The sequence below is a fragment of the Sandarakinorhabdus sp. genome, from assembly GCF_041689835.1.
Lineage (GTDB): Bacteria > Pseudomonadota > Alphaproteobacteria > Sphingomonadales > Sphingomonadaceae > Sandarakinorhabdus.
Genome location: NZ_JBDNFM010000046.1, coordinates 1 through 40,379 on the forward strand (window position 1 = coordinate 1; position 40,379 = coordinate 40,379).

Below are 40,379 nucleotides of genomic sequence, written 5' to 3' on the forward strand. Positions count from 1 at the left end.
AAATGCAGTTCGAGCCACTCGAAGCCCGCTTGATGGGCTCGTTTGGCTGCAGACGCATAATCCTTGTGAAGTTGCCTGATTTCCGCGCGCGATAATGGATGAACTGGATGGGTGTACTTTCCGCCGTACGGAACAGCCGACGGGCCGGTCACCTGCCACCCGTCAGGGTGATCGGGAGAAAGTTGGGCACCGCCCTCCCAGGGCTGCAAACTGCTGCCCTTGCGCCCGGTATGGCCAAGCTGGATGGCCGGCACAGCCCCCATGGATTTGATCATCGCCGTGGCGCGCGATAGCCCATCAAGCTGGGCATCATCGTAAATGCCAGCGCAGGTGACGCTTGTTCGTCCATCAGCAGTGATTGCCAACTGCTCGGGGAATACCAGACCAAATCCGCCCGCTGCGCGAGAGCCGAGCAGCATCATATGATAGTCGTTCATCAGTCCGTCCTGGGACCGGTACATCGTCATCGGCGACATCGCGATACGGTTGCGCAGAGTCACTCCTTTGAGAGTGTAGGGACTGAACAAATTCGGCATGATTTTCGCATCCTAATGAGAGGTGGCTCGCTTCATCTGCACAGTCCCGCGCGATTGCTAAGTGGGGCTGCTGCCGGTTTGATGGACACGAGGTGAGACCACTTCAGCATGCCGCTAGAAGTCGATGGGGCTGAGATACCCCAAGATCGAATGCCTACGATCGGAATTGTAGAAGCGTTCGATGGAATCGAACACCTCGGCTTTTGCTTGGTTTTGCGGGCAACGGATTGTGCGCGCCATCCGCCCGGTCTCCAGCGCCAGGAAGAAGCTCGCCATAACTGCGTTGTCCCGGACATTGCCTGAACGGCTAATCGTACAGGTGACGCCGTTGTCGGCCATCAGTCGCTGGAACTGCTCGCTGGTCTATTGGCTGACTTGGCCCGAATGATGCAGCAAGGCGGCAGGCTTGCCCCGGCGCCAGATCGCCATCATCAGCGCGTCAGTGACGAGCTGCGCCGTCATCATCGCGCTCATCGATCAGCCCAAGGCCCGGCCCGAGAACAGGTCGATCACGGCAGCCACATACAGCCAGCCCTCAACGGTTCAGACGCAAGTAAAGTCGGCGACCCACTTCAGTTCTTGAGTTCCAGCCAGTCCGACGCATCGATGACTGAAAAGATGGTGCCCGGGGGCGGATTTGAACCACCGACACGGGGATTTTCAATCCCCTGCTCTACCCCTGAGCTACCCGGGCCCATGTTCATCAGGCGGCTGGGTGAGCCGCATGGGAAGCGGGCGTTTAGCCAGCCTCGTCGCCGTTGTCCAGCGGGGACGTTGCAGAAAGTTCGTCATCCTCGCTGCCGGCCGGCACAACATAGCGATCGGACAGCCAGGCGTTGAGATCGCGGCTGCGGCAGCCCTCGCTGCAGAACGGGCGAAAGGCCGCCGCAGCCGGGGCCTTGCGGCAATAGACACAGGCGCGGGCGCGCGAATCAGACGTGCTGGACATGTCCCCTCCCTGCCCCATTATCGGCCCGCAGCGCCACCGCCCCGCCTGTCAGCCGCGCACATTCATCGGTGAGCGCCGGGCGTGCTGCCAGCCAGTCGATCACGCGCGGCGACGCTTCGATACGCACTGCGCCCACCAGCCGCATGGCCCGGCGCAGCAATTCGAGTGCAGCAAAGCCCGGCCGGCGCGATTCTTCCATCAGGCTGAGCTGCCGGCGCGGGCGGATAATCTGCACCAGGCCAAAGCCGTTCATCGCGGTTTTTTCAAACGGCTGCGGCAGGGTTTCCGCCAATATCGCATCGATCACTGCGCGCGGCCCGCGGCCGCCGAGCGACGGGAAATCCACCACCACCGGGCCGCCGATGCCGTGGCGGCGGATCAGCGCGGCAACGGCGCGTGCGGCGGCTTCGGCCAGGCGGGCCAGATCGCCGTTTCCGTCCACATCGATTACCAGCATCGCCGGCGTATCGGCCACCAGCAAGCGGCCACCGGCAAAATCAACCCGGCCCGACAGCGCCTCTTCCACCACAGCGTACCAGCCGGCTTCGGCCAGTTGATCAGGCCCGTGAGCCGGCACCAGAACCGCCGCATGGCCAGCAGCGGCAATGCGCGCCGCCAGGTCGGGGGCAGGCCGCGCCGGGCCTGCGTGCACCGCCACCCGGGCCTGCTTGTCGCGCACGCCATCGGGGCGGGCCGGGCGCAGCACCTCGGCCAGCCGTGTCTGACCTTCCGGCCAATCGGCTGGGGCGGGTTCCAGCAGCGCTTCGTGCCCAGCCATCACCACCACGCCCCGCCCTGCACCATGCCCGCCGCTGCGGCTGGCCAGCCGGGCCGGAGCAATCAGGCCGACCGGCAACGGATCATCGGTACGGGCGAAATGCGCTTCCAGAACGGCGTCTCCGGCCAGCACCAGCGCGCGGGCCGCACCCGGGGCAGCCTCCACGAGCGCTGTCACGGCCGCCAGCCGGCCGCGATCAGCAGCAGCCGCGTATCGCTGAGCGGCAGGCCGACCACGCCCGAATAACTGCCCGACAGCGCGCGCACAAAGGCTTCGGCGGCGCCCTGGATGGCATAGCCGCCGGCCTTGCCGTGCCAATCGCCGCGCCCGATCAGCCAATCGGTGTCGGCCGCTGTCAGGCGCTGAAAGGTCACGACCGATTCGCTCAAGCGTTCGCGGCGCTGGCCGGCTGCGTCGATCACGACAACTGCGGTCAACACCCGGTGGCGGCGGCCTGACAATAGCGCGAGGCAGGCGCGCGCGGTGGCTTCGTCTTCGGCCTTGGGCAGGATGCGGCGGCCCACGGCAACAACCGTGTCCGCCGCCAGCACCACGCTGCCCGGATGGCGCGCAGCAACCAGCGCTGCCTTTTCGCTGGCCAGCCGGCGAGCATGATCGCGCGGGGTTTCTCCCGCCGCCGCGGCTTCATCAATATCGGCCGGATCGACCCTGTCGGGCACCAGCCCCAACCGCGCCAGCAGATCGAGCCGGCGCGGGCTGGCCGAAGCAAGGACAAGCCTCACAACCCGGCCCACTGCACGAACGTGCCATGCGCATGGGCATGGCCCAGCAGCGTTTCCTGCACGGCGCCGCCCTGCCACAGGCTGAGGCGGATGGCGGGCTGCGCCGGGTTGGCGGGATCGTCCATTTCCAGCCGCAACCAGGCCAGCGGCCGTGCCGGATTGGCGGCAGCACCCAGCGCGCCGAGATGGGCGCGGATGCGAGCCTGGCTGACCGGCGGGAAATATTGAAAGGCGATGCTGTGATAGACGATTGTCGCCGCGCCATCGGCCAGCAATACCTGGCGCTCCAACCAGTCGGCGGCATCGCCCTGCGCCAATGGCGGCGGGTACTGGCGCGCCAGCGCAATGGCGGCTTCGGTGCGGGACAGCCGATCGGGTTGATCGGCCCAGATGAAGGCCATCAGCCGCTGCGCCACGGCATCGTCAGCAGCATCAAGCGGGGCAATGTCCACACCCTGCCGGCTGATAACACGGATGGTCGCAGCAGGCGGCGGTGGCCCCTGCCATGACGGGCGCACCTTGACGGCGCTGGCCGCATCGCCAGCCGCAATGCCGCCCAAATCGCACGCGAAACGATCCATATTGAGATTGAGCCCGGCGCTGGCACCCAGTTCAAACAAGGCCAGTGGCAGGCCGGTCGCAGCCGCCACGCACAAAAGGCCAGGCATCAACGCGCCAGCGCGGCCAACCTCGTTGGTTTGCGGTGGGCTGCCCAGAAAGGCGGCAATGAACGCATCGCTGGCCGGTTCGGCGATCAGGGCCGCCAATACGGCCGCCAGCGCTGCGTCGTCCGGCAGCGGCACTGGCGGATATAGCGCCGCCAGTGCCGCCGCGTGGCCGCTGCGCACCAGCCAATGCAGCGCGCCGGTCAGACGCATGGGCAGCGCGTCGGTCATCGGCTCCCCCGGCCACTGCGCCAGCCGTTGACCGGTCAGGCTGGCGGGCGGCACAGTGCCCGCCAGCACCCGGCATAGCGCTCCGGTGAAAGGCGCGCCCAGCGCGGTGCAGAAGCGCGCCTGGGTTTCAAGCGCGGCCGCGACCTTGGCCGACACGGGCAGCCTCAATCCTCCGGCGCGATGGTGACGGTCAGGCCATCGAGCGCCGGAGTGAAAGCCATCTGGCACGACAGGCGGCTGGCCGGTGTCAGGTGATCGGACGAATCCAGCAGGTCTGCCTCGTCGGCCGATGCCGGGCCGGTGCGGGCCATATCGTCAGCTGCAACATGCACATGGCAGGTGGCACAGGAACAGCAGCCGCCGCACAGCGCCAGCAGTTCGGCAATGCCGGCATCCTTGATGATTTCCATCACGCTCATGCCAGGATTGGCCGGCAGCACGTGGCTTTGTCCGTCGCGGGTGATAACGGTGATGCTGGCCATGTTGTCCTCGTGGCAAATTGAATGTGGTTCGCCCTGTAGCGGGCTGCCGCGCATCCGGCTAGGGGAGGGCAAAGGGGAGGACAAGATGCGCATCGCCCACCAATTTGCACCGCCGATGTCGGCCATGCTGGCTGCCATGCCCGGCGTCACATCAGCCGCCCACATTCCGCAGGAAACGCGCTGGGCACTGCCAACCGATGTCGATGTGCTGTTCGTGCTGCACGGCCAGGGCCACGACCGCGATGAGGCCAACCACGCCCCGCGCCCGGAAGGCTGGCCGGGCCAGGTGAAACTGGTGCAATTGGCCAGCGCCGGTGCCGATGATTATCCGCCGTGGCTGTTCGAAGCCCCGCTGGTGGCGAGTGCTTCGGGTACCACCGCCATCCCCATCGGTGAATATGCGCTGGCAGTGATGCTGGCGCACGCCAAGCAACTGGCCACGATAACGCTGGGCGCCGGCGAAGACTGGCCGGAACGCACGCAATTCATCGATCAGCCGCTGGCCGCCCTGCATGGCCGCACGCTGGGCCTGATCGGGCTGGGCAATATCGCGCGTCAGGTTGGCAAATACGCCCATGCGTTCGGCATGGAGATCATCGCGGCTCGCGCCAGCACCGCGCCGTCGCCCGATGCGTATATCCGCACCGCGCCGCTGGACGAGGTGGTGGCGCGCGCCGATCATCTGGTGCTGGCCGCGCCGATCACGCCGGCCACCCAGCATCTGCTGAACGCCGATCGGCTGGCGCGGATGAAGGCCAGCGCCCACATCGTCAACGTCGGACGCGGTGGCCTGATCGATCAGGATGCACTGCTGGCTGAACTTGACCAGGGCCGGCTGTGGGCCAGCTTGGATGTGACCGACCCTGAGCCGCTGCCGCCCGGCCACCGCCTGCAGGGCCACCCGCGCTGCCGCATCACCCCGCACGTGTCGTGGAGCAACCCCGACATCAACCGCCGCATCCTTGAACGGTTGGTGGAAAACGTCCGCCGGGTCGGTTCCGGCGAGGCGCTGCTGGGCGCGATTGCTTGAAAGCGCCAGCAAGCGCATGTTGAACCGCAGGAGATGCCGATGACCTTTTCCACGTCCACGCTGCGCAAAACGGGCTGGAGCCTCGCAGCCGCGCTGCTGCTGCTTCCGGCGATCGCCATGCAGTTCAGCAGCGAGATGATCTGGGGGCCGGGTGATTTCCTCGCCGCTACGTTGATTTTGGGCGCGGTTGGCCTAGCCCTTGAAGGCGCGGCGCGCCTGTACGGCAAGGTGCGATTGGCCGCGGCCGGCGCCGCGCTGGCCGCCGGATTTCTGATCTGGCTGGAACTGGCCGTGGGCATCGCCGGGCCAGGTTGAGGTTCAGAAGGGCAGAATCTTGCCCTTCTTGGAGAATCTCAGATAACCGCCGTTGACGCCAAGCCGCCAGCCCACGCCCAGCTTGATCGGCACGATCACGATATTGCCGCGCTGCAGGTAATTGGCGGTGAATCCGCCAATCAGATAGGCCTTGCCCTCGGCCGCCGGATAGCGGCGATACAGGTCTTCGGTGTCGTTCAGATTATACACCAGTGCGAATACTTTCGACCCATCGCCGCCGATATCAAAGCCAACGCTCGGCCCGGTCCAGTGCACCCGGCGCTCGCCTTCCACCTTGTGATACAGCGTGCCAGCACCATAACGAACACCCACGATGAAGGCGCCGCCGGCTTCGCGCCCCACAATGTAGGCATTGGGCTGGCCGCGATCCTTGAAGGTTTTGCGGACGATCTCCGCCAGGCCTTCGGCACCCTTGCCGAACACGCCTTCAGCTGCGCCCAGCACATCGTCTTCGGCGTATCCGGGATTGGGCTGCGGCGGGGCCGGGGCCGGGGCCGGGGCTTCTGCTGGAATTGGGGCCGCTTGCGCTGCTTGCGCCGCTGCCGGTCCCGCCGCCAGCAGCCCGGTCATGGCCATCATCACCGCCCGCACCATCATCAGCTGCATCAGATCATTCCTCGCCGTCATCTGACCCAACCATTTGTCCGGCCAGCCTGAACCGGGGCTGAGCTGCTGCCGCATCCTATCGGGCCGCGCCGGCGGGGGCCAGCCACGAAAGCCTGTTGCCAAGCCCTGCACTGCATGGCTATAGCCGCCGTCTTGCTCGGAGTCGTGGGTGAGTGGCTGAAACCAGTAGTTTGCTAAACTGCCGATCTGGGTAACTGGATCCGAGGGTTCGAATCCCTCCGACTCCGCCACTTCAAAATTGTCAGCGCTGCGCCAATCCGGGCCTCCGGCGCGCGGCGGCGAGGCTTGAGTTCCCCATGGTCCCGGCCGACTCCCCTGCCCTCGCTGGATTGTTCGCCAGCGCATTCCTGGCGGGCTCCATCCTGCCGGCGCAATCCGAAATCGTGCTGGCCGCGTTGCTGTTGGCGGCAAAGCAACCGGCGTGGTTGCTGGTGGCGGTGGCCACGGCCGGCAATGTTGGCGGGGCGGTGCTGAATTACGGGCTGGGCCGCAGCGCCGACCGTTTCCGCCACCGCCGCTGGTTCCCGCTGTCGGCCGCCGGGTGGGAGCGCAGCACGGAATGGTTCAACCGGTTCGGGGTGTGGAGCCTGCTGCTGAGCTGGATGCCGATCATCGGCGATGGTTTCACCGTTCTTGCTGGCGCGGCGCGCACCCCCTTTCCGCTGTTCCTGGCGCTGGTGACGCTGGCCAAAGGCGGTCGCTACGTGGTGCTGGCAGCGGCGTTGGTCTGAATGCAAAAAAAGGGGGCCGCGCGGCCCCCTTTTCCGAAATTTCCAAGCGGCGACGATCAGTATTTCACGCGGATGCGGGCATACCACAGGCCGCCGTTGAACCCGAACGGTCCGCCGGCGTTGGGATAGATCTGTCCATCCCCAAGGCTGTTGGTGGACAGAAAAATCCGGTTGTCCGGCGAGTTTGCCACCCGGTCAGGATAGGTGTTGAACAGGTTGGATGCGCCCACCGACACGGTGTAATTTTCAAGGAACGTGTAGCTCACGTCGAGATCGGTGGTGAAGCGCGCACCGAACAGCTGGCCGGGATAGCCCACCTCTTCACGCCACGAACCATAATAGGCCTCGCGCAACGTCACGCCAAAGCCGTTGCTGTTCCAGGTGAGCGTCAGGTTGGCGCGGTGGTTGGGCGCCAGATTGCCGATGTTGACGATCTGGGCGGCACCGATAACGTTCGGATCAAACCTTGGCACCGTGGACTTGTTGTAGTTGTAGGCCAGCGTGGCGCCAGCCTTGCCGCCAACCAGGTCACCGCGCCAGCTGCCAATCACGTCGATGCCGCGGGTGCGGGTGTCGAAGCCGTTGGTGAAATAGTTCACCGCACCGCCCAGGCCCACCGCCTGCAGCGCCGGCTCGCGAGCGAGATCGGTAGCCGAAACGCTGAAATTCTGGCTGATGCCGATCCGGTTGGTCACCTTGATGCTGTAGGCATCAACCGTCAGGCTGATCGCATCGGTGGGCGTCAACACGAAGCCCAAACCAAAGTTGGTCGAACGTTCCGGCCGCAGCGAACGTGCACCATAATATTGCGCGATGTTGCTGGTGACCGGATAAGTGCCGACCTGCACCTGATCACCCGCCACGAACGTCGTGGTGAGGATGGCAGTGTTGTTCTGGCCCGGCGACGGTGCGTGGAACCCGGTGCCGGCGGTGCCGCGGATTGCAAACATGTCGGCCACTTCCCAGCGGAAATTGCCCTTGGCCACAAAGGCGCTGCCGAACGTGTTGTATTTTTCGTAACGGCCCATCGCGCCAACGCTGAACGTTTCGGTGATATCGGTTTCTGCCCCCGCATAGACGGCATAGCTTTGCTGGCTGCGCTGGCCGGCAAAGGTCGGGCTGGTACCGCCATATCCCGAAGCGCCGACCGGTTTGGTCACCTGGCCGTCGGCGACATAGGTGGTGATGCCGCCTCCACCAACGACCGGGCGGAAAAGATTTTGCACGGCGAACGGCCCGGCAGCATAGGATTGCACGTCACCGGCGGTCTGCGTGTAGGTTTCGCGGCGATATTCCGCTCCGGCCGAAAGGGTGATCGGGCTGGCGAGGCCGGCTTCGAGCGGATAGGTGAAATCGGCGTTGAGGTTCTGTTCTTCCTGGATCAGCTTGCCAAATTCAAAGCTGGTCTGCGAGGCTCGGCCGAACGACGGGCTGAGCGAACCATACATCGACAGATTGATCGAGTTGCGCGCAATGGTGCCCGAAAGATCGTAGGTGAACCCGCTATCGAGCCTGCCCTTGATGCCGAGCACGCCGAAATACTGATCGGTCACCCCCACAAAGCGCGGCGTGAAGCCGGCCGGATAGACACTGGTGAAATTGAAGGTGTTGCTGTCTCTCACGAAGCCGCCGGTGGGGCAGCCGAGCAGGCCGGCGCTTGCCGGGCAGGGCGTAAGGAAGATCGGATTGGCAAAGGCCGAGTTGGCATTGAGATTGGCGGTGCCGCCCACAACCGGCACGTTGGCCGCGCTGATCGGGGAACGATAGTTGAAGCTTTGATCGGCCTTCAGGTGCGAATAATTGGCGATGAAATAAAGCTTGGCTTCCGGCGTCAGTTCATAGGCGCTGTTGAGCAGGAAACGGTAGGCAAAGCCCGGCGACGAGCCATAGATCTGCGCCGGACCGGGGAAATTCGGCAGCTGGCTGGCGAGGCCGGGGTTTTGCTGGGCAAAGATCAGCGCGATCGGCCGGGTTGCGTTGCGCACGGTGCCGCCGTCGTCGGTGTATTCGCCGGTGAGGTTGATGAAACCGCGATCGCCCAGCTTGACGCCGGCATTGGCCGCGATCTGATAACTTTCGCCATCACCGCGATAAAACTGCCCATACCGCGCAACGACTTCCAGCCCGGCATTTTCGCGCAGGCCATAATTCATCACGCCGGCAATGGCATCGGAACCATATTGCGCAGTGGCGCCGTCGCGCAGGATCTGCAGGCTGCCGATGGCAAGCGCAGGGATGGTGGAGACGTCGGCGCCTTGGCTGCCGAACGACAGCGCGGTATCACCGCCGGTGAACACCTGCACCAGCGCCGAACGGTTGAGGCGCTTGCCGTTCAGCTGCACCAGTACTTCATCGGCCGAAAGGCCGCGCAGCGACGGCGCGCGCACAAACGTGGACGCATCGGAAATGGCGTTCTGGCCAACATAAAAAGACGGTACCAGCGCCCTGATAACATCAAGCACGTTGGATGCAGGCTGCGTGGCCAATTCGGCTGCGCCCACCACGTCGACCGGCGAAGCGCTGTCGAGAATCGAGCGGTCGGTGCGGCGGGTGCCGACGACAATGATGACTTTTTCATCACCCTTCGTTTCGTCGGCACTGGCTTGCGCGGTCTGTGCGGCGGCGGGCACTGCTGCGGCCAGCGCGAGCGCCAGCATCGGCAGCGCGGAGCCAGCGAGCATGAAACGTGTTGCACGAGAATTCTTCGGATTTGTCATTATTATTTCCCCATGATTGGTTGCAGCCGCTCCCCAGCGGTCGCTACAGAACATGCTATGCTGTAATTCGGCTGTCACAAACGGCCTGGCCATTTCCGGCCGCGACGCAGGCCATTATCCACCGCACAGTTGCAAAAAATCTTCACAATATGACTTTTATGTAATATTTACAGCTTCTTCAGGCTTTCAAGCACTACTTTGGCGCATCGCCGCCGGCCCACGCCGAGGCAGTGGCGATCCTTCAGCCGCCTTGCAGCCATCGGTTGAGCCGGCTGGCGGGATCGGCCAGCACGCGCCCGGCGGCTCCCTGTTCGACAACGCGCCCGCCATCGAGGAAGGCGGCAAGATCGGCAATGCCGGCAGCTTCGCCAAGATCATGGGTGACGATGATCATCGGCGCGGCACTTTGCTGGCGAACGCTGGCGACCAGTGCCACCAGCGCCCGGCGCACCGGCGGATCGACCGCGGCAAACGGCTCATCAAGCAGCAGCACTTCCGGCGCGCGGGCCAGCGCGCGGGCCAAGGCGACGCGCATCTGCTCGCCGCCCGAAAGCTGCGCCGGGCGGCGGCGGATCACCGCGCCGTCCATCTGCATGGCCGCCAGCAGCGCTGCCGCGGCATCGCGATCAGGCCGGGTTTGCGCAATCATCACGTTGGCCAGCGCATCAAGGTGCGGGAACAGGCCGCCGCCCTGCAGCACCAAGCCCGCGCGGCGCTGCCAGGCCGGCAGGCCCGCCGCTCCGGTGTGCCAGCACGTTGCGCCCACCTGCACTGTCCCGGCGGCCGGCAGCAGGCCAGCGATCGCCTTGAGGATGCTCGATTTTCCAGCTCCCGATGGCCCGACCAATGCCAGCGTCTGCCCGGGCGGCACGACGAAACTGGCCGCCACCGCCATGGGGCCGGCCTGCGTCAGGGAAACGGACAGCCCCTCAACCACGTTTACGCCCCAGCAAAAACAGCAGCGTGATGGCCATCAGGCTGATGCCAAGCAGCAGCAGCGCCAGCCGCGCCGCGCCCGCCATGTCGAAGGCTTGCACCCGGTCGTAGATGGCGAGGGACAGCGTTGCGGTCTCGCCTGGGATGGCGCCGCCCACCATCAGCACCACGCCAAATTCGCCCAACGTGTGGGCAAAGGCCAGCACGGCGCCGGTGGCAAGGCCGGGCCACGCCAACGGCAGTTCCACCTTGGCAAAGGCCCGCAGCGGCGACAGCCCGCAACTGGCCGCCGCGCCGCGCAAATCGTCGCCCACCGCCTCGAACGCGCGCTGCGCCGGCTGCACCATCAGCGGCAGGTTCACCAGCACAGACGCGGCCAGAATGCCGGCAAAGCTGAACACCAGTTGCCCGCCAGTAAGCGCCGCCCAACCGCGCCCGATTACGCTGCCCGGCCCGATACCAACCAGCAGCGCCAGCCCCACCACCGTGGGCGGCAACAGCAGCGGCAGGATCAGCAGCGCTTCGGCCAACGGGCGGCCGCGCCAGCGCGTTACCGCGAGCCAGTGGCCCAGCCACAGCCCAATCGGCAGCAGCAGCGCCACGGTTGCCGCCGCCAGCACCAGCGACAATCGAAGCGCCGTCAGATCAGCTTCGTTCACGGCAGGCCAAACCCGGCCTTCAACAGCGCAGCGCGGCCCTTCGGCCCGGTCAGACGGTCCGCCAGCCCGCGTGCGGCCGGGCTGGCGCCGGGCATCAGCACCAGTGTTTGCACCAGCGGCGGGTGCAGCGCGGGCGGCACCGGCACCACGATGAGGCCGCCGCCCGCATAACGCGCCAGTGGCAGCGCCACCAGCCCGGCCTCGGCGGCGCCGCTGGTCACGAAACTCAACGCCTGAGACACATTTTCCCCCAACACCAGCGGCGCGGTATCGGCCAAACCCAGCCCGGCCAGCACGGCCAGCGCCGCCGCGCCGTAGGGTGCATGGTTTGGATTGGCGATGGCGAGGTGGCGCACACGGCCAGCCAGGATGGCGGCCCTCAGGCTGGCCAGATCCTTTACCCCGCTGGCCCTTGTGGCCACCAGCGCCAGCCGGCCCAGTGCATAAGGCCGCCGCACCGCGCCCGGCCGCGCCGACACGAGCCGATCGGCATGGCTGGCATCGGCGAGCAGCAACAACTGAAACGGTGCGCCGTTCAGCACCTGCTGCACCATCTGGCCCGACGAACCGAACGACAAATTGAAGCGCTGGCCGCCTCTTGCTTCATGGGCGCGCACCAGCGGCGGCAACGCCAGCCGCAGATCGGCAGCGGCGGCCACCGGGACGGCCAAAGACACTCGCGGCGCAGACAGCGCCGACACGGACACACACAGCAGCAACAGGAAAAAACGGATCATCCCGGCCGTTGTGCCAGCCACACGCGCCCGGCGCAACGGACGTGCAAATCTGGCCGAAAGCCGCTATCGCGCCGCGATGATGCACACTCCGGCTCTCGCCGACCCTGTCGAACCTTTCCACGCCATTCGCCTGTCGCGCCTTGCCCGCCGGCTGGAGGCGGAAGGGCGCAGCATCATCCACATGGAATTCGGCCAGCCTTCTACCGGCGCGCCCGCCACCGCCATCGCCCGCGCCGCCGAAGTATTGGCGAGCGATCCCGGCAGCTATTGGGAATCCGAACCGCTCAAAGCGCGCATTGCCGGGCTCTACCAGAGCCGCCACGGCGTGCACGTCGCGCCCGAACGCATCATCCTCACCTGCGGCGCGTCGCCGGCGCTGGTGCTGGCGCTCACGTCGGCCTTTCGCCCCGGCGATCTGATTGCGATGGCCCGGCCCGGCTATGTTGCCTACCGAAACAATGTGCGGGCACTGGGCATGCAGGTTCAGGAAATCGCCTGCGGGCCCGATAGCCGTTACCAGGTCACGGCGGCGCATCTTGCCGCGCTTGATCCGGCGCCGGCCGGCGTCATCATCGCCAGCCCGGCCAATCCCACCGGCACCATCATCCCGGCGGCTGAAATGGCGGCCATTGCTGCGGTGTGCAACGCGCGCAATATTCGCATCATTTCCGACGAGATTTACCACGGCCTTTCTTTCATTGGTCCGGTGGCAAGTGCACTCGAATATGCCCCGGACGCGCTGGTGGTGAACAGTTTTTCCAAATATTTTTCCATGGTGGGTTGGCGGCTGGGCTGGCTGGTGGCGCCCGATGATCTGCTGGATGCCGCGCGGGCGCGGATGGGCAATCTGTTCCTCACCGCCCCCACCCTGTCCCAGCATGCGGGACTGGCGGCGATGGACTGCGTGGACGAGCTTGAAACCCACATCACCCGATACGCCGCCAACCGCCAATTGATGCTGGATGCGCTGCCGGCGATGGGCCTCACGAAAATCGCCCCGCCCGATGGCGCCTTTTATATCTGGGCCGACGTGAGCCATCTGACGGATGATGCGATGGCGCTGGCCGAACAATTGCTGCTGGAAGCCGGGGTGGCCGCTGCGCCGGGCTACGATTTCGACCCGGTGGACGGCCACCACTTCATGCGGTTCAGCTTTGCGGCCGACACGCCGCAGATACACGAAGCGATCGCCCGGATGACCCCGTGGTTCCAGGCGCGCGGCTGATCACTCGGCTGGCACCACGCGCCGGCTGCCCATGGCCCGGAAGAACATGATCGCCGTCAGTCCGACAAACACCAGCGACAGCGCAAACGGCGCGCCGGGCGCATAAACCGGGGCACCATTGCCGGAAAACCAGCTGAACGTCGTGGTCATCAACGGCGGGCCGATGATCGCCGAAAGGCTCTGGATCGACGCCACCGCGCCTTGCAGTTCGCCCTGTTCGGATTGGCCCATTTCCGCCGACATCAGGCCCTGCAGGCACGGGAACACCAGCCCTTGGCAGGCCGACAGCGCAATGCCGAGATACACCATCCAGCCATCATCAGCGAGCGTGTAGGTGCTGTAGCCCGCCACCGCCGACAGCAATCCAAACTGGATGATGCGCATCTGGCCAAAGCGCGGGATCAGCCGGCGGCCCAGAAAGCCCTGCACGAATGCGCCGGTGACACCGATGGCAGCCAGGCTCCACCCCACTTGTTCCGGCGTCCAGCCATAACGCTGCTGCCCGTGATAGGACCAGATCGAATAGAGCGACTGGTACGACAGCGTCCAGATGAAAACGGTGGCGGCCAGCATCAGCACCACAGGATGCGCCGATTTCGGCCGCATCAGCGCGCCCACCGGATTGGCCCGCCGCCATTCAAACGCGCGCCGCCGTTCGCGCGGCAGCGATTCCGGCAGCACAAACAAACCATAGATGAAATTCGCCATCGCGAGGCCTGCCGATACCAGGAACGGCACTTCGTGGCCCCAGCGCGCGGCAAAGCCGCCCAGCGCCGGCCCGATAATGAAACCAAAGCCGAACGCCATGCCGATGATGCCGAAATTTGCACCGCGTTTTTCCGGGGGCGTCACATCCGCGATATAGGCATAGGCGGTGGGAAAGGTTGCCCCTGTGATCCCTGCAACGGCCCGCGCCGCCACCAGCCACCACAGGGTTGGCGCAAACGCCATCACCACATAATCCGCGGCAAACGCCGCCAGACTGGCCAGCAACACCGGGCGGCGGCCAAACCGATCCGAAAGCCCGCCAATCACCGGCCCCATCAAAAACTGGATGGCGGCGTACATGAAGGCAATCCAGCCCGAAACTTCGGCTGCGCTGGCGAGGCTGCGCCCGGTCAATCCCATGATCAGTTGCGGAAACACCGGGATGACCACGCCAAAGCCGATCGCATCGATCAGCACGGTGATAAAAATGAAGGCCAGCGCGCGGTTCACGCAGCGGTCGCTTTGAAGCCTATTGCCATGCCGTTGCGTTAGCGGCTTTTGCGGCCCTCGCCTATCCGCCATCACCGGGGTTGCGCGGTTGCTGCAAAATGTGTTTTGGGTGACCCGAAGGAGCCCCCTTTCGTGTCTGTGCTCAAGATGATCTTTACCTGGTGGAATGGCCCCGGCCTTGGCACCCGCATCTTCACCGCCCGCAACGGCGAGGAAGTCGGCCGCGATGATCAGGGCAACATCTATTACCGCACCGGCACCGGCGCCGCCCAAAAACGCTGGGTGATCTACAACGGCGAACCCGAAGCCACGCGCATCCCGCCGGAATGGCATTTGTGGATGCACAAGACGGTGAGCGAGCCGCCATCGGCCAAGCCGCTCGTGACCCGCGTTTGGGAACGCGAATGGACGCCCAACGCCACTGGCACCAAGCTGGCGCACAGCCCGGCCGGTGGGCTGCTGGCCGGCGGGCAGCGCGCAGCGACCACGGGCGATTATCGCGCCTGGTCGCCCGACGCCTGACGCCGCCGATATGGGCGCCACCCTCAAGGAGCATCTGGTCGAAGCGCTGATCGGCCTGTTGGTCGTGCTGCTTGCCGCCGGCTTCGTTGCTTTTGCCTGGGCGCGCACCGGTGCCGGCGAAGGCAATGATGGCGCCGTGCTCACCGCGCGCTTTCCCAACATCGGCGGGGTCACGCTGGGCACCGATGTGAAGATGTCGGGCGTGAAGGTTGGCAAAGTGGTCGGGCTGGAACTTGACCCCACCAGCTATCAAGCGGTGCTGCGCCTGTCGGTCGATCGCGGACTTCGCCTGCCGGTCGATTCGTCGGCCGCCGTGACATCCGAAGGCCTGCTGGGCGGCAATTATGTGGCGCTCACGCCGGGCGCCGAAGCGGACATGCTGAAAGACGGCGGCGAGATCATCGAAACCTCGGGCGCGCCCGACTTGATGGGCCTGATCGGCAGCGTCGTGAATCGCTCCGGCGGCGATGCGCCGGCACCAGAAAAGCCGGGCAGCGATGCGCCAGCAAAATAAGCTGCTGGCGTTGGCGGGCTTTGCCATGGTCGGGCTGATTGCTGTGGGCGCAATGGCGCAGGAGCCGCCGACACCGGCCATGCCTTCGGCTCCGGCTCCGGCCCGCGCAGCGCCACCTCGTGTGGCCGCTGTCACCCCAGTAAACGAGCGCGTGCTGGTTGTCGGAGCACTCGCCAAGCGCACCGGGCAAACCCGCTTCCTGACGCTCAAACCCGGGCAGATGATCGATTTCGCCGGCATCCGCATCACGGCGCGCACCTGCGAGACGACGCCGCCGTGGGAGTGGCCAAAGCTGCAGGGCGCGTTCCTGCAGGTCGATGAACGGCTGGCCGGCCAGGTGCGGCGGGTGTTTTCGGGCTGGCTTTATGCGGAAAGCCCCAGCCTGAATGTCATGGCGCACCCGCGCTACGACGTCTGGCTCAAAAGCTGCACAATGCGCTTCCCGGATGGACCTTCACCCCGAACGCCACCGAGCAATGCACCATCATCGCCGGCAAAGAAATCGCCCGCCGTGCCCGAAAGCGCCGCACTCAACTGAGTGCGGTATTCACGCGCCGGAATTTCCACGGCGCCAAAGCCGGCCAGATGGCTGGTGATAAATTGGGTATCGAGCAGCCGGAAACCGCCCAGCCGCAGCCGCGCGACTAGGGCGGCGAGGCAGCATTTGCTGGCATCACGCGTACGCGTGAACATTGATTCGCCAAAAAATGCCGCGCCCAGCCGCACGCCGTACAGTCCGCCTGCCAGTTCGCCGTCAGCACACCACGCCTCCACGCTGTGCGCCTGGCCGCGCGCGTGCAGGGCCACATACGCCTCGGCGATCAGCGGATTGATCCACGTCTCGCTGCGGCTTGGAACCGGCTCCGCACAGGCGGCCAGCACATCGGCAAAGGCGTGATCGACGGTGAAGCGAAATTTCTCCTGGCGCAGCGTTTTGGCCAGGCTTTTCGGCAAGCGAAACCCGTCCAGCGGCAGCACCCCGCGCCGGCGCGGTTCAACCCAGAACACGTCCGGACTGTCGGCACGTTCGGCCATGGGGAATATGCCACTGGCATAGGCGCGCAGCAGCATGTCGGGATCGAGGCGGTGAACAAGCGAGCGGGTCACGGCAGGAACATGCGCCGATCAGACCGTGCCGAAAAGGGCCCGCCGAAAAGGCCCTCAGCCTGCGTCCGCAGCGTCCGCCGCCTTCTTTGCCAGCCAGCGTTCCAGCCACTTGATTGTATAATCGCCGTTCTGGAAATCCGGATCCTCGATCAGCGCCTGATGCAGCGGGATCGTGGTTTTCGGGCCGTTGATGACGAATTCTTCCAGCGCCCGGCGCAGGCGCATCAGGCATTCATCGCGATTGGCCCCATAAACGATCAGCTTTGCGATCAGCGAATCGTAATAAGGCGGGATGCGATAACCATCATACAGCGCCGAATCGACCCGCACGTGCAGGCCGCCGGGCTGGTGGAATTCGGTGACGCGGCCAGGTGACGGCACAAAGGTTGCCGGATCTTCGGCGTTGATGCGGCATTCGATGGCGTGGCCTTCGAAATGGATCTGATCCTGCGTCACGCTCAGCGGCATGCCGGCGGCAACGCGAATCTGTTCACGCACCAGATCAATCCCGGTGATGGCTTCAGTGACAGGATGCTCCACCTGCAGACGGGTGTTCATCTCGATGAAGAAAAACTCGCCATTTTCCCACAGGAATTCGATGGTGCCGGCGCCGCGATATTTCAGCTTGGAAATCGCTTCCCGCACCACTTCGCCCATGCGCGCGCGCTCGGCGGCACTCAACGCTGGCGACGGGGCTTCTTCGAGCACCTTCTGGTGACGGCGCTGCAGCGAACAATCACGCTCGCCCATGTGGACTGCGCCGCCCTGGCCATCGCCGAACACCTGGAATTCGATGTGGCGCGGTTCGGACAGATATTTTTCAAGGTACACCGTATCGTCGCCGAAAGCGGCCTTGGCTTCGGATTTGGCCTGGCTCACCAGCGACGGCAGACTGGCCGCATCGGGGATCACCTTCATGCCGCGGCCACCGCCGCCCGACGCAGCCTTGACCAGCACCGGGTAACCGATGATTTCAGCAACCGCGAGGGCTTCCTCCATGCTGTGGATCGGGCCGTCGCTGCCGGGCACCAGCGGCAGGCCGAGGGCGGCAGCGGTGCGCTTGGCTTCGACCTTGTCGCCCATCTTGCGGATATGTTCCGGATCCGGCCCGATCCAGGTGATGCGGTGTTCCTGCACGATTTCAGCGAAACGTGCGTTTTCGGACAAGAAGCCATAGCCGGGGTGGATGGCATCGGCCTGGGCGATTTCGGCGGCCGAAATGATTGCCGGGATGTTGAGATAGCTGTCGGTGGCCGACGGCGGCCCGATACAGATGGCTTCATCAGCCAGCCGCACGTGCATGGCATCGGCATCGGCGGTGGAGTGCACCGCAACTGTGCGAATGCCCATTTCGCGGCAGGCACGGTGCACGCGCAGCGCGATTTCGCCCCGGTTGGCGATCAGGACTTTTTTGAACACAGGCACTTACTCGATGATCACGAGCGGCTGGTCATATTCCACCGGTTGCTCGCTGTTCACCAATATGGCCTTCACGATACCGCTTTTGGGCGCAACGATCGGGTTCATCACCTTCATGGCTTCGATGATCACCCGCGTTTCGCCTGACGCCACGCTGGCGCCGTCGGTGATGACGGCGGCCGCGCCCGGTTCGGGGCTGCGATAGGCGGTGCCGCCGATCGGCGATTTCACCATGCCGGGGTGATTGCGGATATCATCGCTGCCAGCAGCCGGCGCCGTATTGGGCGCAGCAGCGGTCGGCGGTGCAGGCCAGCCGCCTGCCGGGGGCGATGGGGCGTAATTGGCCGGGGCATAGCCAGCCGGGCCGGCCGCCATGGTCACGGCGGCGGCCGTGCGGGCAACGCGGATGGTTCGCTCCCCATCCTTGACTTCGATTTCGGTCAGATTGCTGGCGTCGAGCAGTTCGGCCAGTTCCCGCACCAGGCCGGTGTCGACGATGATTCCAGTGTTGTCAGGCATGATGATTCCGCCTTTTGCCCCAGATGAAGCCCGGGTTACTGCCGCAAAGCATGCGCCGCGTCCAGCGCCAGCGTGTAGGATGCCGCGCCAAAACCGGAAATACTGCCCTTGGCGGCGCGCGCCACAAAGCTGGTGTGGCGAAATTCCTCCCGGGCATGCGGGTTGGAAAGATGCACTTCGATCACCGGCACGCTGATGCCCTTGATGGCATCATGGATGGCGATCGACGTGTGGGTGAGCGCGCCGGCATTCAACAGTACTGCCAGCGCCCCGCGCGCGCCGGCCTCGTGCAGCCAATCGACGATGTGGCCTTCGTGGTTGGACTGGCGGATATCCACGCTCAGCCCCAGCCCGGCGGCCTGTGCTTCCAGCCGGCAGGCAATATCGTCCAGCGTGTCGCTGCCATAGATCTGCGGCTCCCGGCTGCCCAGCAGGTTGAGGTTGGGGCCGTTGAGCACCATCACGAGTGGTTGGTCGGTCATTTGCCAACCAAACCACGAAGTCCCCGCCTTGCCAAGCGCCCCCTGCAACCACAACGCCTGCAACCACGGCGCCTGCAACCACGGCGCTTGCTCCCTGCCCCCGATTGCGCGATGTTGTTGGCCAACCAACGAGCGGATGGGCTTGGGCTGGTCATGAAAATCATCATCGGCAATCGCAACTATTCCAGCTGGTCGCTGCGCGGCTGGCTCGCGGCCAGGCAATCGCTGCTTCCGTTCGAAACCGAACTGGTGGTGATGGACACGCCGGAATGGATCAGCGGCGCCGCCAAGGCGCACATGCCGTCGGGCATGGTGCCGGTGCTGTGGGATCATGGCGAGGCGATCTGGGATTCGATGGCCATCCTGCTGTATCTCGCCGACAAGGCCGGCCATGATCGGTTTTGGCCGCGCGATCCCAAGGCGCGCGGCCTCGCCTATGCCATGTGCGCCGAGATGCATTCCGGCTTTACCGCACTGCGCAATGCCTGCCCGATGGACCTGCAGCATCATGTGCCCGGCTTTGAACCCGGCGCAAACGTGATCGCGGATGTGCGCCGCATCGAAAACCTGTGGGAAAAGGCCCTCAGCCGTTTCGGCGCCGAAGCTGTGGAGCCGGGCGGCGAGCCGTGGCTGTTCGGCAACTTCGGCGCTGCCGATATCATGTTCGCGCCGGTCTGCACCCGCATCGACAGCTATCATCTGCCAGTTGGCGACACGGCCCAAGCCTATGTTGCGCGGGTGCTGGCGCACCCGTTCATGGCCGAATGGCGCGCCCAGGCGATGAAGGAAGATCACAGCTTCACTCGCTACGGCGTGTCGGGCCGGGAGAAACGCGCATGAATGTTGCCAATATTGCCCGCGCCACGCTGGTGGCCGCCCTGCTGATGCTGGCCGCCGGGCCACTGCACCGGTTTGGCGTGATCGGCTGGCAGGCCTCGCTGGGCCTCTTCGTCGCTTCGGCCTTGCTGGCCGGCATCGGCGCCTGCTGGTGCCTGTATCAACTGCTGCGCCGACGCGGCGGCACCATCACGGTGATCGCTGCCGCTGCCGGGATCGCCGCCGCTGCCATCCCGGTTGCTGTGGTGGTCAACGCCGGCGACAAGCCGCCGATCAACGATATCAGCACCGATACCACCACCCCGCCGCCGTTCGTGGCCATCGATGCTGTCCTGCGCGGCCCCGATGCCAGCGTCATCACCTATAATCCGGCCTTTGCCCCGCAACAGGCCCGCGCTTATCCCGAAGTGCGCCCGCTCGATCTGCCGGTCGAACCCGGCAAAGCGTTCGATGTGGCGCTCGCGGCGTGCGACGCGGATTGGCAGATCATCCTGGCCGATCGTCCCGCCGGCCGTATCGAAGCGGTGCAGCAAAGCCTGTGGTTCGGCTATCGCGACGATATCGTGATCCGCCTCACCCCCACCGACGCCCCAACCGGCACGCGCGTCGATGTCCGCTCCAAATCGCGGGTGGGCGAAAGCGATCTGGGCGCCAACGCGCGGCGCATCGCCGCCTACCTTGACCGGGTGGCCACGGAAATGCGCAAAGCCGGGTGATGAGCCCGCCCGAACCCAACATTGATCCCGTCACTATCACCCAGCAACTGATCCGCTGCCCCAGCGTCACGCCCGCCGATGAAGGTGCGCTGGCCGTGCTGGAACGGGCGCTGACGGGGCTGGGCTTTGCCTGCACGCGCCTGCCCTTCGGCCACGCGCCCGATGGCCCGGTGGATAATCTGTTTGCCACGCTGGCCGGCGGCCCAGGCCCGCATTTCGCCTTTGCCGGCCACAGCGATGTGGTGCCGGTGGGCGACCGTTCCGGCTGGAGCGAAGACCCGTTTGCCGGCGAAATCCGCGGCGGCTTCATTGTGGGCCGCGGCGCTGCCGACATGAAAGGTGCTCTGGGGGCGATGATCGCCGCCACTGCCCGCCACCTCGCGCGCGGGCCGCTGGTGGGCCGGCTGAGCTTCATCATCACCGGTGACGAGGAAGGCCCCGCAACCTTCGGCACCGCGCCAATGCTGGACTGGCTGGAAACGCACGATCTGGTGCCGGACATGTGCCTGGTCGGCGAACCTACATCGCAGGCGCACTTGGGCGACATGATGAAGATCGGCCGGCGCGGCAGCTTGAATGCGTGGATCACGGTAAACGGCGCGCAGGGCCATGTTGGCTATCCGGACCGGGCCGACAATCCGATCACGCGGCTCGTCGCCATCATGGCCGATCTGAAAGCGCGCGTGCTCGATACCGGCAACGGCTGGTTCCAGGCGTCGAACCTTGAAATCACCGATCTGTCGGTCGGCAACCCCGCCACCAATTTGATCCCCGCGCAGGCCCGCGCCCGCCTCAACATCCGTTTCAACAACGAACACAGCGGCGCGACGCTGTCCGACTGGATTCGCAGCGTCGTCAGCGCCCACGCGCCGGCATCTCATGTCGAAATCAAGATCTCCGGCGAAGCCTTCCTCACGCAGCCCGGCGCGCTGTCGTCACTGGTCAGCGCCGCCATCGCCGACGTCACCGGCCGCACCCCCGAACTCTCCACCACCGGCGGCACCAGCGATGCGCGCTTCATCCGCCGCCTGTGCCCCGTCGTCGAATTCGGCTTGCCCGGCCAGTCGATGCACAAGGTCGATGAACACGCTGCCGTGGCGGATGTCGAAGGTCTGGCGGCAATCTACGAAGCGGTGCTGGCGCGGGCGCTGGCCTAAACCCGCCGCCACTCCTTGCGCGTCATCCCGACAAAGCCTGTGCCCAGCCCGGTGCTGTTACGGGCCAGCACGGCACGCAGGGTTCTGTTCCGTTCGATCACCGCGATCCCGTCGCCGGTGAAGGCAAGGCGCTTGTTGTTCGGGTTGCCCCACACATGTTCCGATAGCAGCGGGTTGGTCAGCGCCTGCGAAAACGCGTCCATCGCCACCATCGACGAAACGAGTTCGGGCAGAGGGCCGTTTTTTTCCACCCGCTCGGCAAACAGGCCGACATAATATTCGACATTGTTCACATCGCCGTACAGCGCCTGCAGCCGTCCCGCCAGCGCCGCCAGCCGCGCGGCTTCGGCGGGGTTATCGCTGCTACCCACCATCGCGGCGAAATTGCGTGCCGGCTCCATGCCCACCGCGATGCGATATTCGTTGTAACTGGCGACATTGTTGATGCGCGCTTGGCCTATCGCGCCCTTTTCAGCGAACATCATGAACGTTGCAGCGTTTTCCAGCCCCAGCGCTGCGGTGCGATTGGCCGAGGTGTTAACAAAGCTTTGCGCCAGCCCGCTGCCGATCAACAGGCTGTGGTTGAGCAGCAGCGAATTGCCGGGGTGCGCCTTGTCTCCCCAGGTGACATTTTCCATCACCAGCCCGTGCCAGCGATACAGCAGGCTGAATTCCACCGTCATCCAGTTGGGCCTGTTCCATTTGGCGTGCCATGCCGCCTTCGGATCGGCCTGAAGCCGGAATTCGGTGGTGTTGATGTGGTTGATATAGTCTTCCACCACGATCTTGATGAACATCACGATCACGATGTTGCGCGCCGTTTCGAACAGGCGGTCATCATCCCAATCCGCATGCTTGCCGGCCAGCATGCCGGCCAGCCTGTTGTGTTCGCGCAGGAACAGCGTGTTCATCATGGCGGTTTGCGGCACCGCGTTCACCCGGTCGCCGCCAACCGCAAACAAGGTGGCCTTGCCAGCCGGCGTGACATTTTTCAGCCCCAGAGGCAGATCGAGCCCGGCAAATTCCGGCTTCACGGCACCGTCACCGCCAAACAGGAACGGCGAGTATTCCTCCGTGCCGATCATCTGGCTTTTCAGCCGGCCGCCTGCGCCGGCCCGCAGCGCCCGTGTTTGCATTTCGATGCGGCCATACAACGGCGACAGGTCGATCTCGTGATTGGAGGTGGTGCGGCGGCGATCTTCCTTGGCGTCGTCGTTGCTGAGCTGGGTGCGGATGAAACCATCGGTGAGATATTGCGCAAACGCCGGAAACAGCCCGGTCGATTTTCCGCACAGCCGCTGATTGGTGCCCGGCAGCCGCGCAAACAACGCCGCCACGTCGGCCAGCGGCGGCCGCGATGTGCCGCGCGCTTCGGTCGCTGGCCTCGGCTTGGCCGGCAACAGTCGCGCGTTGTACGTGCGATCGGTCAGTCCCGACCAACTGATGTAATCATGCCTGGTTGACCACGGATGCGGCCGGCTGCGAGCGACATTCACCCCACGATCAATGACGAAACGGTTCACGTCATCATCAAGATCAAGCGCATTCAGCGCGTTTATCACGATCGACAGCAAAGACATGGCTCGGGCTCCCCAAAGAGGATCGACCCTGATGGCAGACTATCACCTGCGCCTGCACCTGTCATCGGCCGGATGCGTGGCGGCTACAGCACGGGGCCTGCAACAATTTATTCCCGCAGCGGGTGAAACGGTGGCCGCAGCAGCGGCGTAGCTGCGCCCGGGGCAACATACCAGAACTTCCACCCAAACCGAGGCAAATCATCATGAATATCAGATTGGTAACGCTCGCGGCAGCGGCGTGCCTGAGCAGCGGTGCTGCCTGCGCCACCGCCGCCGCCAACCCAGCCGCCGTCAACCCAGCCGCCGCCGACCAAGCCGCAGTTCCCGCAACCGCCGAACCCCGTACCGAGCGGCCTTCCATGCTCGATCCCGGTGGCCGCCTACTGCTTACCGGCGGCGTTTCCACCATCGAAGGCGCCGGTGGCGGCGTGCTGGTGCCGTGGGCGTTGATCGGCGGCTATGGCACCCGCAACGAAATCGGCATCACGTCGTATGTCACCGGCGTCGATACCCAGGATTTCACGCTGGCATCGTACGGGGCCGCTCTCAACTTCAGGAATCGGCTGGAACTGTCGGTGGCGCGGCAGAATTTCAACCTGCGCGAGGTTGGAAACGTCCTGGCGCTGGGTAACCGCTACACCATCAGCCAGACCATCATCGGCGCGAAAATCCGCCTGATCGGCGATGCCGTGCTTGATCAAGACAGTCTGCTGCCGCAATTCGCCGTCGGCGTGCAGCACAAGATCAACGACGACGCCACCGTGGTCGGCGGTGCCTTGGGCTTGAAACGCCGCGGGACCGATTTTTACGTCTCGGCCACCAAGGTGTTTCTGGCGCAAAGCCTGCTGGTCAACGTGACGGGCCGGCTAACCAAGGCCAACCAGTTCGGCATCCTCGGATTTGGCGGCCTCGGCGGCCAGCAACAGGCCTACAAGCCACAAATCGAAGCCTCCGCAGCACTGCTGCTCAGCCGCAAGCTGGCGGTGGGCGGCGAATTCCGCACAAAGTCCAACCGCCTCGAAGGCGCGCTCGGCGGCACCAGTTTCCGAGAGGAAAATGCCTGGGATGTCTTCGTCGCCTATGCACCGATCCGCAATGTCTCGGTCACGCTGGCGTATGCAAGGCTCGGCCAGATCGCGCTCACCCGGCAGAACGGCGCCTATGCCTCGCTGCAAATCGGCTTCTGATCGCCGCCCCCAATCCGGAGAAAAACCATGAAGATCAATCTTGCTCTGATTTCCGCCCTGCTCCTGCTGCCCGCCGCCGCGCTGGCCGCCCCCAGCGAACCGGCGGTCAGCGACCCGTCGATCACCCCGCGCGCGCCCACCCTGCCGCTCGCCACCGACGGCACGGCTCTGCTCGAAAGCTTCGGCGGCCGCGAAGGGTTGGTGCGCATCATGGATGACGTGATGCTGCGCTGGCTCGCCAATCCCAAAACGCGGCCATTTTTCGAAGGTTCGGATCAGGATCGCATCAAGAAACAGCTGGTGGAGCAATTCTGCGTGGTGATGAACGGCCCGTGCACCTATTCCGGCCGCACCATGGCGGAATCGCATAAAGGCATGGCAGTGAGCGAAGGCTCGTTTTATGCGCTGGTGGAAGAATTGCAGGTCACGCTCAACAAGCAGAAAGTGCCATTCTTCGCGCAGAACCGGCTGATTGCCGCGCTGGCACCGATGCACCGCGACATCATCGACAAGTGATGCGCCCCGCATCCACCCTCGTGGTGGCCGTTGCTCTTGCAGCAGCGGCCACCACGGCCCTGGCCGCCGATGGCGCAGTGCTTTACGCCCAGCGCTGCAGCCGCTGCCATTCACTTGACCGCAATGGCACCGGCCCCAGCCACGCCGGACTGTTTGGACGCAAGGCCGGAAAGCTGACGGGATTTGCTTATTCCCTGGCGCTGGCTGCTGCCGATTTCACGTGGACGCCCGAAATGCTCGACCGCTGGCTGACAAACCCGCAAGCGACGGTGCCGGGCAGCAAGATGTATTTCCGTGTTGCGAACCCGGCGGAGCGACAGGCGATCATCGCCTATCTGGCGGCGCAAAAACCCTGAACCGGGCTATTGCCGCTCGCCGTAACGCGCTTCGAGGAATTTGCCCTGCACGCGCAGCCCGTCGCGGTCGCCTTCGGCCAGGCTGGCCGACGCGCGCGACAGTTCGGTTTCCACGGCTTTGAGCCCGTCGATTACCGTGGTTTCGGGGGTGCGGCCGTCGTGCTCCACCAGCCCGGTGCGTTGCAGCGGCGGGATGCGGGTATAACGGTCAACCAGTTCGGGCAGGTGGCTGCCGAGCAGGCGGCCGATATCCTGCGCCACCGGGTGATCGGCGGGCACGCGTGCCAATTGTTTCTCCAACGCGGCCAGTTGCACCGCGATGCCGTCAAGCTGCGGCGCGGCGAGCCGCGGCAACTGCTTGCGCTGGCGATCAAGAAACACTTCGGTGATGGCCGGCAATTCGGCGGGCGGCGCCTTGTCGATATCATCGGCATCAGGCCCGCCAACGGGCAGCAACATGCCGGCGATGGCCGACATCGGCAGCAACAATATGGCCAGCAAGAACAGCCCGACGCCCAGCCCGCCCGACACCCAGCCGTAGACGGTGAGCGCCGCCAGCATGGCACCAAAGGTAACCATCCCGCGCGTTACCCGCGTCGCCATGTTGGCCTTGCGCTTTTCCCAGCGCCGGCTGCGCGCCATCTGCATGGCTTCGCCCCGCGCCAGCCGGCGGCGGCGTGCGTCTGTTTCGTCGAAGGGGGCGCCGCTGGCCATCAGTTCAGGGCGGTCAGATTGTTCTGCGAGCCAGCGTTGCCAATGCCGTTCTGGGCATCGGCCTGGCCCTGCGCGCGCGCGACATAGGCCCGGCTTTTCTCGACTTCAATGCTCAGCATATTCACTGTCGTCTTCATCGCTTCCAACGATTTCAACTTGAACGTGTCGATGGCGTCCATCGTCTGATAGACATTCTGGAAAGCGCGTTGCAGCGTTTCCACCGGAATGGTGCTGGCCGCGGCCTGTTCGTGGATGGTGGCGGTGTTGTTCTTGAGCAGTTCGCCGGTCGAATCGATGATGCCCGCCGTCGTGGCGTTGAGCGAGGTGATCTGTTCCAGCACCAGTTTCTGGTTGGTCATGGCTTCGGCCACGGTGACGGCGGTGCGCAGCGCGCTCACGGTGGTGGTGCTGGCGCGGTCAACGCCCTTCATCAGCTCGACATTGTTCTTTTTCACCAGATCGAGCGCCAGATAACCCTGCACCGAAACGGCCAGCTGTGTGAGCAGATCCTGCGTGCGCTGGCGCACATAGAACAGCGCATTTTCGCGGATAACCTTGGCCTTGGCCGGATCGGTTATATCGAGATCGGTCGCACGTTCTTCCAGCTTGCTGTCGAGCACCTTGGACATGTGGACCATCTGTTCCAGCTTGCCCATCGCGTCCCACAGCTTGGCGCGCTCGTCGTCAACGGCGATATTGTCTTTCAACAATTCGTCCTTGCCGCTTTTCAGCGCGCCCAGGATGGCATTGATATTGCCCTGCGCGCTCTTGTAGCTGTCGAAATAGCCGCGCAGCTTGTTACCGCCGAACGGGATCAGGCCGAACAATTTCTTGCGCCCGGTCAGTTTGCCGGATTTGCCGGGATCAAGATCCTCGACGATCTTGCGCAGCTGCACCAGATCGGCGCCGATACCAGTTTCCTTGTTGATGGCGCGCGTCGGCCGTTCGAGGAACCGGTTGGACTGCGCGGCAGCGCGGGCGATTTCGGTGGCGCCCAGATTTGCCAGCGCATCCACCTTCTTGCCGAATTCCGGGCTGGCGGCATCGATGGCGATCAGCTCGTCGATGAAGGCTTCGACCTTGGTTTCAAGCTGCGCCTTCTCCCGATCTTTCAGCGGCACCAGCCCGGCAGCACGCGCCGGGGCAATGGCGCTCACGGCGACCGGGGCTTCAAGCTTGATTGCGACTTCTTCCGACATGCCCAAAATAATCCCTTGGTCTCATCTTTTGCCGCGCCAGCTTAACAGGGCCCATACCCCATTGCTATTGCGGCCTGCCTACTGTGTTAGGATTGCGACACGCATTTGCAAGGGGTGGAGGAGTAAAAGCGCGGCTTAATCGGCCATCAGCCCCGCTAATGTGTCGTGCAACGTGCCGATGCCCTGCTCCATCCCGCCGATCAGCACATGATCGACAGCGCCCGACATAAGCCCTTCCTGGCCCAGCGCGGCAGCGCGGAAATCCTCGGCACCAAACACCGCGCCATCCAAGAGCGCCCAGCTTTTCGCCCAGTGCCGTTCCGCCTTGTCATCGCGCGGCGGCTCCGGGATCAGCATGAAGTCCTCCACCCAGGTCTCCCCAACGCTGCGCGGCATCACCACCATGATGTTGATATAATCCGGGCTGGCGACGATCACCGTGCCCGGCGTCAGCGTGTAGGTGAAGGTCATCGTGCGCCGCAGATCGCGCATGTCGTCGACGTCCATGCCCTCCAGCGCCGCCAGCCGCGCCACCGCCGAACGCTGATGCGGGCCGATGCGATCCCCCGTGGTCACGCCATCCTGAAAATAGGGCGCAATGGTGTTCGCATGCAGCCGCAGCACATGGTAACTTTCCAGGAAGGCATCCATGATGAGCTTCCAGTTTGCCGCCACCTTGTGCGTGCGCCGGGCATAAAGATGCTGACCGGCAAAGCCCAACGCGTCGAAATCGGCGGCGAGCGGCCCGGCGGCAAGGCTGAAATCCGGCGGCGCATCGCGGTCGAGCCCGACCCAGATCAGCCCGCCGGCCTCAAGGCTCGGCATCTCGACGAGGCTGCGCGCCTCCTTGTCCAACCCGGCGAACGTATCGGGGCGCGGCAGGCCCTTCAACCTGCCGTCGGTGCCATAGCTCCACGCGTGATAGGGGCACACCAGCGCCGGAGAGCGCACCAGCTCACACCCCTCCACCAGCCGCGTGCCTCGGTGCCGGCAAACATTCATGAACACGTGGGCCACGCCCTTGCCATCACGCGAAATCAGCAGCGGCAGGCCAAACCCGTCATGCGGCACCGCCATGTTGGGCTGCGGCAGCAACGCCGACGGCGCAATCACCACCGGCATGCGCTTGAACACCCTGGCCCATTCGGCTGCGAAATGATCGGGGCAGGTGTAGGCGCTGGCCGGAATTTCCCGCATCACGCCACTGGCGGGCATGTTCGCCGCTGCCGGGATCCCGGCCGCCAGCGCCCGCTGACCGGAAGTGGGGTGCCGGTGGGTGAAAGCGATATCCATGGCCTCAATGGTGACTCCGTTTCGCGGTCAGCGAAAGCTAGTTTTTCGGATCAGCACCGGCCCTCTCGTAATCGATGCCAAGCTGTTCCAGATACGACCGGTATTTCTTTGAATCGAAGTAATATTTTTCCATCGCCGGGCGCATTCTGGCCATCAGATCGGCGTTCAGGTGGATCGCCGGCTGGTCATCCGGGCCGAGCAACGGGGCATAGCGCTCGGTCTTGAATTGCACCTCCTGCTGCCAGGCCTTGGCGCCCGCCACCAATTCAGGCGTCGTCATCAGGTCCAGCACCGTCATCGCTGCCACCTTGGCGCCGGCCACCGCGCCCTTGTGGGCAATCGGGGTCGCCATCGCCGCTGCAGCCATCACGTTGTGGTATGAAATGCCGGGAATGTTCGATGGATAGTTGATGGTGATGGTCGGCACCGTCCACATGATGTCGCCGATGTCATCCGAACCGGAATTGCGCACGGGGTTGGGGTTTTCCGGCGACCACAGCTTCGGAGTGCCGGTCGCCAGCGGCTGCACTTTGCGATCAAAACCAGCCAGCACGGCGCGGGCGAAATTCTGGTCGGCCGCGCTCCATTGCGGCAGGCCCACGGCCTCCATGTTGGCAAAGGCGGCCTCGGCAATCGGGCGATTGCCATAATTGGTGGCGGCGTGGCCCAGCACCCGGCGCGTGACCGTTGTTTCGGTCATCATCGCGGCGCCGCCCGCAATGCGGTTGCCGGCGTCATACATCGCCTTCACCGCCGGCAACTGCGTGTCGCGGAAATAATACCACACGCTTGCCTTGTCGGGCACGATGTTGGGCTGGTTGCCGCCGGCGGTGATGACATAATGGCTGCGCTGCGTGGGCGGCAGATGCTCGCGCTTCATGTTCCAGCCGTCGTTCATCAATTCCACCGCGTCCAGCGCGCTCTTGCCGTCCCACGGGTTGCCGGCGGCGTGCGCGGTGAGCCCGGCAAACGTGTATTCCACGCTCAGCGATGCAGTATGCCCAAGCGGCCCCCACGTGACGTTGAAATCATCGCCCACGTGCGCGAACAGATTGGCGTCCACATCCTTGAACATCCCGGCGCGCGCATAATAGGCTTTGGTCGCCACCAGTTCTTCCGCCACGCCCGGCCACAGCATGATGCGGCCCTTGATGCCGTTCTTTTCCATCACCTGCTTGGCGGCGATGGCAGCCACGATCATCATCGGCATGCCGCTGTTGTGGCCTTCGCCATGCCCCGGCGCGCCCGCCACCAGAGGCTTGCTGCCCGGCACACCCGGCGTCTGACTTAACCCCAGCAGCCCATCGATATCGCTGCCTAGCGCAATCATCGGGCCACCGTCGCCCCACGTCGCGGTAAATGCCGTTGGGATGCCCGCCACGCCGCGCGTTACCTTGAAGCCATTCTTTTCAAGAATGCCGGTCAGATAGGCGCTGGTCCGCACCTCCTGAAAGCCCGGCTCGGCAAAGCTGAACACAGAATCGATCATGTTCGCCAGTTCGCCGGCGCGGGCATCAACGATGGCGGCGGCGGCGTCCTTCAGCGGCGCCGGAGCGGCAGCAAGGGCCGGAGCGGTAGTGGCCAACAGGCTGGCGGCGAGCAATCTGCGGATCATCTGTGTCCCCCTATTATAGATAACACGCTATCCGCCCTGCCCGCCGCCGTAAACCTCAGCCCTTGCGCGCCGCAATCCAGTCGTCCACCCGGCGTTCGAGGATCGACAGCGGCTGCGAACCCGATGCGATCAGCAGATCGTGGAAGCTTTTGATATCGAACCTGGCGCCCAGTGCAGCTTCGGCCTTGCGGCGCTGCTCCATGATCTTGAGCATGCCGATCTTGTACCCCGTGGCCTGGCCGGGCAGCGTGATGTAGCGGCGCACTTCGGAACGCGCCATTTCCGGCGAGGCGCGCCCGGTGCCGCCCAGATAGGCAACCGCCTCTTCCTCGGTCCAGCCCAGTGCGTGGATCCCGGTATCGGTGACCAGCCGCGCGGCGCGAAACAGTTCGCCTTCCAACCGCATGAAATTGGCGGCGATATCGGGAAAAGCGTTCATTTCGGCGCACATCGCTTCGGCATAAAGGCCCCAGCCTTCGCCGAACGCGACATAACCGGTCACAGCGCGGAATTTTGGCCCGCCCTTCTGGCGCACCTGAATATCGCCCTGCATGTTGTGGCCGGGCACGGCCTCGTGACACATCAGGGTGTAAAGATGCGCCGGATCCTTCTGCATGCCTGCCAGGTGCACATACGTGCGCGCCGGGCGCTTGCCATCGGGGCTGGGTGCGCTGGCGTGGGCGGCGCCGCCGGGTACTTCGCTGAACGCTGGTTCGCGCACCACCTCGATGCCATAGGCCGGCAGCGTGCCGAAATAGGGGCCGATCAGGCCGCGCGTGTGCGCCACGAAGCAGTTGGCTTCCTTCAGATATGCGGCGCGCGACGCATCGTCGAAGGGCTTGGGCGGGAACATTTGCGCCCGCTGCGCATAATAGGCGTGACGGTCCTTGGCCCCGGCCTTCTGCGCCAGCGCATCCTGCTCCGCCTCGATCCGCGCCACTTCCTTGCGGCCGATGGCATGGATTTGTTCGGCGGTCAGATCGGTCGTCGTGTTGAGCTTGAGCTCGTTGGCGTAATAGGCTGCACCGTTCGGCAGCGAGATCGCACCCACCTTGCCCGATGGCGCGGAGGCCAGCTTGCTCTGCGCCCACGCAATCACCCGGCCATAGGCGGGTTTCAGATCGGCAATCGCGGTGCGCGCCTGCGCCAGCAAAGCATCAGCCTCGGCGCGCGGCAGGGTACCGGCGGCGACCAGCTTTTCGGTCTTGGCCTTCACATCCGCCCACAGCGCGGCATCGGGGGCCCCGATTGCACTGGCCCCGAACGGCGCGCCGCTGGTCAACTGCGTCGCCGCCTTGATGATCGATTCAATCTGGAATTTGGGTGTGCGGATGCCGGCAGCGTCGCTGGCCTCGCTCCGCGTGATCGCCATATCCAGGACGGCGGGCATGCCGCGGACACGGGCGATATAGTTTTTCAGATCGGCCGCATCGGCAACAGTATGGGTGTTGATCAGGAAATCCGGCAACTGGCTGTGCGCAGAATAAAGCCGTGAGTAAAACGGCGGGCGATAGACGCGGTTGGCATTCTGCATCGCGGCGCGTTCCGCCTCCAGTGCCCAGATGTCGTAATTCACCTGCGCCTCGCCCGACAGTTTGGAACGGTCGAACTGCGCTTTCATTCGGGCTGCGCTCGCCTGCCGCCACGCCACCTGCGCGTCCGACGCGGCGTCGCTGATGTCGTTCCACTGGTCGCCGCCGTCCTTCAGCCCCAGCCGCGTCGCCAGCTGCGGCTGGCCCTTCACATATTCGGCGAATTCGGCATCCAGAAACGCCGTCAACCGCGCATCTTCGTTGGTGATGGCGGAGGCGGGGGCAGCAGCGGCAGCGGGGGCGGCCTGCGCCATCACCGGCGCCATCGGCACCATCAAGCCGGCAGCAAGCGCGAGAAGGCTGGTCTTCACAATAATTTGCATGTTCATTCCCCAAGGATTCCACTCACGTGTACGGCGTGGGCGCGGCAGGGTGAAGCGCTTTGTCCGCGCGCGTGCGGCCAGCCGTTGACACGCTGGGACGACCCGCAAGCCCCCACTACGCCCGGGTGCCCATTGACACGCCGCCGCCCGCCGGCATGGTGCCGCGCATGGCCTCCAACCCCTCGATCATCGCCGCCATCAAGCCCTATTTCGAAGCCGGGCCGCTGGGCGCGCTGGCGCTCGGCATGGCATCGGGCACGCCTTATGCGATGATCGCCGCGACGCTCACCACGCGGCTGGCAGAAAGCGGAATCGAGAAAAAAAGCGTCACCGCCTTTGGCTTGGCGCTGCTGGTCTACAGCTTCAAGCCTTTGTGGGCGCCGCTGATCGACCGCGCGCGCATCCCGATATTGGCCAACATGATCGGGCAGCGCCGCGCCTGGCTGGTGGTGTCGATCATCATGGCCAGCGCCGCCATCACCTGGCTCGGCATGCTCGATCCCTCCGCCGATCTGGCGCTTTTTGCCGCCGCCGCCGTCGCAGTGGGTTTTGCCGGCGCGACGCTTGATATCGTGGTGGACGCCATCCGCATCGAATGGTTGCGCACCGATCAGATGGGCGCTGGTTCGGGCATGACGCAATATGGCTGGCGCATGGGCAGTTATCTGGCCGGCGCCGGCGCGCTGCTGCTGGCGGCAAACGGCGGCTGGGCGCTGGCCTATGCCAGTGCGGTGCTGTTGTTTGCGCCGTCACTGCTGGCGGCGGCGCTGCTCGGCGAACCCGAACGCCCGCCCGCCGCATCCTCCGGCAAGGGCTTCGCCGCCGCCGTACGCGACGGCATCATTGCGCCGCTGGCCGATTTCCTGCGCCGCAAGGGTGCGTGGATCGTGCTGGGTTTCGTGCTGGTCCACAAGATCGGTGACACGGTGTGCCAGCTTTCGGTGCGCCTGTTTTACAATGATCTGGGCTTCACCAAGGAAGAGGTGGCGCTGTACGATGTGTCGTTGGGGCTCGTCGGCTATCTGGCAGGGGTGTTCATCGGCGGCCTGCTTTACAAACGGTTGGGGCTGGCGGGATCGGTGTTTCTGTCGCTGCTGCTGATGGGCGTATCGAACGCGGCCTATGCCGGGCTGGCGATCATCGGCCATGATGTGTGGGCGCTGGCGGCGGTGCAGGGCTTTGAAAATCTGGCCAGCGGCATCGGAGGGGTAACGGTGGGCGCGTGGCTGGCGCTGCTGTGCGACCGGCGCTTTACCGCGACGCAGTTTGCACTGCTGTCGTCGGCTGCCGCAATTTTGGGCCGGGCTTTTTCCTCCGGCACGGCGGGCGCGCTGATCGAAAGCCTTGGCTATGTGGATTTCTATTGGCTCACGACGGTGCTGGCACTGCCGGGCGTGGTGATTTTCGTGTGGTTGTGGCGCGCCGGGCTGGTGGTGGCCCCCGATCTGGCCCCCGATCTGGCCCCCGATCTGGCCCCCGATCTGGCCGATGATGATGCAACCTGAATGTAACGCAGGCTCCACCGGACTGTCACTTATCACCGCTATGGAATGGCAACCGCCAGGAGCCACCGTGCCATGACGCTTGCCCTTCCCGTCGCAGTCCCATTGCCGGCACACACGTTGGCGCCTGCGGTTTCAGGGGCACCTGTCATCTTCCGCGCTGGTTTCCTGGAGGTCCGCCTGGCCGCCAGCGAGGCCGAAATTGCTGCCGCTCAGGCGCTGCGATACGAGGTGTTTTACGACGAGATGGGCGCGCGTCCCGGCGCGGCCATGCAGTGCCAGCGGCTCGATGTCGATGCCTACGATGCAATCTGCGACCACCTGCTGGTGATTGATCACGCCGATGCCAGACGGCCGCGCGTGGTTGGCACCTACCGCCTGCTGCGGCAGGATGTGGCGATGGCACACGGCGGCTTTTACTCGGCGGGCGAATTTGATCTGTCGGCGCTGATTGCCGGGTCTGGCCCCGGCCGGCAGTTGCTGGAACTGGGGCGCAGCTGTGTTGCGCCGCAATGGCGGACCAGCGCCACCATCTCGCTGCTGTGGCGCGGCATCGCGGCCTATCTGGGCCAGCATGGTATCGGGCATCTGTTCGGTTGTGCGTCGCTGCACGGCGCCGATCCCCTGCTCCACACGGCCGAGCTGTCGTACCTGTATCACCACCACCTCGCCCCGCCCCAACTGCGCGCGGTCGCGTGGCCGCCGCAGCGAACCGAGATGAATCGGCTCAACCCCGCCTGCATCGACACGCGCGGCGCCGCCCGCGCGCTGCCGCCGCTGTTCAAGGCCTATCTGCGCGTTGGCGCGATGGTGGGTGATGGCGGCTTTGTCGATTACCAGTTCAACACGGTGGATGTGTTCGTGGTGATGCCGGTGGACCGGATCACCAGCCGTTATGCCGAACGGTTCGGCGCGGCTAACGACTGAACCTTGGCGATTGACAGTTTCCAGCCGTTGCCGCCTGCGCTAGCCATCATCCATGGCACGCTGGTTGGTCTTACTTTTGTTTGGGATTGGCAGCGCTGCGCTGGCCGCTGATCCCGCCCAAACTCCAGCGGCGCCGCCACCCGAATCCGCCATCCCCGCCGGCCCGGACGGCGATGCGATCCGGCGCGGGATAAACATCATCACCAACACAAGCAGCGCCGCACCTGAATTTGCCGGCAACGATTTGCGCTGCGCCAATTGCCATCTCGATGCCGGGCGCACCGCTGGTGCCGCGCCGCTGTGGGCAGCATTCGGCAATTTCCCGGTGTGGCGCGACAAGAACAAGCGCATGAACAGTTTTGAAAAGCGCGTGCAGGATTGTTTCATCTATTCGATGAATGGCAAGCCACCGCCGCTGGGCGGCGAAGTGCTGATGGCGGTTTCCGCCTATGCTGGCTGGCTGGCGCAAGGCCAGCGCATCGGCGTGTCGCCGCCGGGGCGCGGTTTCCCGGCGATCACTGCGCCGCCGCTGCCGCCCAACGATGCCCGCGGCAAGGCGGTTTTTGGCGAAACCTGCGCCAGTTGTCACGGGCCGGACGGCCAGGGCCTGAAGGACGGCGACACGGTGGTGAACCCGCCGCTGTGGGGGCCGCGCAGTTACAACTGGGGCGCCGGCATGGCTCAGGTGGACAAGGCCGCCGCGTTTATCCGCGCCAACATGCCATTGGGCAACGGCGGCAGCCTGACGCCGCAACAGGCGTGGGATGTAGCGTGGTTCATTGATGGCCAGACCCGCCCGCAAGATCCGCGCTTTGCCGGCAATCTCGCCGCCACCCGCGCCGAGCATCACAATCGGCCGTGGAGCCGGTACGGCACCTTGATCGCCGGCCGCGCGGCTGGAGACCCCGCCACCGCCCCGCGCCACAACGTGCCGCCCGGCCACGAATTTTAAGGAGCCGCTCATGACCGCACCGCTTCGCATCGATTTCGTCTCCGATATCGTCTGTCCCTGGTGCGTCATTGGCCTGAAATCACTCGAACAGGCACTGGCCGCGCTGGGCGACGAGGTCACACCTGAATGGCATTTCCACCCCTTCGAGCTCAACCCGCAGATGGCGCCAGAAGGCGAGAATTCGGCCGAGCACGTCGCCCGCAAATATGGCCGGCCTCCCGAAGACAGCGCCGCCGCACGCAGCCACATCAAATCCATGGGCGAAGGGCTGGGCTTCACCTTCAAGGGCGGCCCCGATTCAATGATCTGGAACACCTTCGATTGCCACCGCCTGCTGCACTGGGCGGATAAAGCCGGCGGCAGCGCGCAGGCTCATGCGCTGAAAATGGCGCTGTTCGAAACCCATTTCACCCGCGCCCAGCCGCTGAACGACCCCGAAACGCTGATCGCCGCTGCCGTAGCTGCCGGCCTCAACGCCGAGGCCGCCCGCGACGTGCTGACCAGCGGCCGCTACACCGACGAGGTGCGCGCCGCCGAAGGCTGGTGGCGCGACGAACAGGATATCTCTGCGGTTCCGGCGATCATCTTCAACGGCAAATACGCCATCATGGGCGGCCAGCCGGCGGCGACGTTTGAAAAGGTGATCAGGCGCATCGTTGCCGGCGAAATGTAACGCCATTTTTCCGCGTCATGCTGGCGTAGGCCAGCATCCACCGGCGAGCCGAGAACGCATGACAAAGTCCACGCGGCACCATGGATGCTGGCCTGCGCCAGCATGACCGGGCTGTTGGGGAACGGGTCCGCTATCCCCGCCCCCCCCTTCACGGCGCCGAACGCACCTCCACCGGCAATCCCAGCGCCTTCAGCTGCGGCTCCACCTTCGCCCGGTCGCCCACCACGATCCACAGCAGCTTGTCGGTACCAAACAACTGCACCGCACGGTTGAGATCGGCGGTCGTCAATGCGCCAAGGCGGCGGGCCGAAGTGACGTAATAATCGTCGGGCCGGCCGAGGATCTGATTGCGTTCCATGGCGGTGAGGAACGCCGTGCCGCGTTCGAATTCGCCGGGCAGGGCAAGCACGCTGTTGGCGATACTGCGGTCGCGTTCTTCCTGGCTGATGGGTTTGGCAGCCTTGATCGCCGCAATGTCGGCTTGAATCGCCTTGATGCTGTCGCCGGTGCGGTCGGTTTGCACCGGGGCATAAATCAGGCTGGTGAGCCGGCCCTTGCCATCGGTGAGGCCGGCGTACGTTCCGTAAGCCCAGTTCTTTTCCTCACGGATGTCCATGTTGATGCGGCTGGTAGAAAGCCCGCCCAGCACATCGGCAGCGGCGCGCTGCGCGATCAGATCCTGTGTGCCTGAAATGGGCAGCAAGGCGCCGGCCAATATCAGGCTTTGCGGGCTGTTTGGCCGATCGACCAGGATGATGCGGGCGGCCTGCGGCGGCTGCGGCGCAACCTCGCGCACGGTTCCGGCCGGCGTGGCCGCATCGGCCTGCCAGCGGCCGAACGCGGCTTCCAGCTGCGGCCGCAGTTCTGCCGCCGTGATATCACCCACCACAAACAACGTGCCGCGATCCGGGCGAACCCAGCGCTTGTGCCAGGTTACCAGCGCATCGCGGGTGATGGCCTTCACACTGGCGGCCGTGCCCAGCCCGCTGGGCGGCGCGCCATAGGGGTGATCGGGGCCATAAAGCGCCGGCGACAGGATGCGCTGTGCGATGCCGATGGGATTATTGGCTTCCTGTTGCAGCGCGGTGAGCTGCTGGCCGCGTACACGCTCGACTTCGGCGGCCGGGAAATCCGGGCGCTGCACGATATCGGCGAACAGTTGCAGCGACGCACCAAGATTGGATTTCAGCGCATCCAGGCTCAGCCGGGTGCGGTCCATTCCAGGTGAGGCCCCGATGCCGGCGCCCAGCCGCTCGCGGCGTTCGGCGATCTGCGGCCCGGTCAGGCCGGCGGCGCCTTCGTCCATCAGGCCCAGCGCCATGGACTGGATGCCCAAAGCGCCGCGTTCATCAGCCGCCATGCCGCCTTCGAGGCTGAGCAGCATGCGCACCAGTGGCACGGTGGTGCGGCGGGCGAGTTCCACCTTCAGGCCGTTGGCCAACGTGAACCGCTCGATCGCCGGCCATTGCAGCAGCGGCGGCTGGCCAACTGTTGGCTCGGCCATGCGGGCCTGGCCTCCGGCCGGGGCGGCAACCGCGGCGACCTTTGGCGGCGGCGGCACGTCCTCGGCGGCCGGGCGGGCCCCGGGCAGCACAGTCTGCACATAAGCGGCATTGCCCAGCCAGTCGCGGGCAGCGGCCTGCACATCGGCCGGGGCGGCATTGGCATACCAACCCAGTTCGGTACGATATTGTTCGGGATTGCCGGCATACACCGCACCTTCAGCCAGCGCGACCGCCTTGCCGCCGAAACCGCCCACCGCTTCCAGCCCGCGAATGGTGCCGGCGACATTGCGGGTGGCAACGCGGCCCACCTCATCGGCGGTGGGGCCGTTTGCGATAAAACCGGCCAGCGCCTTCTTCACGGCAGCTTCCACCTCTTCCAGCTTGGCGCCGGGGGCGAGCGTCACCTCGATCTCGGCCAGGCTCACTTTCTCGAAGGCCTGCACCCCGCCGCTCACTGCGACGGCCAATTTCCGCTGGCGTACCAATTCGTTGTACAGCCGCGATGACGCGCCGCCAGCCAGTACGGTCAGCGCAACGTCCGTCATCACCGCATCGCGGTCGAGCCGACCCGGCACCGGCCAATTCAAGCTCAGCCGCGCGGTCGGCACCTTGTCGAACAATGTTTCGCGGCGTTCGCTGTCCCAGCGCGGCACCGGCGCTGTGATGCGTCTCACCTCCGGGCCGCGCGCGATGGGGCCGAAATATTTCTCCACCAGTGGCCGGGCCGTCTTGGCGTCGATATCGCCAGCCAGCACAATCACCGCGTTGTTTGGGCCATAATTGGCGCGGAACCAGCTTTGCACATCGGCAAGGCTGGCGGCGTTCAGGTCCGCCATCGAACCGATGCTGTCGTGGGCGTAGGGATGGCCAGCCGGAAACAACGCCTTCAGCGTTGCATAGCCAGTCAGTCCAAAAGGAGCGTTGTCGCCCTGGCGCTTTTCGTTTTGCACCACGCCGCGCTGGGCATCGAGCTTGGCCTGCGTGACGGCACCGAGCAGCCAGCCCATGCGGTCGGATTCGAGGAAAAGCGCCAGATCGAGCGCCTGGGTCGGCACATTCTCGAAATAGTTGGTGCGATCAAACCAGGTGGTGCCGTTGGCATCGGTGGCGCCAACATTCTCAAGCTTCTTGAAGAACACGCCGTCGTTGTTCTCGCTGCCGTAAAACATCAGATGCTCGAACAGGTGGGCAAAGCCGGTCTTGCCCGCGGGCTCGTCCTTCGATCCGATGTGATACCACACGCTCACCGCCACGATCGGCGCCTTGCGATCGGTGTGGATCAGCACGCGCAGGCCATTGGCCAAAGTGAACTGCTCGTATGGAACATCCACCTGATCGACCAGGGCGGCGATGCTTGCGGGGGCAGCAGGTTGCGGCGCAGGTTGCGCAGGGGCCGGCTGTACCAACATCGTCACGGTAGCCAGCGCGGCCAGCAGGCGGATTTTCATGACAGCCTCACAATATCTTGCGGTTTGCACCGGCTTAGCCTGCCTGATACCCATCGCCAATGACCAAGCGCACACTCATCCTCGCTCTCGCCCTGCCGCTCATCGTCGCAGCGGCTCCCGCAAAGCCCGATCCGCTTGCCGCCTCGTTCCGCGCCCACGTCGCGTTCCTGGCCGATGATCTGCTCGAAGGCCGCGGGTTGGGCAGCCGCGGGCACGAAATTGCTGCAAATTATGTTGCGCAGCATTTTGCCCGGCTGGGCCTGCAACCGGCCGGCGATTCCGGTAGCTGGTACCAGCGCGTTTCCTTCGCCGAAAGCCGCTTCGCCAGCGAGCGTGAGACCGCCACACTCGATCTCGGCAGCCGCAAGATCGAACTGGAAAATGCCGTTTCGATGGGCCTTGCTGCAGGCAATGAAACGGGCGCCGAAGAAATCAGCGGCGAAATGGTGTTCGTCGGCTTTGGCCTGCAAGACAAATCCCAGGGCATCGACGATTTCGCCGGGCTGGACCTGAACGGCAAATTCGCCGTGATCCTGTCGGGCGCGCCCGATACGCTCAACAGCGAAGTCGCCGCCCACCTGGCGCGCAATTCCAAGCCAATGGCGGCGCAGGCTGCCGGTGCCATCGGCTTGATCACCGTGCGCACCCTGAAAGAAACCGCGCGCCAATCGTGGGACAAGGCCGTGAGCCGCGCCCGCCTGCCGCGCCGCCTGCTGCTCGGCGCGGATGGCAGGCCGCTGGGTGACGGCATGGCATTGAAAGTGCGCGCTACCCTCAACGACGATGCTGCGGCTGCACTGTTCGCCGGTACACCGATGACATTTGCCGCTGTGCAGGCCGCTGCCGCCAAGGGCGCGGTGAAGGGCTTTGCCTTGCCCGGCCGCATCAGCTTCCGCCGCGCCACCAGCGTTGAACGCATCACCAGCCCCAACGTGCTGGCGCTGTTGCCCGGCACCGACAAGAAACTGGCCAATGAAATCGTGGTGATTTCCGCTCACCTCGATCACGTCGGCCTGAAGGCCAATCCCAAGCCGGGTGAAGATGCAATCTACAACGGCGCGATGGACAACGCGACCGGCAGCGCCACCCTGCTCGAAGCCGCGACCGCGCTGTCGAAGGCGCCG

39 protein-coding genes, 2 tRNA genes and 3 pseudogenes are annotated in these 40,379 nt (G+C 64.9%); 19 read left to right on the top strand and 25 right to left on the bottom strand.

What is annotated here, in order from left to right; genetic code table 11:
* The 8 genes and pseudogenes from ACESL8_RS02220 to ACESL8_RS02255 form a co-directional block, all read right to left on the bottom strand.
* Positions 1–536: pseudogene (locus ACESL8_RS02220) on the bottom strand (NADH:flavin oxidoreductase/NADH oxidase); the annotation flags it as partial.
* Between the two features lie 114 nt (positions 537–650).
* Positions 651–1,109: pseudogene (locus ACESL8_RS02225) on the bottom strand (DDE-type integrase/transposase/recombinase); the annotation flags it as partial.
* Between the two features lie 46 nt (positions 1,110–1,155).
* Positions 1,156–1,230, bottom strand: a tRNA-Phe gene (locus ACESL8_RS02230).
* A 45-nt stretch (positions 1,231–1,275) separates the two neighbouring features.
* The gene (locus ACESL8_RS02235) at positions 1,276–1,485 is read right to left on the bottom strand and encodes a DNA gyrase inhibitor YacG (protein WP_372915508.1); all 210 of its coding nucleotides are present in this window, start codon (positions 1,483–1,485) and stop codon (positions 1,276–1,278) included.
* Entirely contained in the window at positions 1,469–2,440 is a 972-nt protein-coding gene (locus tag ACESL8_RS02240) for a ribonuclease E/G (RefSeq protein ID WP_372915510.1), read from the bottom strand. The genes ACESL8_RS02235 and ACESL8_RS02240 overlap by 17 nt, the downstream gene beginning before the upstream one ends.
* On the bottom strand, positions 2,437–3,006 hold the full coding sequence (locus tag ACESL8_RS02245) for a nucleoside triphosphate pyrophosphatase (protein ID WP_372915512.1): 570 nt from the start codon (positions 3,004–3,006) through the stop codon (positions 2,437–2,439). Before ACESL8_RS02245 ends, ACESL8_RS02240 begins: the two co-directional genes overlap by 4 nt.
* Positions 3,003–4,058: a DUF2332 domain-containing protein gene (locus ACESL8_RS02250; RefSeq protein ID WP_372915514.1), complete on the bottom strand. Its 1,056-nt coding sequence runs from the start codon at positions 4,056–4,058 to the stop codon at positions 3,003–3,005. Before ACESL8_RS02250 ends, ACESL8_RS02245 begins: the two co-directional genes overlap by 4 nt.
* An 8-nt stretch (positions 4,059–4,066) precedes the next feature.
* Positions 4,067–4,384: a 2Fe-2S iron-sulfur cluster-binding protein gene (locus ACESL8_RS02255; protein ID WP_372915516.1), complete on the bottom strand. Its 318-nt coding sequence runs from the start codon at positions 4,382–4,384 to the stop codon at positions 4,067–4,069.
* An 85-nt stretch (positions 4,385–4,469) separates the two neighbouring features.
* On the opposite strand from ACESL8_RS02255, the gene ACESL8_RS02260 reads away from it, so the two are divergent.
* Both ACESL8_RS02260 and ACESL8_RS02265 read left to right on the top strand, forming a co-directional pair.
* The gene (locus ACESL8_RS02260) at positions 4,470–5,414 is read left to right on the top strand and encodes an NAD(P)-dependent oxidoreductase (RefSeq protein ID WP_372915518.1); all 945 of its coding nucleotides are present in this window, start codon (positions 4,470–4,472) and stop codon (positions 5,412–5,414) included.
* A 39-nt stretch (positions 5,415–5,453) separates the two neighbouring features.
* Positions 5,454–5,729, top strand: a complete 276-nt coding sequence (locus ACESL8_RS02265) for a hypothetical protein (RefSeq protein ID WP_372915520.1) — start codon at positions 5,454–5,456, stop codon at positions 5,727–5,729.
* Between the two features lie 3 nt (positions 5,730–5,732).
* Here ACESL8_RS02265 and ACESL8_RS02270 read toward each other — a convergent pair whose 3' ends face one another.
* Positions 5,733–6,329 (bottom strand): DUF1134 domain-containing protein, encoded by a 597-nt coding sequence (locus tag ACESL8_RS02270; protein WP_372915586.1) that lies wholly within the window; start codon positions 6,327–6,329, stop codon positions 5,733–5,735.
* 186 nt (positions 6,330–6,515) lie between these two features.
* On the opposite strand from ACESL8_RS02270, the gene ACESL8_RS02275 reads away from it, so the two are divergent.
* Together ACESL8_RS02275 and ACESL8_RS02280 are read left to right on the top strand one after the other, a co-directional pair.
* Positions 6,516–6,607, top strand: a tRNA-Ser gene (locus ACESL8_RS02275).
* 66 nt (positions 6,608–6,673) lie between these two features.
* Positions 6,674–7,108 (top strand): YqaA family protein, encoded by a 435-nt coding sequence (locus tag ACESL8_RS02280; protein WP_372915523.1) that lies wholly within the window; start codon positions 6,674–6,676, stop codon positions 7,106–7,108.
* 56 nt (positions 7,109–7,164) lie between these two features.
* On the opposite strand, the gene ACESL8_RS02285 is transcribed toward ACESL8_RS02280, so the two are convergent.
* The 4 genes from ACESL8_RS02285 to modA all read right to left on the bottom strand — a co-directional run bounded on the left by ACESL8_RS02285 (position 7,165) and on the right by modA (position 12,157).
* On the bottom strand, positions 7,165–9,789 hold the full coding sequence (locus tag ACESL8_RS02285; protein WP_372915525.1) for a TonB-dependent receptor plug domain-containing protein: 2,625 nt from the start codon (positions 9,787–9,789) through the stop codon (positions 7,165–7,167).
* 277 nt (positions 9,790–10,066) lie between these two features.
* Entirely contained in the window at positions 10,067–10,762 is a 696-nt protein-coding gene (locus tag ACESL8_RS02290) for an ATP-binding cassette domain-containing protein (protein WP_372915528.1), read from the bottom strand.
* The gene (modB, locus tag ACESL8_RS02295) at positions 10,755–11,420 is read right to left on the bottom strand and encodes a molybdate ABC transporter permease subunit (RefSeq protein WP_372915531.1); all 666 of its coding nucleotides are present in this window, start codon (positions 11,418–11,420) and stop codon (positions 10,755–10,757) included. The genes ACESL8_RS02290 and modB overlap by 8 nt, the downstream gene beginning before the upstream one ends.
* On the bottom strand, positions 11,417–12,157 hold the full coding sequence (gene modA, locus ACESL8_RS02300) for a molybdate ABC transporter substrate-binding protein (protein WP_372915533.1): 741 nt from the start codon (positions 12,155–12,157) through the stop codon (positions 11,417–11,419). Before modA ends, modB begins: the two co-directional genes overlap by 4 nt.
* Positions 12,158–12,233: 76 nt before the next feature.
* Here modA and ACESL8_RS02305 point away from each other — a divergent pair, with 76 nt between their 5' ends.
* On the top strand, positions 12,234–13,382 hold the full coding sequence (locus ACESL8_RS02305; protein ID WP_372915535.1) for a pyridoxal phosphate-dependent aminotransferase: 1,149 nt from the start codon (positions 12,234–12,236) through the stop codon (positions 13,380–13,382).
* Here the strand turns inward: ACESL8_RS02305 and ACESL8_RS02310 are convergent, their stop codons facing one another.
* Positions 13,383–14,600: a TCR/Tet family MFS transporter gene (locus ACESL8_RS02310; protein ID WP_372915537.1), complete on the bottom strand. Its 1,218-nt coding sequence runs from the start codon at positions 14,598–14,600 to the stop codon at positions 13,383–13,385. It lies immediately after the preceding gene.
* Positions 14,601–14,732: 132 nt separating this feature from the next.
* On the opposite strand from ACESL8_RS02310, the gene ACESL8_RS02315 reads away from it, so the two are divergent.
* The 3 genes and pseudogenes from ACESL8_RS02315 to ACESL8_RS02325 form a co-directional block, all read left to right on the top strand.
* Positions 14,733–15,122, top strand: a complete 390-nt coding sequence (locus tag ACESL8_RS02315) for an NADH:ubiquinone oxidoreductase subunit NDUFA12 (protein WP_372915539.1) — start codon at positions 14,733–14,735, stop codon at positions 15,120–15,122.
* 10 nt (positions 15,123–15,132) lie between these two features.
* On the top strand, positions 15,133–15,636 hold the full coding sequence (gene mlaD, locus ACESL8_RS02320) for an outer membrane lipid asymmetry maintenance protein MlaD (protein ID WP_372915541.1): 504 nt from the start codon (positions 15,133–15,135) through the stop codon (positions 15,634–15,636).
* Positions 15,637–15,856: 220 nt separating this feature from the next.
* A pseudogene (locus ACESL8_RS02325) lies at positions 15,857–16,006 on the top strand (DUF2155 domain-containing protein); the annotation flags it as partial.
* 35 nt (positions 16,007–16,041) lie between these two features.
* Here the strand turns inward: ACESL8_RS02325 and aat are convergent.
* The 4 genes from aat to aroQ form a co-directional block, all read right to left on the bottom strand.
* Complete coding sequence (aat, locus tag ACESL8_RS02330) at positions 16,042–16,707, bottom strand: leucyl/phenylalanyl-tRNA--protein transferase (RefSeq protein WP_372915588.1); 666 nt, start codon at positions 16,705–16,707, stop codon at positions 16,042–16,044.
* A gap of 90 nt (positions 16,708–16,797) precedes the next feature.
* Positions 16,798–18,162, bottom strand: a complete 1,365-nt coding sequence (gene accC / locus ACESL8_RS02335) for an acetyl-CoA carboxylase biotin carboxylase subunit (protein WP_372915543.1) — start codon at positions 18,160–18,162, stop codon at positions 16,798–16,800.
* A 6-nt stretch (positions 18,163–18,168) separates the two neighbouring features.
* On the bottom strand, positions 18,169–18,681 hold the full coding sequence (gene accB / locus ACESL8_RS02340; protein ID WP_372915545.1) for an acetyl-CoA carboxylase biotin carboxyl carrier protein: 513 nt from the start codon (positions 18,679–18,681) through the stop codon (positions 18,169–18,171).
* 35 nt (positions 18,682–18,716) lie between these two features.
* Positions 18,717–19,163: a type II 3-dehydroquinate dehydratase gene (gene aroQ, locus ACESL8_RS02345; protein ID WP_372915547.1), complete on the bottom strand. Its 447-nt coding sequence runs from the start codon at positions 19,161–19,163 to the stop codon at positions 18,717–18,719.
* A gap of 153 nt (positions 19,164–19,316) precedes the next feature.
* Between aroQ and ACESL8_RS02350 the strand changes: the two genes are divergently transcribed.
* The 3 genes from ACESL8_RS02350 to dapE are packed head-to-tail and all read left to right on the top strand — an operon-like array spanning position 19,317 to position 21,873.
* Positions 19,317–20,003 carry a glutathione S-transferase family protein gene (locus ACESL8_RS02350; protein WP_372915549.1) on the top strand — a complete coding sequence of 229 codons (687 nt, stop codon included), beginning with the start codon at positions 19,317–19,319 and terminating at the stop codon, positions 20,001–20,003.
* Complete coding sequence (locus ACESL8_RS02355) at positions 20,000–20,716, top strand: DUF1499 domain-containing protein (protein ID WP_372915551.1); 717 nt, start codon at positions 20,000–20,002, stop codon at positions 20,714–20,716. The genes ACESL8_RS02350 and ACESL8_RS02355 overlap by 4 nt, the downstream gene beginning before the upstream one ends.
* Positions 20,716–21,873, top strand: a complete 1,158-nt coding sequence (dapE, locus tag ACESL8_RS02360; protein ID WP_372915553.1) for a succinyl-diaminopimelate desuccinylase — start codon at positions 20,716–20,718, stop codon at positions 21,871–21,873. The genes ACESL8_RS02355 and dapE overlap by 1 nt, the downstream gene beginning before the upstream one ends.
* Here the strand turns inward: dapE and ACESL8_RS02365 are convergent.
* A complete protein-coding gene (locus ACESL8_RS02365; RefSeq protein WP_372915555.1) occupies positions 21,870–23,453 on the bottom strand; it encodes a peroxidase family protein in 1,584 nt (527 codons plus the stop codon). The two genes, dapE and ACESL8_RS02365, sit on opposite strands and share 4 nt — an antisense overlap.
* A gap of 203 nt (positions 23,454–23,656) precedes the next feature.
* On the opposite strand from ACESL8_RS02365, the gene ACESL8_RS02370 reads away from it, so the two are divergent.
* Genes ACESL8_RS02370 through ACESL8_RS02380 form a run of 3 tightly spaced genes read left to right on the top strand, consistent with a single transcriptional unit; the run spans position 23,657 to position 25,512 of the window.
* On the top strand, positions 23,657–24,640 hold the full coding sequence (locus ACESL8_RS02370) for a DUF3034 family protein (RefSeq protein WP_372915557.1): 984 nt from the start codon (positions 23,657–23,659) through the stop codon (positions 24,638–24,640).
* A gap of 27 nt (positions 24,641–24,667) precedes the next feature.
* A complete protein-coding gene (locus tag ACESL8_RS02375; RefSeq protein ID WP_372915559.1) occupies positions 24,668–25,156 on the top strand; it encodes a group 1 truncated hemoglobin in 489 nt (162 codons plus the stop codon).
* Positions 25,156–25,512: a cytochrome c family protein gene (locus ACESL8_RS02380; protein ID WP_372915561.1), complete on the top strand. Its 357-nt coding sequence runs from the start codon at positions 25,156–25,158 to the stop codon at positions 25,510–25,512. The genes ACESL8_RS02375 and ACESL8_RS02380 overlap by 1 nt, the downstream gene beginning before the upstream one ends.
* Before the next feature lie 6 nt (positions 25,513–25,518).
* On the opposite strand, the gene ACESL8_RS02385 is transcribed toward ACESL8_RS02380, so the two are convergent.
* The 5 genes from ACESL8_RS02385 to ACESL8_RS02405 form a co-directional block, all read right to left on the bottom strand.
* Positions 25,519–26,226 carry a hypothetical protein gene (locus ACESL8_RS02385; protein WP_372915563.1) on the bottom strand — a complete coding sequence of 236 codons (708 nt, stop codon included), beginning with the start codon at positions 26,224–26,226 and terminating at the stop codon, positions 25,519–25,521.
* On the bottom strand, positions 26,226–27,425 hold the full coding sequence (locus ACESL8_RS02390) for a toxic anion resistance protein (RefSeq protein ID WP_372915565.1): 1,200 nt from the start codon (positions 27,423–27,425) through the stop codon (positions 26,226–26,228). Before ACESL8_RS02390 ends, ACESL8_RS02385 begins: the two co-directional genes overlap by 1 nt.
* A gap of 135 nt (positions 27,426–27,560) precedes the next feature.
* Complete coding sequence (locus ACESL8_RS02395; protein ID WP_372915567.1) at positions 27,561–28,718, bottom strand: aromatic ring-hydroxylating dioxygenase subunit alpha; 1,158 nt, start codon at positions 28,716–28,718, stop codon at positions 27,561–27,563.
* A 37-nt stretch (positions 28,719–28,755) separates the two neighbouring features.
* Positions 28,756–30,333 (bottom strand): amidohydrolase, encoded by a 1,578-nt coding sequence (locus ACESL8_RS02400; protein WP_372915569.1) that lies wholly within the window; start codon positions 30,331–30,333, stop codon positions 28,756–28,758.
* A gap of 55 nt (positions 30,334–30,388) precedes the next feature.
* Positions 30,389–32,248, bottom strand: coding sequence for a DUF885 family protein (locus tag ACESL8_RS02405; RefSeq protein WP_372915571.1), 1,860 nt, complete (start codon positions 32,246–32,248; stop codon positions 30,389–30,391).
* 167 nt (positions 32,249–32,415) lie between these two features.
* On the opposite strand from ACESL8_RS02405, the gene ACESL8_RS02410 reads away from it, so the two are divergent.
* The 4 genes from ACESL8_RS02410 to ACESL8_RS02425 all read left to right on the top strand — a co-directional run bounded on the left by ACESL8_RS02410 (position 32,416) and on the right by ACESL8_RS02425 (position 36,302).
* Positions 32,416–33,753 carry an MFS transporter gene (locus tag ACESL8_RS02410; RefSeq protein WP_372915574.1) on the top strand — a complete coding sequence of 446 codons (1,338 nt, stop codon included), beginning with the start codon at positions 32,416–32,418 and terminating at the stop codon, positions 33,751–33,753.
* A 72-nt stretch (positions 33,754–33,825) separates the two neighbouring features.
* Positions 33,826–34,677: a GNAT family N-acetyltransferase gene (locus ACESL8_RS02415; protein ID WP_372915576.1), complete on the top strand. Its 852-nt coding sequence runs from the start codon at positions 33,826–33,828 to the stop codon at positions 34,675–34,677.
* 52 nt (positions 34,678–34,729) lie between these two features.
* Positions 34,730–35,629, top strand: coding sequence for a c-type cytochrome (locus tag ACESL8_RS02420; RefSeq protein WP_372915578.1), 900 nt, complete (start codon positions 34,730–34,732; stop codon positions 35,627–35,629).
* Positions 35,630–35,639: 10 nt separating this feature from the next.
* The gene (locus tag ACESL8_RS02425) at positions 35,640–36,302 is read left to right on the top strand and encodes a DsbA family oxidoreductase (protein ID WP_372915580.1); all 663 of its coding nucleotides are present in this window, start codon (positions 35,640–35,642) and stop codon (positions 36,300–36,302) included.
* A 148-nt stretch (positions 36,303–36,450) separates the two neighbouring features.
* On the opposite strand, the gene ACESL8_RS02430 is transcribed toward ACESL8_RS02425, so the two are convergent.
* Entirely contained in the window at positions 36,451–39,255 is a 2,805-nt protein-coding gene (locus tag ACESL8_RS02430) for a M16 family metallopeptidase (protein WP_372915582.1), read from the bottom strand.
* Between the two features lie 59 nt (positions 39,256–39,314).
* Here ACESL8_RS02430 and ACESL8_RS02435 point away from each other — a divergent pair.
* A partial coding sequence (locus tag ACESL8_RS02435) for a M28 family peptidase (protein WP_372915584.1) occupies positions 39,315–40,379 on the top strand: 1,065 nt, incomplete at its 3' end.

Excerpts from the sequence above, each read along its gene's own strand:
- ACESL8_RS02235 (WP_372915508.1), bottom strand. The coding sequence starts at position 1,485 with ATGTCCAGCACGTCTGATTCGCGCGCCCGCGCCTGTGTCTATTGCCGC.
- ACESL8_RS02255 (WP_372915516.1), bottom strand. The coding sequence starts at position 4,384 with ATGGCCAGCATCACCGTTATCACCCGCGACGGACAAAGCCACGTGCTG.
- ACESL8_RS02260 (WP_372915518.1), top strand. The coding sequence starts at position 4,470 with ATGCGCATCGCCCACCAATTTGCACCGCCGATGTCGGCCATGCTGGCT.
- ACESL8_RS02265 (WP_372915520.1), top strand. The coding sequence starts at position 5,454 with ATGACCTTTTCCACGTCCACGCTGCGCAAAACGGGCTGGAGCCTCGCA.
- ACESL8_RS02270 (WP_372915586.1), bottom strand. The coding sequence starts at position 6,329 with ATGATGGCCATGACCGGGCTGCTGGCGGCGGGACCGGCAGCGGCGCAA.
- ACESL8_RS02280 (WP_372915523.1), top strand. The coding sequence starts at position 6,674 with ATGGTCCCGGCCGACTCCCCTGCCCTCGCTGGATTGTTCGCCAGCGCA.
- ACESL8_RS02285 (WP_372915525.1), bottom strand. The coding sequence starts at position 9,789 with ATGCTCGCTGGCTCCGCGCTGCCGATGCTGGCGCTCGCGCTGGCCGCA.
- modA (WP_372915533.1), bottom strand. The coding sequence starts at position 12,157 with ATGATCCGTTTTTTCCTGTTGCTGCTGTGTGTGTCCGTGTCGGCGCTG.
- ACESL8_RS02305 (WP_372915535.1), top strand. The coding sequence starts at position 12,234 with ATGATGCACACTCCGGCTCTCGCCGACCCTGTCGAACCTTTCCACGCC.
- mlaD (WP_372915541.1), top strand. The coding sequence starts at position 15,133 with ATGGGCGCCACCCTCAAGGAGCATCTGGTCGAAGCGCTGATCGGCCTG.
- aat (WP_372915588.1), bottom strand. The coding sequence starts at position 16,707 with ATGCTGCTGCGCGCCTATGCCAGTGGCATATTCCCCATGGCCGAACGT.
- accB (WP_372915545.1), bottom strand. The coding sequence starts at position 18,681 with ATGCCTGACAACACTGGAATCATCGTCGACACCGGCCTGGTGCGGGAA.
- aroQ (WP_372915547.1), bottom strand. The coding sequence starts at position 19,163 with ATGACCGACCAACCACTCGTGATGGTGCTCAACGGCCCCAACCTCAAC.
- ACESL8_RS02350 (WP_372915549.1), top strand. The coding sequence starts at position 19,317 with ATGAAAATCATCATCGGCAATCGCAACTATTCCAGCTGGTCGCTGCGC.
- ACESL8_RS02355 (WP_372915551.1), top strand. The coding sequence starts at position 20,000 with ATGAATGTTGCCAATATTGCCCGCGCCACGCTGGTGGCCGCCCTGCTG.
- dapE (WP_372915553.1), top strand. The coding sequence starts at position 20,716 with ATGAGCCCGCCCGAACCCAACATTGATCCCGTCACTATCACCCAGCAA.
- ACESL8_RS02365 (WP_372915555.1), bottom strand. The coding sequence starts at position 23,453 with ATGTCTTTGCTGTCGATCGTGATAAACGCGCTGAATGCGCTTGATCTT.
- ACESL8_RS02370 (WP_372915557.1), top strand. The coding sequence starts at position 23,657 with ATGAATATCAGATTGGTAACGCTCGCGGCAGCGGCGTGCCTGAGCAGC.
- ACESL8_RS02375 (WP_372915559.1), top strand. The coding sequence starts at position 24,668 with ATGAAGATCAATCTTGCTCTGATTTCCGCCCTGCTCCTGCTGCCCGCC.
- ACESL8_RS02380 (WP_372915561.1), top strand. The coding sequence starts at position 25,156 with ATGCGCCCCGCATCCACCCTCGTGGTGGCCGTTGCTCTTGCAGCAGCG.
- ACESL8_RS02385 (WP_372915563.1), bottom strand. The coding sequence starts at position 26,226 with ATGGCCAGCGGCGCCCCCTTCGACGAAACAGACGCACGCCGCCGCCGG.
- ACESL8_RS02390 (WP_372915565.1), bottom strand. The coding sequence starts at position 27,425 with ATGTCGGAAGAAGTCGCAATCAAGCTTGAAGCCCCGGTCGCCGTGAGC.
- ACESL8_RS02395 (WP_372915567.1), bottom strand. The coding sequence starts at position 28,718 with ATGGATATCGCTTTCACCCACCGGCACCCCACTTCCGGTCAGCGGGCG.
- ACESL8_RS02400 (WP_372915569.1), bottom strand. The coding sequence starts at position 30,333 with ATGATCCGCAGATTGCTCGCCGCCAGCCTGTTGGCCACTACCGCTCCG.
- ACESL8_RS02405 (WP_372915571.1), bottom strand. The coding sequence starts at position 32,248 with ATGCAAATTATTGTGAAGACCAGCCTTCTCGCGCTTGCTGCCGGCTTG.
- ACESL8_RS02410 (WP_372915574.1), top strand. The coding sequence starts at position 32,416 with ATGGCCTCCAACCCCTCGATCATCGCCGCCATCAAGCCCTATTTCGAA.
- ACESL8_RS02415 (WP_372915576.1), top strand. The coding sequence starts at position 33,826 with ATGACGCTTGCCCTTCCCGTCGCAGTCCCATTGCCGGCACACACGTTG.
- ACESL8_RS02420 (WP_372915578.1), top strand. The coding sequence starts at position 34,730 with ATGGCACGCTGGTTGGTCTTACTTTTGTTTGGGATTGGCAGCGCTGCG.
- ACESL8_RS02425 (WP_372915580.1), top strand. The coding sequence starts at position 35,640 with ATGACCGCACCGCTTCGCATCGATTTCGTCTCCGATATCGTCTGTCCC.
- ACESL8_RS02430 (WP_372915582.1), bottom strand. The coding sequence starts at position 39,255 with ATGAAAATCCGCCTGCTGGCCGCGCTGGCTACCGTGACGATGTTGGTA.